Origin of the sequence: Candidatus Enterococcus huntleyi, from assembly GCF_009933175.1 — a bacterium.
GTDB classification, from domain to species: domain Bacteria; phylum Bacillota; class Bacilli; order Lactobacillales; family Enterococcaceae; genus Enterococcus_K; species Enterococcus_K huntleyi.
In genome coordinates, this window is the sequence record NZ_MAEJ01000032.1 from 170,210 (window position 1) to 227,880 (window position 57,671).

Annotated in this window: 33 protein-coding genes (2 of these 33 running past the window's edge); 29 read left to right on the forward strand and 4 right to left on the reverse strand. The window is 40.7% G+C overall.

What is annotated here, in order from left to right; genetic code table 11:
* Nucleotides 1-438 carry the 5' portion of a hypothetical protein gene (locus BAU15_RS15315; protein WP_161843594.1) on the reverse strand. The gene continues 342 nt to the left of window position 1, outside the view, so only the first 438 of its 780 coding nucleotides appear in the window; the start codon lies at nt 436-438; its stop codon lies off the left edge, out of view.
* A gap of 353 nt (nt 439-791) precedes the next feature.
* Between BAU15_RS15315 and BAU15_RS15320 the strand changes: the two genes are divergently transcribed.
* The 27 genes from BAU15_RS15320 to BAU15_RS15450 all read left to right on the forward strand — a co-directional run bounded on the left by BAU15_RS15320 (nt 792) and on the right by BAU15_RS15450 (nt 52,494).
* Nucleotides 792-1,532 carry a class A sortase gene (locus BAU15_RS15320; RefSeq protein WP_161843595.1) on the forward strand — a complete coding sequence of 247 codons (741 nt, stop codon included), beginning with the start codon at nt 792-794 and terminating at the stop codon, nt 1,530-1,532.
* 1,734 nt (nt 1,533-3,266) lie between these two features.
* A complete protein-coding gene (locus BAU15_RS15325; protein WP_161843596.1) occupies nt 3,267-4,364 on the forward strand; it encodes a tyrosine-type recombinase/integrase in 1,098 nt (365 codons plus the stop codon).
* A gap of 900 nt (nt 4,365-5,264) precedes the next feature.
* Nucleotides 5,265-21,800, forward strand: a complete 16,536-nt coding sequence (locus BAU15_RS15880) for a Cna B-type domain-containing protein (protein WP_161843597.1) — start codon at nt 5,265-5,267, stop codon at nt 21,798-21,800.
* Nucleotides 21,801-21,910: 110 nt separating this feature from the next.
* Nucleotides 21,911-26,584 (forward strand): LPXTG cell wall anchor domain-containing protein, encoded by a 4,674-nt coding sequence (locus BAU15_RS15335; protein WP_161843598.1) that lies wholly within the window; start codon nt 21,911-21,913, stop codon nt 26,582-26,584.
* A 103-nt stretch (nt 26,585-26,687) separates the two neighbouring features.
* A complete protein-coding gene (locus BAU15_RS15340) occupies nt 26,688-27,059 on the forward strand; it encodes a DUF7006 family protein (RefSeq protein ID WP_161843599.1) in 372 nt (123 codons plus the stop codon).
* 23 nt (nt 27,060-27,082) lie between these two features.
* On the forward strand, nt 27,083-27,613 hold the full coding sequence (locus BAU15_RS15345) for a TetR/AcrR family transcriptional regulator (RefSeq protein WP_161843600.1): 531 nt from the start codon (nt 27,083-27,085) through the stop codon (nt 27,611-27,613).
* A 164-nt stretch (nt 27,614-27,777) separates the two neighbouring features.
* Nucleotides 27,778-29,589 (forward strand): patatin-like phospholipase family protein, encoded by a 1,812-nt coding sequence (locus tag BAU15_RS15350; protein WP_161843601.1) that lies wholly within the window; start codon nt 27,778-27,780, stop codon nt 29,587-29,589.
* Complete coding sequence (locus BAU15_RS15355) at nt 29,583-29,801, forward strand: YdbC family protein (protein WP_161843602.1); 219 nt, start codon at nt 29,583-29,585, stop codon at nt 29,799-29,801. The genes BAU15_RS15350 and BAU15_RS15355 overlap by 7 nt, the downstream gene beginning before the upstream one ends.
* A gap of 18 nt (nt 29,802-29,819) precedes the next feature.
* Nucleotides 29,820-30,704, forward strand: a complete 885-nt coding sequence (locus BAU15_RS15360) for a YicC/YloC family endoribonuclease (protein WP_161843603.1) — start codon at nt 29,820-29,822, stop codon at nt 30,702-30,704.
* A gap of 66 nt (nt 30,705-30,770) precedes the next feature.
* Nucleotides 30,771-31,055, forward strand: coding sequence for a hypothetical protein (locus BAU15_RS15365; protein ID WP_161843604.1), 285 nt, complete (start codon nt 30,771-30,773; stop codon nt 31,053-31,055).
* A gap of 737 nt (nt 31,056-31,792) precedes the next feature.
* Nucleotides 31,793-32,407: a guanylate kinase gene (gene gmk, locus BAU15_RS15370; protein WP_161843605.1), complete on the forward strand. Its 615-nt coding sequence runs from the start codon at nt 31,793-31,795 to the stop codon at nt 32,405-32,407.
* A gap of 4 nt (nt 32,408-32,411) precedes the next feature.
* Nucleotides 32,412-32,717: a DNA-directed RNA polymerase subunit omega gene (gene rpoZ, locus BAU15_RS15375; protein WP_161843606.1), complete on the forward strand. Its 306-nt coding sequence runs from the start codon at nt 32,412-32,414 to the stop codon at nt 32,715-32,717.
* 198 nt (nt 32,718-32,915) lie between these two features.
* Entirely contained in the window at nt 32,916-35,333 is a 2,418-nt protein-coding gene (priA, locus tag BAU15_RS15380; protein WP_161843607.1) for a primosomal protein N', read from the forward strand.
* A gap of 14 nt (nt 35,334-35,347) precedes the next feature.
* Nucleotides 35,348-35,839 (forward strand): peptide deformylase, encoded by a 492-nt coding sequence (gene def, locus BAU15_RS15385; protein ID WP_161843608.1) that lies wholly within the window; start codon nt 35,348-35,350, stop codon nt 35,837-35,839.
* Entirely contained in the window at nt 35,832-36,776 is a 945-nt protein-coding gene (gene fmt, locus BAU15_RS15390; RefSeq protein ID WP_161843609.1) for a methionyl-tRNA formyltransferase, read from the forward strand. Before def ends, fmt begins: the two co-directional genes overlap by 8 nt.
* The gene (gene rsmB / locus BAU15_RS15395) at nt 36,776-38,140 is read left to right on the forward strand and encodes a 16S rRNA (cytosine(967)-C(5))-methyltransferase RsmB (RefSeq protein ID WP_161843610.1); all 1,365 of its coding nucleotides are present in this window, start codon (nt 36,776-36,778) and stop codon (nt 38,138-38,140) included. Before fmt ends, rsmB begins: the two co-directional genes overlap by 1 nt.
* Nucleotides 38,141-38,153: 13 nt before the next feature.
* Nucleotides 38,154-38,915 (forward strand): Stp1/IreP family PP2C-type Ser/Thr phosphatase, encoded by a 762-nt coding sequence (locus tag BAU15_RS15400; RefSeq protein ID WP_161843611.1) that lies wholly within the window; start codon nt 38,154-38,156, stop codon nt 38,913-38,915.
* Nucleotides 38,891-40,930: a Stk1 family PASTA domain-containing Ser/Thr kinase gene (gene pknB, locus BAU15_RS15405; protein ID WP_161843612.1), complete on the forward strand. Its 2,040-nt coding sequence runs from the start codon at nt 38,891-38,893 to the stop codon at nt 40,928-40,930. The genes BAU15_RS15400 and pknB overlap by 25 nt, the downstream gene beginning before the upstream one ends.
* A gap of 196 nt (nt 40,931-41,126) precedes the next feature.
* Nucleotides 41,127-42,023 (forward strand): ribosome small subunit-dependent GTPase A, encoded by an 897-nt coding sequence (rsgA, locus tag BAU15_RS15410; protein ID WP_420022135.1) that lies wholly within the window; start codon nt 41,127-41,129, stop codon nt 42,021-42,023.
* A 12-nt stretch (nt 42,024-42,035) separates the two neighbouring features.
* Nucleotides 42,036-42,686 (forward strand): ribulose-phosphate 3-epimerase, encoded by a 651-nt coding sequence (gene rpe / locus BAU15_RS15415; RefSeq protein WP_161843613.1) that lies wholly within the window; start codon nt 42,036-42,038, stop codon nt 42,684-42,686.
* 1 nt (nt 42,687) lies between these two features.
* A complete protein-coding gene (locus BAU15_RS15420) occupies nt 42,688-43,326 on the forward strand; it encodes a thiamine diphosphokinase (RefSeq protein WP_161843614.1) in 639 nt (212 codons plus the stop codon).
* 270 nt (nt 43,327-43,596) lie between these two features.
* Nucleotides 43,597-46,305 carry an aconitate hydratase AcnA gene (gene acnA / locus BAU15_RS15425; RefSeq protein ID WP_161843615.1) on the forward strand — a complete coding sequence of 903 codons (2,709 nt, stop codon included), beginning with the start codon at nt 43,597-43,599 and terminating at the stop codon, nt 46,303-46,305.
* 78 nt (nt 46,306-46,383) lie between these two features.
* Entirely contained in the window at nt 46,384-47,658 is a 1,275-nt protein-coding gene (icd, locus tag BAU15_RS15430; RefSeq protein WP_161843616.1) for an NADP-dependent isocitrate dehydrogenase, read from the forward strand.
* A 237-nt stretch (nt 47,659-47,895) separates the two neighbouring features.
* Nucleotides 47,896-48,753 carry a rod shape-determining protein MreC gene (mreC, locus tag BAU15_RS15435; RefSeq protein ID WP_161843617.1) on the forward strand — a complete coding sequence of 286 codons (858 nt, stop codon included), beginning with the start codon at nt 47,896-47,898 and terminating at the stop codon, nt 48,751-48,753.
* Between the two features lie 4 nt (nt 48,754-48,757).
* A complete protein-coding gene (gene mreD / locus BAU15_RS15440) occupies nt 48,758-49,267 on the forward strand; it encodes a rod shape-determining protein MreD (protein ID WP_161843618.1) in 510 nt (169 codons plus the stop codon).
* Between the two features lie 236 nt (nt 49,268-49,503).
* Complete coding sequence (locus BAU15_RS15445; RefSeq protein ID WP_202622756.1) at nt 49,504-50,823, forward strand: C40 family peptidase; 1,320 nt, start codon at nt 49,504-49,506, stop codon at nt 50,821-50,823.
* Between the two features lie 369 nt (nt 50,824-51,192).
* Nucleotides 51,193-52,494, forward strand: coding sequence for a peptidoglycan DD-metalloendopeptidase family protein (locus tag BAU15_RS15450; protein ID WP_161843619.1), 1,302 nt, complete (start codon nt 51,193-51,195; stop codon nt 52,492-52,494).
* Between the two features lie 298 nt (nt 52,495-52,792).
* On the opposite strand, the gene BAU15_RS15455 is transcribed toward BAU15_RS15450, so the two are convergent.
* Entirely contained in the window at nt 52,793-54,601 is a 1,809-nt protein-coding gene (locus BAU15_RS15455; protein ID WP_161843620.1) for a M3 family oligoendopeptidase, read from the reverse strand.
* A gap of 148 nt (nt 54,602-54,749) precedes the next feature.
* Between BAU15_RS15455 and BAU15_RS15460 the strand changes: the two genes are divergently transcribed.
* Entirely contained in the window at nt 54,750-55,259 is a 510-nt protein-coding gene (locus BAU15_RS15460; protein ID WP_161843621.1) for a VanZ family protein, read from the forward strand.
* A 213-nt stretch (nt 55,260-55,472) separates the two neighbouring features.
* On the forward strand, nt 55,473-56,195 hold the full coding sequence (locus tag BAU15_RS15465; RefSeq protein WP_161843622.1) for a YebC/PmpR family DNA-binding transcriptional regulator: 723 nt from the start codon (nt 55,473-55,475) through the stop codon (nt 56,193-56,195).
* Nucleotides 56,196-56,256: 61 nt separating this feature from the next.
* Here BAU15_RS15465 and BAU15_RS15470 read toward each other — a convergent pair whose 3' ends face one another.
* A complete protein-coding gene (locus BAU15_RS15470) occupies nt 56,257-57,126 on the reverse strand; it encodes a helix-turn-helix domain-containing protein (protein ID WP_161843623.1) in 870 nt (289 codons plus the stop codon).
* Between the two features lie 272 nt (nt 57,127-57,398).
* On the reverse strand, nt 57,399-57,671 hold the 3' end of the coding sequence (locus tag BAU15_RS15475; RefSeq protein ID WP_161843624.1) for a L,D-transpeptidase family protein. Its footprint extends 1,140 nt past the window's final position; only the last 273 of its 1,413 coding nucleotides appear in the window; its start codon lies beyond the right edge, outside the window; its stop codon occupies nt 57,399-57,401.

A 57,671-nucleotide genomic window follows, 5' to 3' on the forward strand; every position in this document is an offset into this window, starting at 1 on the left:
CCGGTAAAATTCATCCATATAACGATAATAAACACGAGTTAAGTCCTCATTAAAGTCAAAATAAACGAAATTATTTTGTAATTTATAAAAGAAAGGAGAGTGTAAATGCGTTTTGGTGTGACCAAAATACAAGAGTTCTGAAATCTCCAAAGGCGTGAGCTCTTTTAACATGGTGAGATCTGTAAAATCAATCCATTTTAATGAGCTGTTTTGACGTTTCTTATAGATCTCGTCAAAATAAGTGCCAACCTCTTCAGATCCACGAATGACTTTCAATCCGGTATGAGTATCGTACTCACCATATTCTGCTACAGGGTCTAATAATAATAAGTTTTTAGGTTGATGAACAATCCCTCGTACGAAATCTGAGGCATGAATACCATGCGAGACGACAGCATTACTGATTGGATCGATATGTACATATACTTTTTTTGTCATCTCAGTTTCCCCTTCCCCCACGTAACTAGTCCTATTTTACAACACAATTAATCAAAATGCTTGTTTCTTTTACTTTAAGATTCTATTACAAAACGGTGATTTTATAGTAAATTTCCCACTTATTTTTTGTCATTTTTGACAATCATTTTGCGTGTTAGAATTAAGTAAATAAATAACTAGGGTAAAGTCTAGGTAATTATCTAGGTAATCGACTGGGTAAATTATTGTGTCTAATAGTAAGCGAATAGGTGGAAGAGAAGGCAAGATGACTTGCTAAAATCATAGCCTGAAAAATAAAAATGGTTTTTTTCACTGATTGTGATAATATAAAAACGATATGGAGAGGTGATTATATGGCAAATCGACGTAAAATTAGAAAAAAGAAACAACGCTCTAGAGTCGCTAACTGGCTCATTAATATTGGCTTGATTTTACTATTAGTCGTAGGACTGGCATTAGTTTTTAATAATCAAATAAAGAACTTTTTGATCAAACAGAATGGTGAAAGCTACGCGATTGCTTCTTATACAAGTAAGCAACTGGAAGAGAATAAGAATAAGGACACGACATTTGATTTCGAAGGAGTGGAATCGATTAGTACGGAGGCCGTTTTACGAGCACAATTTGCTAATAAACGCTTGCCTATTATTGGTGGGATTGCTATTCCAAGTGTCAAAATTAATCTACCGATTTTTAATGGTCTATCTAACGAAGCCTTACTTTGGGGAGCGGGTACAATGAGTCCAGATCAAATAATGGGCCAAGGTAATTATGGTTTGGCAAGTCATCGAGCCTATGAGCCGGACTTACTATTTACCCCTTTAGAAAATGTAAAAACAGGTGAAAAAATTTATATTACTGATTTGAAGAATATCTACACCTACACAACGACGGTTAAACGGCAGGTTGAACCAACTGAAGTAGAAGTATTGGACGTTGTGGAAGGGAAAAAATTAATCACCTTGGTTACCTGTGCGGAAATTGAAGGAATTAATCGAATCGTCGTCCAAGGCGAGCTAGAATCTATAACCTCTGTCGATAAAGCAAGTGAAACGATGGTCAAAGCATTTGAGATTGAACAAAAAACTTATTGATGTCGAGTGAACTAATGGCGAAGACAGATTGGCTAAGGCTCTAGATAGCGATACTAACTAAATTTATCAGACTTAATTTAGTTATTTTCATACTAAATAAACCCAAGCACTTTGACGTTTTTTCTCAACCTAGGTAAATATGAGGAAGACTGGGTAAAGTGGGTAAATTTAATTTGTCAGTTAGCTTTGAGTAGAAACATATACGGCTAATGGTTGGTAACAAAAATAGTGATTCACTAAAAAACGTTCGGAAATTTTGATGAGTAGTCAAAATTTTCGAGCTTTTTTGCTGTTTAGAGAGTATAGCTATCCTACTAGGAAGCTCTATAAAATAAGCTTTTTGGCATTTTCTATTTGTCCAAGACTTGGTGTTCCTTCCATCAGAAAGATGGCAAAGGGTTCAATAAAAAACATTGATTTTATTACTAAATCAGTTCAGTTAGCTTATAGAAAGGCAGGGGATTCTCAATATTCTTGATCAAGCTACGCGTACCACTCTACTACTTGAAATTTAGAGAATAGAACCGGAAAATCCATTGAATAGTAGATTTTGCTTCTAAAATAGGTCTTTTCATCTCGATATTTCTCATGAAGGGTGCGCAACTAGCCACAAGTATTTGAAATGTATCTAGTTTGCTATCTGTTAAATGATAGGTTCAAAGATTATCAGAGCTATAAACCCTGCAAAATCAAGGTTCTGCGTGGGGATTTTATAAAAGCTATCTGAGTTTAATTCACATTTTGCTAAAATTTACAGTTTTTTGTGTTTTTTCAAAGTTGTGGCTAGTTGCGGTGTTTTTCCATAGTTCAGCAGAAGCTAAAATAGCAAGAACTCATTGTTTAGTAGGTTTTGCCTTTAAAAGTAGCGTTTTCACCTCAAATTTTACCTGTAATGATGCGCAACTGGCCACAAGTATTAAAAAATTCGGACATATTGCCAATTTTTTTCGACCTTAAACGGCTTTAAATAACTAATTGAGTTTTATGAGGTCAGGCAACGATTGAATTTACGTAGATACAGATTGGTAAACTGAAGTTGTGCGTAAGTTTAGTCGTTTAAATTTTTGTTAATTGGAGAGTAAAAATCTACATTTTTTATCTAGGATCTAAGCAGCTCTATTATTCTTCTATTGAAAATGCTAGTTTCTTTGACAACTAGCTAGTCTTGTTTCCTATTAAATTACCTAGGTAGGTGAGTAATTTTTGATCGTTCTGTGTAAAGATCTTCGTCGTGAGATAGGAATAGCTGCTGCCTTACTTAAAAAGTGTAAGGTTATTTTTTTGCTAAAATTTTGACAATTTCTCCTTAAAAACGACTGGATTTCATTTAATAACTCTACCTATTAAATAAGAGTAGGGCATAATTATAGGTAGATAAGGATTAATTGTGTAACAGATTAGACGATAGCGAGAAAAATATAAAGAAAGGTTGACGTGAAAAAAGGCTAAAATGACGCAAAAAAAATCTTGGAAGTACCAATTCCAAGAAATATCGAAAAAATAGCTATAAAACAGCTTAAAAATAACTGTATTTTTTTTATGGATGAAGAAAAAAAGTGATGTATCCAATAATATGGTACGTTATTTAAACTTTCCTGTCAAGATTATTCAAAAAAATTGTAAAACAGGTAAAATAACGTCGGTTTTATTTAGAAATCCATCATTTCTTCTTAGTTTTTTTAGCCGTCAAATAAGCCGTCAAGTGAACTGATTAGAAAGGGAGAGAAATTACCTATGGCACGTAAAGGAGAAAACATTTATAAACGAAAGGATGGCCGTTGGGAAGGTCGTTACATTAAGAGTCGTCGAATAGATCGTTCCCCACGTTTTGGTTATGTATACGCCCAGACTTTCCGGGAAGTTCGAGAGAAATTGTTACTTAAGAAACAGCAATATAGTTATCTAACTCAAATGACAAAAACAATCTATCAGGGTTCTGTGACAGATTGGGTGTATGAATGGTTAGAGGGTTCAGTGACTAAAACAGTCAAACCCTCAACGTATGCAAGCTATCGCCACAAATTAACGTCTTATGTTTGTCCTTATTTTGAAGAGATTCCCTTACACGAATTGACGCAGGCGACTATTCAAGAATTCGCTGATTCTCTGCATGAAAAGGGGCTTTCTGTCAATACCATCAAGACTGTACTCCAAATATTGAAACGTAGTTTGCGAGAGGCTATTCATCGAGAATACCTATCGATCGACCCGATTCATGACATTATCTATTCTGAGGAAGCCAAGAAGAAAATCACGGCTCTATCAGAGGTTGCTCAACAACGGATCGAAGAAGAAGCGACTCATTATGCTAAAGGATTGCCAATCCTAATTGCTCTACACACAGGTCTTCGGATTGGTGAAATTAGTGCCTTGAAATGGCGCGATGTCAATCTTGAAACGGGGGAATTAACAGTAACTCGGACGCTTCAAAGGATTCCTTGCGCTAAGACAAAAAATAGCACAATCGTAACCGAAGGAGTAGCCAAGAGTGGCTCTGCACAGCGAATTATTCCGCTAAATCAAAAAATCTGGACTTTACTGAAAGAAAAGAAAAAACAGGCAACAAGCCCATATGTTGTAGGGTATAACAATCGGTTTTGTGAACCGCGAACTATCAATTACCAGTTCAAACGGATCTTAGAAAAACTCGACTTGGCTAGCTATCGATTCCACCAATTACGCCATACGTTTGCTACCCGTTTGTTAGAAAAAGGAGCAGATATTGCGTCAGTTAGTGCTTTGTTAGGCCATCATTCGGCCAAAATGACTTTAGATGTATATGTTGATTCACTCATGACCCAACGAAAAAAATGGGTCAATCAATTAGTCTAATGCTTGATTTAAAAGTGGGTCTAAATGTTGTCTGAAAATAAGTCAGTGGACTGTAAATTTCAGACGTAAAAATTTGTCTGTTGGTTTTATAAGCCGTCAGATAAGCCGTCAAGGGTTTCCCGAGGCTTATACGACAAGCTTTTCCAAGGTTTCTTGGAATTGGTACTTCCAAGAAGAAAATGAATGAATTTCTGTATTGTTTTTAAAATTTAACCCGTTATTTAGTATAGCGATTTTTATGGGTAAAGTCTAGAGGGCAAATGGGGATTCTCTAGAAAATGGTGGATTCTTTAAACGGTTAAGGAGGTGGCCCAAAATTAATAAGTGTATTGGGATGATTAGAATAGTAGAGTGCACGGATACAGGTTCTGTCATCATTGATGAATAACTAGGGGATTAAAATGATGAGCACCGACTAGAGCAACTCTAACTAACCACAGAGTTTACGAAGAGTGAATCTGTGACACATAGCAAATAGGTCAGTAATAGAAGACTGAAGAATGAATTTGAGATGCTTTAGACTACATAAAAGAAGAATGTTACATAAAAAGTGATCAGAAGATCTATAGGAGAAAAATTTTAAATTTTTGCTCAAAAAATAATCGATGTTATGGTTCGTTCACTAGTGAGACTTTAAGTTTCGTCAGGGTTTGTTGATTACGACTGATAAACGAGTGGGTCCATGGGGAAATCACTGGCAAGAAGAACTGTGGAAATTGACGTAAAGAGACGACTATAAAGAGAAAACTGACAGTCCCTTATTTAGAGAAAAGATTGGTAAGGGATAGATGATTTTAAGCATTTTAACAAGCTTAGGAAATAGCTTCCTACTATATAATAACGAATTTATATGGCGGCTTTTTAAAATATATTCTATTTATAGCAATAGGAGGAGAATGAATGGAGAGACTGAGAAAAGTTTTGACGATTATCGGTTTGCTGGGTATTTTAGCAAATATAATGCCAGTCAACGCTTTTGCCGTATCTAACAATGAAGGGATCCGATTTAGTGATGCCAAGATTGTCGATACGACAGGCAATGAAATTACAGAAAATAATCTTACGAAGAAGGCCGAGAATGTCAAGGTCGTGCTAGATTGGGAACTAGCTACTTCGAGTAAGGTAAATGGACAACTATTAATTACGAAGCAGTTACCGACAAATCTGAATATTCCTGACCAATCAGGGGTGTTGGGTAATGATTTGGGGAGCTATCAGGTACAAAATAAACAATTGTCATTTATTCTGACCGGTTACTCACAAGAAAGTGCGGATGAACTGATCAGTGAAAGCTCGGTTGTTATAAAAGATTTCAGAGGCAAAATTGAAATCAATGCGAGCACAATCAATGAAGCAAATGCTAGCACTGAAACAGTGGCGTTTGAGAATCAACTGACGCGAACATTGTTTTATGAGCAAGAAACAGTCGCTTCTTCTAGTGAGACGGAGGTTTCTACAGAAGAGCCAGCAAATGAAGCAACAGAGGAAACAGCTGCTGAATCTACAGAAGCTTCTACTGAAGAATCGAAAGCTGACAAAGAAGATAAAAAAGAAACGAAGAATGGCAAAGCGACTTTCGCTGCAGATTTGTCAGCTAGTGTTTCTATCGATGGGTTGAAAGTTTACAAGAAACCTATCGGACAACATGATTGGACACCAGTTCCAGCAGGTGGCTCAATCATGTTAGGAGATTCAGTCAAATTTGAAGTAGACTGGTCAATTCCTAACTTGACTGCCGTTACGGGGGATACTTTAAAAATTCCGTTGTCCGTTGGAAACTTTTCATTTAAAAATACCAATCCGCAAGATTTAATTACGGATGGTGTGGTCATTGGTCAGTGGCGCATTGAAGGCAGTCATTTCACGGTGGTCTTTAATGATAAGATTGAATCCAAAGATTTGTTGAAAAACGGAACAGTTGAAGCGATTGGTGCGGCAAACAAAGTTGGTGACAATTCACATATCATTATCAACGGTACCGATATGATGGAAGTCGATATTGTGCCAGCGCCAGTTATCGAAATACCGGATGATCCATGGCCAGTTGGTTCTGATATTATGAAAGCGGGTCTGGTTTCAGGTGGTAGCTTGAATCAAATCGGTTGGATTGCAGATGTCAACTTTAAATCGATGAGAGAGTATTATGAGACTGGGAATTTCCCAGTTAAAGATAATTTCTTATTTATCGATGAGCTAGCAGAAGGAACGTCTTTTGCAGATGGTTCTTTATCAATTACCTCAAGTATCAAGTCGATGTATGATAACAAAGACGGTACCTTCACGATGGGGCAAATTCAAGTAGGTACGGGTGTTCCAATTACTCATCCTAGCTTCTCGAAGATTACCCCAAATGTGGGTGAATCCAAAGAGAGCTTCAAAGGGCGTGTGGTAGCAGGTCCACAGCTTACTTATGGGGTCTATAAAGATAGTAATGGAATCGAAACATTGTATGTGAACTATGGTTCACTACCCTCTGCTTCGAATCAAATTAAATACAAAAAAGATGTGGCCTTAACAGGAATCGATAAGTTATATAATGAAGGGAAATTAACGGTAGCTGGAAGAGAGCGACTACTTGAATTTCTGGAAGACATTGATTTTCAAGCACCAGCCTTCCGTATGAACTTCCGTGTGGATGTTAAAGCAGGTACTAATCACTATAAGAATAAGATCGAACTTGAGTGGGATGGAGGCAGCGTTAACTCGAACGAATCTACTGTCCGTTATGAAGATGTAACTGCCGGCGTTCAAACAGGTGAAAAAGGCAGTATCCGGATTCTTAAAAAAGATGCACTAGGCACAGTCTTACCTGGCATCGAATTCAAGCTGCAAGTCAAAAATGGCGCAGGTGTTTTCATTGATTACACACCAATTGATGGGGGCACAGCTATTCGAGCAACTGACAGTACAGGATTAGTTGAATACAAGAAACTAAATCCAGGCGTCTATCGTTTAGTCGAGCTAGTTGATTTCACTGATCCAGATAGCGAATTCTATCAAGCAACTTCCAAAATCACGACACCTATCGGGGTGACAACGACAACAGATGAATTTGAAATCAAAGAGTCCGATTCAAAAGGATTTGTTGCCAATGTCGTGAATCATCGTCAACTACAAAAAACAGTTACCAAGGTTTGGAACGATGGCGATAACCAAGACGGTTTACATCCAAATAGTGTCCAAGTTCAATTACTCGCGGATGGTGTGGCAAAAGGCTCACCAGTGACCTTGAATGCTGGCAACAATTGGTCGCATACGTGGAAAGAATTACCTGAAGCGAATCAAAACACTGTGATTAACTATACAGTTCAAGAAGTTGGCACAGTGCCAGGTTATACGGCGACAATCACGACCGATGATGAGACGGGCGATGTGACGGTAACCAATACACATGAGCCGGCGTTAGTCGATGTCGATGGCTCGAAAACATGGGCCGATAGTAATGACCAGGATGGTCTACGTCCAGATAGCATTACAGTTGAGTTATATGCAGACAATGCATTAGAAGATAGTAAAAACGTAACGGCTGCAACGAGCTGGGAATATCAATTTGCTAATCTGCCAAAATACAAAAATGGCGTAGAAATTAACTATACGATTAAAGAAGTTGCTGTACCGAATTACACGACGACAATCAATGGTTTTGATATTACCAATAGTTACATACCGAAACAAACGAGCGTCGCTGTTGAGAAAGTCTGGGATGATGCCGATAACCAAGATGGCTTGCGTCCAAATAGCATTGCGGTTCAGTTGTATGCGAACGGCACGGCTACAGGTACACCGCTGACCTTAAATGCAGGCAATCAGTGGAAAGCTTCTTGGCCTGGATTACCAGAAAAAGCGGCTGGACAAACGATTACTTATACAGTTGCCGAAGTTGGTAACATCACAGGTTATACGACAGAGGTTACTGAAGGTGATCCAGGTAAATTTACCATCACCAATAGTCATACCCCTGAAAAAACTAGCGTAGCTGGTGAGAAAACGTGGGATGATGCCGATAACCAAGATGGCATTCGACCAACTAGTATTACCGTTAATTTATTAGCTGATGGTGAGGTTGTGAAGACTAAAAACGTGACCGCTAATGGAGACGGCGAATGGTTGTATTCATTTGAAGACTTAGATAAATATAATGCGGGTCATCAGATTGTCTACACAGTGACGGAAGAAACTGTCGCAGATTATACAACTAGTTATTCAGGATTTGATATCACCAATAGCTACACACCAGGCGAAACCGGTCTTTCTGTACTGAAGGTTTGGGCTGACGCGAACAATCAAGATGGCCTTCGTCCAACGAGTGTGCAAGTGCAATTGTATGCGGATGATGTAGCGAAAGGCGCACCGGTTACCTTAAATGAGGGCAACAACTGGGCTGCTGACTGGGAGAATTTACCAGAAAAAGCCGCGGGTCAAACGATTGTTTACACAGTTCGAGAAGTCGGCAATGTTGCTGGCTATACGACAGTTGTGAATGCCGACGATCCAAGCAACGTGGTGATTACCAATACTCATACACCAGAGGAAATTGAGATTAAAGGGAAGAAAACCTGGGATGATGCCGATGACCAAGATGGTATTCGACCAGATGAGATTACCGTAAATCTATTTGCTAATGGTTCGAAAGTTGCCGACCAAACAGTATCAGCAACTGAAGAGTGGAAATACATATTTACTGGGTTACCAAAATTTGAAAATGGTGTAGCGATTAATTACACCATTAGTGAAGAGTTGGTTCCTGGTTACACATTTGAATATACAGGATTTGACATTAAGAATAGTTACACACCAGGTGAAACAGCGGTTAACGTGACGAAATCTTGGAATGATGCGAATAACCAAGATGGCTTGCGTCCGGATAGTATCCAAGTACAATTGTATGCGAACGGCGAGGCACTAGGCGCACCTGTGACCTTGACTAGCCAAGATGGCTGGGACCATACCTGGGATGAATTACCAGAAAAAGCTGCGGGTCAAACGATTCTTTATACGGTGGAAGAAGTAGGTAGTATTCCTGGCTATACGACTTCAATTAATTCAGCAGATCCAGCGAATGTGATTATTACGAATACCCATACGTCAGCTTTAGTGGATGTCGATGGGTCGAAAACGTGGGACGATGCCGATAACCAAGATGGCATTCGACCAGATAGTATCACGGTAAATCTATTAGCTAATGGCGTTAAAATTGATAGTAAAGAAGTCAAAGCTGAGCATGGCTGGGAATATGCATTTGAGAACTTACCAAAATTCGCGAATGGGCAAGAAATTACTTATTCGATTACCGAAGAGGCAGTTCCTGGCTACACCTTTGATTACACAGGCTTTGATATCACGAATAGTTACACACCAGGCGAGACCGGTCTTTCTGTTAAAAAAGTTTGGGCTGACGCCAACAATCAAGATGGCATTCGTCCGACGAGTGTCCAAGTTCAATTAAAAGCCGATGGTGCTGCTGAAGGCGCACCGGTTACTTTAGATGAGGACAACGAGTGGAAAGCGAACTGGACTGGTTTACCAGAAAAAGCAAATGGTCAAACGATTCTTTATACGGTGGAGGAAGTCGGCAGTGTGGCGGGTTATACGACCGTTGTCAATGCAGACGATCCAGCGAATGTGGTGATTACCAATACCCACAAACCAGAAGAAATTGAGATTGAAGGCGAGAAACACTGGGAAGATGCCAACAACCAAGATGGTATTCAACCAGATAGTATCACTGTCGAGCTTAATGCAAATGGTCTGAAAGTTAAGGATCAAGTTGTCTCTGAAAATGAAAACTGGGAATACAAATTTACCGGATTACCTAAATATGAAAATGGTGTAGCGATTAATTACACGATTAGTGAAGAAGTCGTGCCGGGCTATACGGTTGATTACACAGACTTTGATATCACGAATAGCTACACACCAGGTAAAACGGGTGCAACAGTCAACAAAGTCTGGGCTGACGCGAATGATCAAGATGGTCTGCGTCCAGATACGATTCAAGTTCAATTAAAAGCCGATGGCGTTGCACATGGCGCACCAATCACACTTTCAAGTGCTGATGGCTGGAGCTATAGTTGGACCGATTTAGATGAGAAAGCGAATGGAACTACGATTGTTTATACTGTTGAAGAAATTGGCAGTCTGCCAGGCTACACAACAGTGGTCAACAATAATAATCCAGCGAATCTCATGATTACCAATAGCCATACGCCAGAAACAATCAGTATTAATGGCGAGAAGCATTGGGATGATGCGGATAACCAAGATGGCATTCGTCCAGATAGTATTATTGTGAACCTGAATGGCAATGGTCAGGTAGTTGCGACTCAAACAGTGACGCCAAATCCATTAGGGGAATGGGTCTATGAGTTTACGGACCTACCGAAATTTGAGAATGGTCAAGAGATTAACTATACAATCTCAGAAAATGCTGTACCAAATTATTCAGCAGATTATACGGGCTTTGATATTACGAATAGCTACACACCAGGCAAAACGAGTGTAACTGTGACGAAAGCTTGGAATGATGCGAATAACCAAGATGGCATTCGACCAACAAGTATCGATGTTCAATTGCTCGCGGACGGCGTAGCAAAAGGGGCACCGATTACGTTAACAGCGGGCATGGATTGGTCATATACATGGCCGGATCTAGATGAGAAGGCTGCAGGACAAACGATTGTTTATACAGTTGTCGAAGTGGGGACGATTAACGACTACACAACGCAAATTACGAACAATGGTCCGACAAACTTCACTATCACCAATACCCATGCACCAGAAAAAACGTCAGTGAGTGGCGAGAAACACTGGGATGATGCGGATAACCAAGATGGCATTCGACCAACAACGATCGAAGTTAACTTATGGGCAGATGGCGTGAAAGTCGACAGTAAAACAATCGCTGATAACGCGGGACATTGGACCTATGAATTTACCAACCTAGATAAATATCAAGCCGGTAATGTCATCAACTATACAGTGACCGAAGAAGCCGTACCGAATTACACAGTGAGCTACGATGATCAGAGCTTTGATATGACAAATAGCTACACACCAGGAAAAACGGCTGTCTCAGTACAGAAAGTTTGGAATGATGCGAATAACCAAGATGGTCTACGTCCAGATAGTATCGACGTTCAATTGTATGCCGATGGCCAAGCCAAAGGCGCGCCAGTGACATTAAATGAAGCTGGTTTATGGAAACATACATGGGACACCTTGGATGAAAAAGCAGCGGGTCAAACGATTGACTATACGGTCGAAGAAGTTGGCTCGGTGACGGGCTATACAACGACTAAGAATGACAATGATCCGAAAAATGTTTCGATTATCAATCAACATACACCAGAATTGATTGATGTGATTGGGTCGAAAACATGGGCTGATGCTAACGATCAAGATGGCGTGAGACCAGCAAATATTACGGTTCGTTTATGGGCTAATGGTGAGGAAATTGATAGTAAAGTAGTTTCAGCTGATGATAGCTGGGATTATATATTTGAGAATTTACCAAAATTTGCCAATGGTAGCGAAATCGTCTATGCGATTACGGAAGATACCGTGCCAAACTACACAACGGACTATACGAACTTTGACATTACAAATAGTTATACACCAGGGAAAACGACTGTAAAAGTAACGAAAATTTGGAATGATGCAGAGGATCAAGATGGTCTTCGTCCAGCGACGATTGATGTTCAATTATTTGCCAATGGTGTTGAAAAAGACGCACCGGTTACTTTAACAAGTGGCGATGGTTGGAGTTTTGAATGGGCTGGCTTGGATGAGAAAGCAGCCGGTCAACCGATTGTTTATACGGTGAAAGAAATTGGCAGTGTGACAGGCTACACAACGGTTGTCGATGATGATGATCATTCAGCTATCACGATTGCCAATAGTCATACGCCAGAACTGACTGAAGTCACAGGTGAGAAAACTTGGGATGATGCTGATAACCAAGATGGTATTCGACCAGATAAAATCATCGTGAACTTACTTGCGGACGGCGAAAAAGTCGCCAGTCAAGATGTTGAAGCGAATGACGAGGGCAAATGGCTCTACCAATTTACTGACTTAGATAAGTACAAGAATGGTCAAGAAATTGACTACACAATTACCGAAGAAGCAGTGCCAAGTTATACGGTGAGCTACAACGGGCACAACATTACAAACAGCTACACACCAGGTAAAACAGGTGTCACAGTGAAAAAAGTTTGGGCTGATGCCAACAATCAAGATGGCTTACGTCCAACAAGTATTGATGTTCAATTGTATGCGAATGGTTCGCCAAAAGGCGCGCCGGTTACTTTAACAGGTGACGAGTGGTCGCATAACTGGACTGGTTTGGATGAAAAAGCAGGCGGTCAACCGATTGTCTATACCGTTCAAGAAGTCGGTAGTGTGACTGGCTATACGACGGTTGTCGATAATGACGATCCTGCCAATATCACAATCACGAACACCCACATACCAGAATTGACTGAAGTGTCAGGTCTGAAAACCTGGGATGATGCCGACGACCAAGATGGCATTCGACCAAACAGTATTGTGGTGAATTTACTTGCCAATGGCGTGAAGATTGACAGCAAAACCGTGACTGCCGCAGATGGTTGGGCTTATAAATTTGAAGAACTCGATAAATTTGAAGCCGGAACTGAAATTAACTATACAGTGACGGAAGAAGCGGTCCCAAGTTATACACCGTCTTATCAAAACTTTGATATCACGAATAGCTATACGCCAGGTCAAACGAGCGTATCTGTTCAAAAAGTTTGGGAAGATGCCGATGATCAAGATGGTCTTCGTCCAACAAGTATTGATGTTCAATTGTATGCCGATGGCGTTGCCAAAGGTGCACCAGTGACCTTAACCGGTGACGGGTGGTCGCATCAATGGATTGGCTTGGATGAGAAAGCAGCCGGTCAACCGATTGTTTATACAGTGAAAGAAGTTGACAGCGTAACAGGGTATACAACGGTTATCGATAATGATGATCATACTAATATCACAATTACCAATACTCATATACCGGAGCTAACTGAAGTGACGGGTGAGAAACATTGGGATGACGCGGATGACCAAGATGGCGTGAGACCGTCAAGTGTGACCGTTAATCTATTGGCAAATGGCGTAAAAGTTGACAGCAAAGTGATCAACGAAGACAATTTCTGGGAATATGCCTTCATAGAGCTCGATAAATATGAAGCAGGCCAAGAAATTACGTACACAATTACCGAAGATACCGTCCCTAATTACTCAGTAAGCTATAACGGATTTGATATTACAAATAGCTACACACCAGGTCAAACAAGTGTTTCTGTACTGAAAGCTTGGAATGATGCCGATAACCAAGATGGCATCCAACCAACCAGTATCGAAGTGCAATTGTATGCGGATGACGTAGCTTACGGTGCACCAGAAACCTTAACAGCTGGTGGGAACTGGTCTCATACGTGGCAGAACTTGGATGAAAAAGCAGCGGGTCAACCGATTGTTTATACCGTCCAAGAAGTAGGCAGCGTAACAGGTTATACAACAGTTGTGACTGAAGAAAATCCTGGGAACTTTACGATTACTAACAGTCATACACCAGAATTAACTGAAGTAACCGGTGAGAAACACTGGGATGATGCCGATAACCAAGATGGCATTCGTCCAGATAGTATCATCGTGAACTTACTTGCTAACGGCGTAGAAGTCGACAGTCAAGAAGTTGAAGCAGACGGTGAAGGCAACTGGAAGTACACATTTACTGACTTAGATAAGTATGAAGCAGGTCAAGAAATTACCTATACAGTGACTGAAGATACTGTGCCAAATTATTCGGTGGATTATAGCGACTTTGATATTTTCAATAGCTATACACCAGGTCAAACCAGCATGTCTGTACAGAAGGTTTGGGATGACGCGAATAATCAAGATGGTCTTAGACCAACCAGTATCGAAGTTCAATTGTATGCGGATGGCGTTGAAAAAGATGCGCCAGTGACCTTGAATGAAGATAATCAATGGAAACATACATGGGGCAACTTGGACGAGAAATCAGCCGGGCAACCGATTGATTATACCGTGCAAGAAGTTACGAGTCTTCCTGGCTACACAACGTCTCAAACGACAACTCCTGGCAATGTGACAATCACCAATAGTCATACACCAGCACTAGTTGATGTTAATGGCGCAAAAACATGGGACGATGCCGATGATCAAGATGGCGTTCGACCAGACAGCATTACGGTTAATTTATTAGCCAACGGCGTCAAAATTGATAGTCAAGTCGTGTCAGGCGGATCTTGGGATTACGGATTTACTAATCTACCAAAATTTGAAAATGGGGTCGAGATTAACTACACAATTAGTGAAGATACCGTCCCAAGCTACACAACAACTTACGAAGGATTTAATATTACTAACAGCTACACACCAGGTAAAACGAGTGTTACTGTGACCAAAGCGTGGAATGATGCAGGCAACCAAGATGGCATTCGACCAACGAGCATTCAAGTCCAATTGTTTGCCGATGGAACAGCCTACGGTACACCAATGACCTTAACAAGTATCGACAATTGGAGCTATACATGGGTCGGCTTAGATGAAAAAGCTGCTGGCCAACCGATTGTCTACACGGTTGAAGAAATTGGCACTGTACCTGGCTACACGAAAACGAAGGATGATACTGATCCAGCCAATGTCACAATCACTAACAGTCATACACCAGCTGAAGTTTCCGTTGAAGGGTCGAAAACTTGGAATGACGCGGATGATCAAGATGGTGTCAGACCAACAAGTATTATTGTGAATTTACTGGCTGATGGTTTGAAAATTGATAGCCGATTAGTTGAAGATGATGGCGATGGCAACTGGACGTACTCATTTGCTGGCTTGCCAAAATTTGCCAACGGGCAAGAGATTGCTTACACGATTACGGAAGATACTGTTCCTAATTACACCACGACTTACCAAGGCTTTGATATTACAAACAGCTACACACCAGGTCAAACGGGTGTTACTGTAACGAAAGTCTGGAACGATGCCGACAATCAAGATGGCTTACGTCCAGATAGTATCGAGGTTCAATTGTATGCCGATGGCGTAGAAAAAGGCGCACCAGTCACCTTAACAAGTCTTGACAACTGGTCGTACACATGGACCGACTTAGATGAAAAATCTGGCGGTCAAACGATTGTTTACACGGTCCAAGAAGTTGATAGCGTACCTGGCTATACAACGGTTGTGAACAATGACAATCACACGATTACTAACAGTCATACACCAGAATTAACGGAAGTAACCGGTGAGAAACATTGGAATGATGCCAATAACCAAGATGGCATTCGACCAGATAGTATCACGGTTAATCTACTAGCTAACGGCGTAAAAGTCGACAGTCTAGAAGTTGAAGCAGATGGTGAAGGCAATTGGGCTTACGAATTCACTGGCTTAGATAAATTTGAAGCGGGTCAAGAAATTGACTATACAGTGACCGAAGAAGCCGTGCCAAATTACACAGTCAGCTACAACGAGAATGATTTTGATATCACCAATAGCTACACACCAGGTCAAACCAGCGTTTCTGTATTTAAAGTCTGGGATGACGCTAATAATCAAGACGGTCTTCAACCAACCAGCATCGACGTTCAATTGTATGCCGATGACACAGCTTACGGGGCACCAATTACCTTAACGGCTGGAACAGGTTGGAGTCATACATGGGGTAACTTAGATGAGAAAGCTGCCGGTCAGCCAATTGTCTATAGAGTGGAAGAAGTTGGTAGTGTACCTGGCTATACAACAACCAAAAATGATACAGATTCAACGAATGTGATTATCACCAATAGTCATACACCAGCCGAAGTGACGGTTGAAGGTGAGAAAAATTGGGATGATGCCAACAACCAAGATGGCGTCCGTCCAACAAGTATCATGGTGAATTTACATGCCGATGGACTGAAAATTAAGAATCAAGAAGTCGAAGCAGATGAAGAAGGCAATTGGACCTATAAATTTGCTGATTTACCAAAATTTGCAAATGGTTCAGAAATTAATTACACAATTACCGAAGATGCCGTACCAAATTACTCGACGACTATCGTGGGTACGAGCATTACCAACAGTTACACACCAGGCCAAACGAGTCTAACCGTTAACAAAGCTTGGGCTGATGCGAATAACCAAGATGGCATTCGTCCAGCAAGTGTGCAAGTTCAATTGTTTGCCGATGGCGTAGCAAAAGGGGCACCAGAAACCTTAACCGCACCGACTTGGACCCATACATGGGGCAACTTGGATGAGAAAGCAGCTGGCCAAGCGATTGAGTACACAGTGCAAGAAGTTGGCACAGTCTCTGGGTATACAGCGCTAGTGGATGCAACTGATCCAATGAACGTACTGATTACGAACAGCCACACACCAGAATTGACGCAAGTCTCAGGTGAGAAAACATGGGATGACGCCAACAATCAAGATGGCGTACGACCAAATAGTATCATCGTTAATTTACTGGCTAATGGTCTGAAAGTCGACAGTCAAGAAGTCGAAGCAGACGATGAAGGAAAATGGACGTACGAATTTACTGGCCTAGATAAATATGAAGCAGGTCAAGAAATCAACTACACAATTACCGAAGATACAGTACCAAATTATTCAGTGAACTATAGCGGATTTGATATCACAAACAGCTATACACCAGGTCTAAGAAATGTTTCTGTACTGAAAACTTGGGATGATATGAATAACCAAGATGGCATTCAACCAACCAGCATTCAAGTTCAATTGTTTGCGGATGGTACAGCTAAAGGCGCACCAGTGACCTTAACAGCAGGTACAGGTTGGACCCATACATGGGAAGATTTAGATGAAAAAGCAGCCGGTCAAGCGATCGTCTATACTGTTGCGGAAGTTGGCACTGTAACCGGCTATACAACAGTTGTGACGGAAGAAACGCCGGGGAACTTTACGATTCTTAATACCCATGCGCCAGAACAAACGCAAGTGAGCGGTGAGAAAACATGGAATGACGCCAACAATCAAGATGGTGTCCGTCCAACAAGTATCATGGTGAACTTATTGGCAAATGGCACACCAGTCGCTAGCCAAGAAGTAACCGAGGATGACGATTGGCGTTATGAATTTACTGGCTTAGATAAATATGAAAATGGGCTAGAAATTGATTACACAATTACCGAAGATGTTGTACCAAATTACTCAACTGATTACCAAGGCTTTGATATTACAAACAGCTATACACCGGGTCAAACTGCGGTAACTGTGATCAAAGCGTGGGACGATGCAGCCAACCAAGATGGCCTACGTCCAGAGAGTATCGAGGTTCAATTGTATGCGGATAACGTTGCAAAAGGCGCACCCGTGACATTGACTGAAGATAATTCATGGACCCATACATGGGACAACTTGGATGAAAAAGCAGCCGGTCAAACGATCGTCTATACTGTCGCGGAAGTTGGCACTGTAGCAGGCTACACAGCGGCGACAACAACTACGCCTGGAACGGTCGTGATTACCAATAGTCACACACCAGCAGAAGTTGATGTGAACGGTGCGAAAACCTGGGATGATGCCAACGATCAAGATGGTTTCAGACCTGCAAGCATTACCGTTAATTTATTAGCGGATGGCGTGAAGATTGATAGTCTAGACGTAACAGAGGCCGATAGCTGGGAGTATGCATTTACTAACTTGCCGAAATTTGCCAATGGTACGGAGATTGACTACACAATTACCGAAGATGCGGTACCAAATTATTCAGTTACTTACGAAGGACATAACATGACGAATAGTCATACACCAGGTCAAACTGGCGTAAACGTGACGAAGGTTTGGGCGGATGCGAATGACCAAGATGGTCTACGTCCAACAAGTATCGAGGTTCAATTGTATGCCGATGACGTAGCTTACGGCGCACCAATTACCTTAACAAGTGAGAATAACTGGACGCACAGCTGGACAGATTTGGATGAGAAAGCAAACGGTCAAACGATTGCTTACACGGTTCAAGAAGTCGGTTCTGTAACCGGCTATACAACTGCAGTTGATGCAAATGATCCAACGAATGTTGTGATTACAAACAGCCACACACCAGCAGAAATCACTGTTAATGGGGCGAAAACTTGGAACGACGCGGACAATCAAGATGGCGTTCGACCAGAAAACATCACAGTTAATTTATTGGCAGATGGCGAGAAAGTAGCTAGCCAAGTGGTAACCGCTGATGACAATGGCGAATGGCGCTATGCATTTACTGATTTACCGAAATTTGCGAATGGTAGTGAAATTGACTATGTGATTACCGAAGAAGCTGTACCGAACTACTCAGTGACGTACAACGGTTTTGACATCGAAAATAGCTACACACCAGGTCAAACAGCTGTTTCTGTCAACAAAGTTTGGGCAGATGCGGATAACCAAGATGGCCTGCGTCCAGACAGTATCGAGGTTCAATTGTATGCCGATGGCGCTGAAAAAGGCGCACCGGTGACCTTAAATGAAGAGAATTCATGGAGACACACATGGGGCAACCTAGATGAGAAATCTTCTGGTCAAACAATTGACTATACAGTCGAAGAAGTTGGGACTGTCGCAGGATATACCACAGTCAAGGACGATGAAGATCGTGCCAATGTGGTAATCACCAACAGTCATACAACGGAAGAAACACAAGTAACAGGTTCGAAAACATGGGCTGATGCCAACAATCAAGATGGCTTACGTCCAACAACAATCACCGTGAATCTATTGGCGAATGACGTAAAAGTTGCGAGCCAAGTGGTAACAGATGATGGCTTTGGTAATTGGAACTATTCATTTACTAACCTAGATAAATACGAAAATGGCCAAGTAATCAACTATACAATTACCGAAGATGCGGTAGCGAACTATACAACTGAGTATGCAGGCTATGACATCACCAATAGTCATACACCAGCACAAACAGAAGTGAGCGGTGCGAAAACTTGGAACGACGCCAACAATCAAGACGGCGTTCGACCAGATAGTATCACCGTGAACTTATTGGCAAATGACGAAAAAGTCGACAGTCAAGAAGTAACCGCTGATGAAGAAGGCAACTGGACTTATGCCTTCACAAATCTAGATAAATTTGTCGACGGTCAAGAAATTACGTACACAGTGAGTGAAGAAGCTGTGCCGAATTACACGACAACTTACGAAGGATTTGACATCACTAACAGCTACACACCAGGTCAAACAACTATTTCTGTAAATAAAGTTTGGGCTGACGAAAACAATCAAGATGGCTTACGTCCAGACAGTATTGATGTTCAATTGTTCGCGGACGGTGTTGAAAAAGGCGAAGCAATTACCTTGAATGAAGCCAACAGCTGGACACATACATGGACTGACTTAGCTGAAAAAGCAGACGGAAAAGCGATTGTTTATACAGTTGAAGAAGTCGGCAATGTTACAGGATACACAACAGCAGTTGATGATGCTGATCCAGCAAACGTAGTGATTACGAACAGTCATACTCCGGCAACAACTGAAGTAACGGGTTCGAAAACTTGGAACGATGCCAACAATCAAGATGGCGTTCGACCAGACAGTATCACCGTGAACTTGTTGGCAGACGGCGTCAAAGTCGCAAGCCAAGAAGTCAAAGCAGACAAAGAAGATAACTGGAATTACAGCTTCACTGACCTTCCAGAATTTGCCAATGGCCAAGCAATTGTCTATAGCATTTCTGAAGAAGTAGTGGCAAACTATACGACTACTTACGAAGGCTTTGACATCACAAACAGCTACACACCAGGTAAAACTGGCGTGACTGTGACGAAAATCTGGGCTGACGCAAACGATCAAGATGGTTTACGTCCTGAGACTATCGCCGTTCAATTGTTCGCAGATGGCGAAAAACAAGGCGAAGAAATTACCTTGAATGCAGCTAACAGCTGGACACATACTTGGACTGATTTAGCTGAAAAAGCTGATGGAACAGTGATTGATTACACAGTTGAAGAGGCTGGCACGGTCGCTGGTTACACAACAGCGGTTGATGCAAGTAATCCAGCGAATGTAGTGATTACGAACAGTCACACACCAGAAACAACTGAAGTAACAGGTTCTAAAACTTGGAACGACGCTGACAATCAAGACGGCGTTCGCCCAGAAGCAATCACTGTGAACTTATTGGCGGATGGCGAGAAAGTCGCAAGCCAAGAAGTCAAAGCTGATAAAGAAGGTAACTGGAACTATAGCTTCACAGACCTTCCAGAATTTGCGAAAGGACAAGCAATTATCTACACAGTTTCTGAAGAAGCGGTCACAAATTACACGACTACTTACGAAGGATTCGACATCACAAACAGCTACACACCTGGTCAAACAGGCGTGACAGTAACGAAAGTCTGGGCGGATGGCGAGGACAAAGATGGTTTACGTCCAACAACGATTCAGGTTCAATTGTTCGCAGATGGCAAAGCAACTGGCGAGCCAGTAACGCTTGATGCCGAAATGAATTGGAAGCACACATGGACTGAATTAGCTGAAAAAGCAGACGGCAAAGCGATTGCTTACACAGTAGAAGAAGTCAGCGAAGTAGAAGGTTACACGGCAACTGTTGATGCCAGTGATCCAGCGAATGTTGTAATTACTAACCACCACACACCAAAAGTGGATGATCGTTTGATTCAAATCATCGGTCAAAAAACGTGGGTTGATGAAGACAACAAAGCGGGCGCTCGTCCAACAAGCATCACCATCAATCTATTAGCAGATGGCGTGAAGGTTGACAGCCGTGAAGTAACAGCAGAAACTGACTGGGCTTACAGCTTTGACAATCTACAAGAATTAGCTGATGAACGACCAATCGTCTACACAATCAGTGAAGAAGCAGTCGAAAACTATACACCAATCTATGATGGCTTTGATGTAGTTAACCACTACACACCAGAAACAACTAGCTTAACTGTCAACAAAGTTTGGGATGATAGCAACGACAAAGACAAGCTACGTGCGAAGAGTATTGAGGTTCAATTACTCGCAAATGGGCAACCAGTTGAACCAATCGTGACCTTGTCTGAAGAAAATAATTGGACAGCAAGCTGGACTGAATTGGCTAAAGAAGCAGACGGTAAAGTAATCGAGTACACCGTTGAAGAAATTAGCGAAGTCAAAGGCTATGTGGCAACTGTGACAAAACTGGATGAAACTAACCAGACAATCACGAATAAACATACACCTGAAGTGAAGCAACCGGATCCAAAAGATCCAACAGAACCAAAAGCACCAGCGAAACCAGTAACACCGGTAACACCAAAAGCACCGAAGAAAGATCAGCCTAAGAAACAATTACCGAAGACTGGGGAAGTAACAAACCCATTCGTCAGCTATCTAGGTGTTAGCTTGATCGCGTTCGTGGCACTCATTGAACAACGCAGAAGAGCACAAAAAAGCGCTAAAAGATAAAGGGTAGCGCAAGCTAATTGAATAGGTGATGAGACTTACTGCTTGGCAGTAAGTCTCAAAGCTTATTTTTATAGGAACAAAAAAATGAATACATAGGAAAGGAGAAAAGAATGTTTAAAAAATTGGGTATATTTTTAGGTGTTTTTATCTCTATGTTCTGTTTTTCCGTAGCCGGATCTGCAGAAGAAAATAGCTCGGTCTATACGATCGACAATGCGCACTGGGGAATTGGCGAAGGGGCAGAATATGCTGATACCAATGCTGAAAATATTACTAATGCACTAAATTGGGCAGCTGACGAAGGTTATTCAACGATTCAGTTTCCAACTGGGGACTATATGGTTAGTGAAACAACTTTTGTATCTATTAAAGATATGGCCAATGTAACAATCGATTTGAATGGTGCAACGATTCGCATTCGACCACATGCTTTACTGAAAAGTAAAGTCATCCATATGGAACGTATAAAAAATGTTAAGTTGACCAACGGGACTGTTGCCGGGGATATCGATACACATGATTACACGAACCCTAATTCAACAGAACAAAATTCTTTAATTTTGATTGAAAGTGGCGTGGTTGATTGTACGTTTGATGGTGTCACTGTCAAGGATTCAACCGGCTGGGGTGTAACCATTGGTAAAGGGAAAGAGTTCCATAATGGCCGTTATAATTCCGGATTATCAATGTACAATCTTGAATCTGGAGGCTATGATTTAGAAACTGGAGAATTAATCGATAGTACAGAAACAATTCGTACAAAGACGTCTTTTGATGTAAGAGATTTTGTGGAGACATTTGGTGGAAAATACTTTATTCTAGGCTACGATCTGGCTTATATGAACAATATTTATTTGTCCACAAGAGAGTTTGATGCAGTCTTTTATGATGAGAACGGAAACTTTATTTCAACTGCAAAAAACCAAATGGTTTATAACAAAACAGTTGTACCAGATAATGCCTATACAGTACATTTTGTGATCCATCAGCCAAATGTTCCAATAGATGGCGATGATGATTTTAACAAAGCGGTTGCATTCTTAACTTATTACGAACAACCAACAGGTCTAGTCTTCGAAAACTGTCTCTTTGATAACAATAAGAGTTTAGCGATGGCTGTCTGTGGTGGTGAGTACATGACTATTCGCAACAACATTTTTCAAAATACGGGTATGTTAGCCCCTGCTTTTGCCATCGACTTAGAAGATGGCTGGGAGTATATGAACAATATTACAATTAGTGGAAATAAGTTCATAAATAATAAAGGCGACCTTATTTTATGTGCTGGGGATAAAGTGGATATTCGTGACAATGAATTCTCAGGAAATGTAAAAATTGCGTCACGTGCCACAAGATATAAAGTGGAAAATAATATTTTTTACAAGAACACTAAGGATGTTGAAAAAGTAGCTTATGAATTCCGAACAGATACGGTGATCCAAGGAAATACCTACTATAATCGAAGCATTATGGGTGTTAGATCAAAAGCAGTTATTCCGCAAATGGGAACAGAGCTTACTTGGAAGAATGAAACATTCATCAATAGCGGTATTATGGGAATGGTTAACGAGATGGAGTTACATGATTCAACTTTTGAAGTAGAGGATGACTTTAAAGAAGCTATCTGGATGGCAGGAACAATTCGCAACTCACATTTTTCGATTGGAGCAGCGAATTTCCGTGGGACTCAAATATATGATTCGACGATTGTCTCATTGCGCAACCAAATTAACTGTCAAGTGTACGATAACACAGAGTATAAAGTACGTTATCCACATGTTGGTTTTTATAACACGGACATAAAAAATGCAACAATAGGAACAACAGAAGTTAGTGAGTCTTTTAGTTTTAAAGACTGTACATTGAAAGATGTTAGTTTTAGCACAAATGTTTGGAGTGCTAAAACAGAGTTATTAATGGAAAACAATCAAATCGAAATGACAGCAGCTGCAAAAGCACCTTTCCTCGATCTTAGCCAAGGGCGAGTGAAAAATTTTGAATTACTTAATAATGAAATAAAGAATGCATCCAACAAACAGATCATTTCATTCTTTGATACAACATTTAAACCTGGAACTGACGGAGAACTCATCATTAAGGGGTTAAATGTTACTCAAAATAACACACCGTACATCATTGATGGTAAGAATACGAATGATGGCACACTATACTTTACTGGATATCATCCAGATAAGAACAATCAATTGCCTGAAGGCGTGAAAATGTTGAATCCACGTTATGAGGACAATGAGCATTTTATTATACGAGATCCATATGTTGAAGACAGCTCAAGTGAAACAACAGATTCGACTGATACAACGGAAACAAGTGAATCGACCGGCTCAAGCAGTACTACAGAACCAACTGATTCAACAAGCACAAGTGAGTCGACAGGCTCAACAAGTTCAACAGAATCAACTGATACGACAAGTACAAGTGAATCGACAGATACAACAAGCTCAAGTGAAACAACAGATTCGACAAGTTCAACAGAATCAACCGACACAACAAGCACAAGTGAAACAACAGATTCGACAAGCTCTACTGAATCGACCGACACAACAAGCTCAAGTGAGTCCACAGACTCAACAAGTTCTACTGAATCGACGGATACAACAAACTCAAGTGAGTCAACGGATACGACAAGTTCTACTGAATCGACCGACACAACAAGCTCAAGTGAGTCCACAGACTCAACAAGTTCTACTGAATCGACGGATACAACAAGCTCAAGTGAGTCAACGGATACGACAAGTTCTACTGAATCAATAGATACGACAAACTCAAGTGAGTCAACAGATACGACGAGTTCAAGTGAATCGACGGATACGACAAGTTCAACAGAATCGACTGATACAACAAGCTCAAGCGAGTCGACAGATACGACAAGTTCAACAGAATCGACTGACACAACAAGCTCAAGCGAGTCAACAGATTCGACAAGCTCAAGTGAATCAACAGATTCAACAAGTTCTACTGAATCGACTGACACAACAAGCTCAAGTGAAGCGACAGATTCAACAAGTACAACTGAGCCGACAGAAACGACCAGCTCAAGCGAATCAACTGATTCAACGAGCTCAACTGAATCGACTGATTCAACCAGCTCAAGCGAATCGACTGACTCAACAAGTACAACTGAGCCAACAGAAACAACAAGTTCAAGCGAATCAACAGATACGACAAGCTCAAGCGAATCAACAGATACGACAAGCTCAAGTGACTCAACAGATTCGACGAGCTCAACTGAGTCTACAGAAACAACCAGCTCAAGCGAATCAACAGATTCAACAAGCTCAAGTGAAACGACAGATTCAACAAGTACAACTGAGCCGACAGACACAACAAGCTCAAGTGAGTCAACAGATTTGACAAGCACAACCGAATCGACTGATACGACAAGTTCAAGCGAATCGACTGATTCAACAAGTACAACGGAGCCGACAGAAACAACAAGCTCAAGTGAATCAACAGATACAACAAGTACAACAGAACCAACAGAAACCACAAGTTCGAGCGAATCAACAGACTCAACAAGTACAACCGAACCAACAGAAACCACAAGTTCGAGCGAATCAACAGACTCAACAAGTACAACCGAACCAACAGAAACAACAAGCTCAAGCGAATCAACAGATTCAACAAGCACAACCGAGCCGACTGAAACAACCAGCTCAAGTGAGTCAACTGATTCAACAAGTACAACTGAGCCAACAGAAACCACAAGCTCAAGTGAGTCAACAAATGCGACAAGTTCTAGTGAATCAACAGACACAACAAGCTCAAGTGAATCAACCAATTCAACAAGTTCTACTGAATCGACTGACACAACAAGCTCAAGCGAATCAACAGATACGACGAGCTCAACTGAGTCTACAGATACAACAAGCTCAAGCGAATCGACTGATTCAACAAGTACAACGGAGCCAACAGAAACAACAAGCTCAAGTGAGTCAACTGATTCAACAAGTACAACGGAGCCAACAGAAACAACAAGCTCGAGTGAATCAACAGATTCAACAAGTACGACAGAATCGACTGATACGACAGGATCAACTGAACCAGTAGAATCAACAGATACAACAGTTCCAAGCGAATCAACAGACTCAACGGACACAACAGTTCCAAGTGAATCAACAGACTCAACGGACACAACAGTTCCGAGTGAATCGACAGACTCAACGGATACAACAGTTCCAAGCGAATCGACAGACTCAACGGATACAACAGTTCCAAGTGGATCAACAGACTCAACGGACACAACAGTTCCAAGCGAATCGACAGACTCAACGGACACAACAGTTCCAAGTGAAACAACAGATCCAACGGATACAACAAAACCGAGCGACACAACAGATCCAACGGATACAACAAAACCAAGTGAAACAACAGATCCAACAGACACGACAAAACCAAGTGAAACAACAGATCCAACGGATACAACAAAACCAAGTGAAACAACGGATCCAACAGATACGACAAAACCAAGTGAAACAACGGATCCAACAGATACAACAAAACCAAGTGAAACAACAGATTCAACAGATTCAACAGATTCAACAGATACAAAGAATCCAGGTACACCAACACCGCCAAGTGATGATGATACAAAACCTGGTCTAGGGTATGGACAGAATAATAAGCCAAATACATTAGGTAAAGGCGGAAGTAACTTGCCGAAGACAGGCGAGGAACGCAATTACTTACTCGTGATTATTGGTCTTTCTATATTATTTATAGCTGTCTATTATTCCTACCATAGAGTTAAAAAGAATAAAGGATAGTAGGATTACTTCGCAAAAAAAATAGCATCAAGGCAAAAGAACTGAATAATTTTGTTCGAACAATGGAAACAAAAATAACTAGCTGAAGGGAGAATAAGAGAATATGCAGATAAAAAATCACGAAAGTCAGTCAGTTGATAATTATTTTTCAGCTTATGATCAAGCGCTCAATCAAGTGATGCAGGCCACGGAAATGACTCAATTAGTGGAGTATTATGAGTCGTTGCAGAAAGAATTTAATCAGATTCTAGCTGACTTTAGCACCGAAGATTATTTAATTGGTATCCGCAAAATTTTATTAATAGATGCCAAGCTGCAAATTCTCTTCTTCTTTTGGTTAGAAACTGATTTACACAATTGTACAGAAGCTGAAATTATTCAGATAACTGAATCAGATGCTAAACAATTCTACGAAGAAAGCATGATGTTTCAATCAAAATCCTCTGTTCCGAAACCTTTTATAATGAATCAATAAAAAAGTAAAGGAGCAATTTAGCGATGAGAGAAACTCAATATACCGCCTCAGTTTTACTGGAAGGGGCTTATGAATTAGCGATACGGCATGGTGTCAGTAATCTTTCGGCTCGAGCAGTAGCCAGAGAGATTGGCATTTCGACCCAGCCTATCTATCTAGTATTTAAAAATATGAATGGTCTTAGAGTAGCGATGACCAACCAAATCTTTCTCAGAGTAAAAAGAATGTGGTTTTCTCAAAATAGTTCTTTGTCTGAGTACATAGGAAATGTTGCGAATTTTATTAAAAATGATAGTACCGTTTATTTTTCATTAGTAACGGATAGAGAAACGTTTAACAAAATGCAGAAGTTTCTGTATGAATTATTTGTAGATGCCATTGCGGATGACCGGTCATTAAATAAAGACGAGGCGCCCCTCATTTATAGTCATATTGTTGGGACATTGACAGCTTGCATGGGAATGGACGATGAGCCGACTGAAGAAAAATTGGTCGACAGTATCTCTGACTATGTGCAAACCAATTACTCATGCCAATCAAAAGAGCTTGTGTAGCTAAGTACGACAACAGACTGTGTTATTTTTGAGTAAAAAAGTACATATCAATAAAATGAACGGCTAGTCTAAAGGACAATAATCAGAAAAATACTGATTATTGTCCTTTTTTTGACGGTAGAAGCTAAGGGTTTGGTATACTAAGAAAAAAGGGGTGAGCCAGTATGCTCTGTCAAAAAGTATATCCTTCAGAGGTGAAAGGCCTCATACAAGCTTTGCAAAGAAGTCAGCTATCGTGGCCATTCTATGATCAGCATTCGATTGCCCGAAAAGAATTTTTGAAGAGTGTCAAAAAGGGCTATGCTTGGCAAGTCAGTGAGCAAGGGAAAATTCTAGGATTTTTGAGTTTTGCTGAACGTCAACCAGGAAAGCCAGTCATATTGACCAATGCATTGTTTTTGAATCGTCAGTTAGGCTGGAAAAAGAGCTTGTCCTTACTTGAAAAAGTCGCGAAGGAACGGTTTTGTTCAGCTGTTCAGCTGCAATTTACTGGCGGAACGGGCCAACTAGAATTCTTGCTCGAGCAAGGCTATCACTACAACCAAGAAGAGAATCAGTTCACTAAACAGCTAATCTACAACACAGCGTTGGTTCTTGGTGGTGGCGGGGCACATGGAAGCTATCAGATTGGTGTCTGGCAAGCGTTAAAAGAGTTAGGTATCTCCTTCAATATAGTGACAGGAACGTCTGTCGGGGCGCTTAATGGGGCCTTCGTCTTGCAAGGGGACAGTGAGGTTGCTAAAGAAATGTGGGAATCGCTCTCGACGGATGCGGTGATGAGTTTTCCGGCAGCTGCCAACACGAATCAAACGCTGCGGGAGTTGTTGCTGCAAATTGCTTCTTTGACCACGACAGCCATTCGAAATAGAGGGGTTTCGACCCAACCGTTACGGCAATTATTAGAGAGTCATATTCAGCTTGATAAGATAGAAGAAAGTCCGTTACGTTTATTTATTGTTACAACGGAAATGTCAGGTTTAAAGGAAACGGTCGTCGAAATTAACACAGCGAAGTCGGATCAATTAGTGGATTGGCTCTTAGCGTCTGCTTCCTTTTTCCCAGCCATGCAAGCAATCGAAATCGAGGGATTGTCCTATATGGATGGTGGTTACCGCAATAATTTATCGATTGATGTAGCTCTTCGTGAAGGTGCGACAGAGTGTATTGCGGTGGATGTCAAAGGACCAGGTATTACAAAACGCATGAGATTGTCGGAAGAGACGGTATCCATCTTGCTACATAGTCCTTGGGAATTAGGGACGTTTTTGGTGTTTGATGCGGTGCGTTCTAGACAAAATCTACAGTTGGGTTATTTAGAAACACAGAAAAAATTTGGTCAGTTAAAAGGCTATTGGTATACATTTGATTTAGCTGAGGATACAGAAACTATTTGGCACGATTTTTGGCAGGAAATTCGAGAGAGACCTTATTTAAAGGAGTATATTTCACAGGATGCTTGGTTAGAAAAAATAATCTTGCCTAGGCTGCGTAAGTTATATAAAGACAGGGTGACACTTGAAACCATCGGATTGGCGTTTATCGAGCTTGTTGCGAAGACCTTTCAACTTTTGCCAACAAAGGTGTATACTATCAATCAGTTAAGAAAAGAAATTAAAGTCAAAAAACAGCAACCCGCTAATGCTGAGTTGGGCGTGTTATCTGTACAGGAATGGTTGGATCGGTTTCGCGAAGAAAGTTTCGTTTTTTCAGAGAAGAACCAATTGTTGTATTTAAAAAAGCGCCTCATAGATGAGCTAGATAAATCAGAGATAGATAAAATCCCAGAAGTGGTCGTAAAGAGTGAGACAGAATTACAGGAAACGCATGAATTAGCTAGTGGTGAACAAGGAGCAGTAGATAGGCCGCAGCCGGATCGTGAGCAGTGGCAAAGTTTGCAAAGAGCAGTGCAGAAAAATCCGGTTCAGGTATTACTGGTTTTATTTATTGATTATTTAATGGAGGGAAGCACATGGTAAAAGAATTTTCGTATGAGATTGTTGAAGAGATTGCTATATTAAGTGAAAATCCGAAAGGCTGGCGTAAAGAGTTGAATTTAGTCAGCTGGAATGGCCGTCCACCTAAGTTTGATCTTCGTGATTGGGCACCTGAGCATGAGAAGATGGGTAAAGGGGTTACTTTGAGTAACGAAGAGTTTGAAATCTTACAAAAAACGATAAAATCTATGTAAAAAAGGAGCACCCTGTCGATGAAGAGTATGACCGGTTTTGGAAAAAGTATCAAAGAAAATGAAGCGTATCAATTGGATATCGAGATAAAAAGTGTCAATCATCGCTATTTAGATCTTCAATTACGGATGCCTAGAGAATTGAATGTATTTGAGTCGGCTATGCGTCAAACCTTAAAAGAGAGTTTACAAAGAGGTCGAGTGGAATTATTTTTCAAGTTAACACCGAAAAATAGTGGGACGAAGGAAGTGGTTATTCGCTGGGATCTGATTGACCAATTAATTCAAAAACTTCAACTAGGCTTGAATGAACGCTATGGACAGACCCAAATTTCTGTAGATGGCCTTATTCAACAACTGATTACTAATGAAGAATACATTGAAGTGTTAGAAGCCACCACAGAGGATACATTGTTGGAAGAATTGGTTCATGAAACCTTGGCAAATGCCATACAGTCAATTGAGAAGAGTCGTATCCAAGAAGGAGCGATGATTCAGAAGGTGTTAGAGAAGTATCGCCATGATTTTCTTGCATTAGTGGAGGAATTAAATCAATTTGTGACGGTTTATGAAGCAGATTATCGTGAGCGTTTTGAAAATAAATTGAATGATTATTTAGGCGAAACAGTGGACGAGTCACGTTTGTTGACGGAGATGGCGCTATTACTGGAACGCGGGGATATTCATGAGGAGCTGGATCGTTTAACGATTCACTTAGAGAAATTAGGCGAGTTATTAACGCAGTCTGAGCCAGTGGGTCGTGAGCTAGACTTTTTAATTCAGGAGATGAATCGAGAAGTGAATACAATCGGTTCTAAGTCGAGCCCAATCGCCATTAAGAATTTAGTGGTTCAAATGAAGACAGTATTAGAAAAAATTCGCGAACAAGTCCAAAATATTGAATAGCTTTCATTTCTGAAAATGGTTGAGACACGGTATACTAGAAGAAACGAATAAAGAGGAGCGAGAAGAATGAAATATTATGATATTACTTTTCATGAACTGAGTGGGAAAAGTGTCGTGAAACGCTCAATCCCTTCTTCTGAAAATGGCTTTGAGGTTTGGAAAGATGCTTGCGTTTCGTATACAGATGATGAAATTCAATTATTAGTCAACGAAGGGACTTATGTCACATTAAAACGTCCATACATTGTGCGAATTGATGCCAAAGAAGTGGAAGGACCAGTTGAAAAGCTAGTTTCTCGTCAAGATGAAATTATGGGTGTCGTTAATACGCTCTCCAATATGGGCTTCTAGATTGTTCGTTTGTCGAGAGGTCTGGTTCAAAGGGAGACATGGAAAAAATACTTGCCAGTGAGCTTTCAAATTTATTGATTTTTCGAATCAATAGAGGCGGAGGTGGCTGTGGAAGTATTTTTTTTCGTTATCAGGGAAGGATGGATTATTTTTAAAATGTTATCCTAAAACTCTCACTAATGTACTTATAGTCGTGAGGCCAGCAAATAACAAGCAGCTTTTTCCATGATTTTCACATAAATCTGTTATCTAGACATTTTTTGGATTTTTATTAAAAGGTTGTTTGTTTCGAAGTTTTTGCCTATTTTGACTGGCGTCAAATTGCAAGAATCCATTGTTTAGTAGCTTTTTTCTTTAAAAGCACCGTTTTCCACCTATAATAATACACAACAAACAACCTTTTTTGAAAAAGTTGGTCTTTTAGAGCTTTTATTTTTTTTTAAAATAACATATTTAAGGGAGGAGTAAGTCAGATTACTAACGAATTTAAGCAGGTTGTGGACTTTTGAGTTTATATAGGTGTACTTTCTAGCGAAAAAATCAGTAAGTAGAGTAAGCTAACTGAATAATTTAATGAGTGAGTCTAAGGCTAGAAAAGGCTGGGAAAATTGGTGATAGCTTCTGGCTTGGCTAGCTTTTTAGAGAAAATCTCGGTATAATAAAGAAAGCCTTGAAAATTACAGAAAAAAAGTGCAAAATAGACGTTAAGCGAAAAAGACAAGTGAAAGGACGTCATTATGACAGAACGTGGATTATTAATTGTGTTGTCCGGTCCTTCCGGTGTAGGTAAGGGAACCGTACGCAAAGCTATTTTTGAGAGTGAAGATAACGACTTTCAATACTCGATTTCAATGACTACTCGTAAGATGCGAGCAGGGGAAGTCGAAGGTGTCGATTATTATTTTCGGACGAGAGCAGAATTCGAAGCGATGATTGAAGCTGGTGAGATGTTGGAATATGCTGAGTATGTTGGAAATTATTATGGGACACCCCTGTCATACGTCAATAAAACCTTGGATGAAGGCAAAGACGTCTTTTTAGAAATTGAAGTTCAAGGTGCACAACAAGTCAAAGAAAAAGTTCCAGATGGTATTTTTATCTTCTTAACTCCTCCTGACCTAGCGGAATTAAAATCGCGAATTGTCGGGCGTGGAACGGATGCTGAAGAGGTCATTGAGCAGCGTATGCAGATTGCTCGTGAAGAGATTGAACTGATGGCCTTGTACGACTATGCTGTAGTAAACGATCAGGTTCCATTAGCGGTTGAACGAATTAAAGAAATTATTGCTAGCGAACATTTCCGCGTGGATCGCGTAATTGGAAAATACATTAAAATGCTAAAGGAGATGTAGGCTCATGATGTTAAAACCATCTATTGACTCATTATTAAATCAAGTAAACTCAAAATATTCTCTTGTGATTTTGGCAAGTAAACGTGCCCACGAATTAGATGCTGGGGCTCAAGCGACGATGGAAAAGTTTGACTCTGTCAAAAGCGTTGGTCAAGCACTAGAAGAAATTGATGGCGGATCAGTTATTAACGATCCAAATCCAGAATTAAAACGGGAACGTTTGAAAATGGAATCAGAAGAGAAAAAAGCACAACGTGAACGTGAGCAGCGTGAATTAGAAGCGCGTATTCGCGACGAACAAAACCTATAAAATGAAAAGTGAAAAGCGGGGACAGGGTAAAGTGAATTGTCTCGGCTTTTTTCTTTGCCTATGAAGGGGCACCGAGCTCTCTAATATTTTCGTTAAGAATAGCGAAGCAACAAGACAAATTAGCGCTTCTTTAGTACAATAGTCGAGAAGTGAACAGTGAAAAAAGACTTAAAAGGTGAAAATGAAGGAGGAACTGTGATGAATAAATATGCTGAAGTAATTGTTGATGTACCTGCGATGCAAACCGATCAACCATTTACTTATTTTATTCCGCAAGCCTTGCAGCCTTCTTTACGAAAAGGTATGCGTGTGGAAGTTCCTTTCGGCAATGGTAATCGACATGTGCAAGGGTTTGTGACCGCCGTCATCGAGAACTTACTGCCTAATCCAACGATTCCATTAAAAAGTATTGTCCGCGTGCTAGATTTATCCCCAGTCTTAAATAATGAATTATTGGCGATGGCTGATTATATGAAGGAAAAGACTTTTGCCTTTAAGATTATGTGTTTACAAACCATGTTACCGAGTGTCATGAAAGCAGAATATAGTAAATATATTTTCTTAAAAGAGCTAAATCATGCGGCAAAAGCTCTTTATTTTAAGGAAGCGACCGAAATTTCTTGGGAAGAGGCGGAAGAGACGGGCATTTTGCCGCAGTTAATGCAGCTACGCCAAGAACAGGTTGTCGATATTCGTTATGAAGTGAAAACGAAGAATAAAGTGAAAACGATCCGAATGGTTCAAGCTAAATTGGCAAAAGAACGTTATCTAGAAGAGCAAGCACAGCTGTCTAAACAAGCCAAGAAGCAGGGAGAGTTACTGTCACAGTTGATGGAACAGGGCGAGGAGTTACTCTCAGTTAGCTACTATAAAGAGCAGGGCTTGAGTACGACGATTTTAAACCAAGGGAAAGATAAAGGTTGGCTGTCGTTTGTCGAAGTGGAACAGTATCGTGATCCATTTAGTGAACAGACCTTTGAACAGACGCAGGCTCACGAATTGAATTCGGAACAGCAGGTGGCGGTTGAGACGTTGGTGAAAAGTGTTAAAGAGGCACAAAGTACGACTTATTTATTGGAAGGCATTACCGGCAGCGGTAAGACAGAAGTCTATTTGCAGACGATTTCGGAAGTCTTGCAGATGAATAAAACAGCGATTATGTTGGTGCCAGAGATTGCTTTGACCCCACAAATGGTGGAACGTTTCAAAGGACGTTTTGGCGAAGCGGTAGCGGTCTTACACAGTGGCTTGTCGCAAGGCGAAAAATACGATGAATGGCGGAAGATTGAACGTGAAGAGGCCCAAGTAGTAGTTGGCGCTCGCTCGGCTATTTTTGCGCCGCTGCAAAATTTAGGTGTCATCATCATTGATGAGGAACATGAAGCGACCTATAAACAAGATGAAGCCCCACGCTATCATGCCAGAGATTTAGCCTTGTGGCGAGCAAATTACCATCATTGTCCGGTAATTTTAGGGAGTGCGACGCCTTCATTAGAATCACGATCACGGGCTCAAAAAGGTGTCTATCAATTGTTGACGCTGTCGAAAAGAGCGAATCCAAAAGCTTCGTTACCGGTCGTTGATGTGATTGATATGCGTGATGAATTTAAGAAGCAAAACACTACGTCATTCTCGCTTTCGCTGCAAGAAAAAATTAGCGAGCGATTGGCGGCTGATGAGCAGACGGTCTTAATGTTAAATCGTCGTGGCTATTCATCATTTGTGATGTGTCGGGATTGCGGTTACGTATTGCCTTGTCCAAATTGTGATATTTCGTTGACTTTACATATGGATACAAAGACGATGCGTTGTCATTATTGTGGTCATGAAGAGGGAATTCCTTATCGTTGTCCAGATTGTGGCAAGGAAAAAATTCGCTATTATGGCACAGGTACTCAAAAGGTTGAAGAGGAACTACAGGAGCTATTTCCTTCTGCACGTATCTTGAGAATGGATGTTGATACCACCCGAAGAAAGGGTGCGCACGAAAAGATTTTAACTGCCTTTGGTGAAAAAAAAGCCGATATTTTATTAGGCACACAGATGATTGCTAAGGGCTTGGATTTTCCAGATGTCACGTTAGTTGGGGTATTGAATGCCGATACTTCACTGAATTTACCTGATTTTCGTTCAAGTGAACGCACGTTTCAGTTGTTGACACAGGTAAGTGGGCGCGCTGGCCGAGCGCATAAAGCTGGGGAAGTGATTATTCAAACCTTTAATCCAGAGCATTATGCGATTCGTTTGGCTCAGACGCAAAATTATGAGGATTTTTATCGACAAGAGATGAGTGTCCGGCATAGAAGTGACTATCCACCTTACTATTTTACAGTGAAGATTACCGCGAGTCATCCCGAAGAACAGGTGGCTGCGAAAAAAATATTTGAAGTGACCAAAGAATTAAAAGAGGCTTTAAGTGAGCAAAGCTTGTTGTTAGGACCGACGCCGAGCGCTATTATGCGCGTGAAGAATCGCTACTATTATCAAGTAATTATTAAATATAAAAAAGAACCCAATCTGCAGAGCGCGCTAACGAAGCTGTTAAATGATAGCCAAATAGCTCAAAGACAAGGCTTGTTGCTGTCGATTGATAGTGAACCGATGCATTTTATTTAAGAAAGGAAGTTGGCATGCGTTACCCAATTATTATTTATCCAAATGAATTGTTAACGAAAAAAATGGCTCCAGTGACGGCGATTACCGACGAGATTATTACCTTGCTGGATGATTTATATGAAACGATGGTCGCTCATGATGGGATTGGAATTGCTGCTCCACAAGTTGGCAAAAATCTGCGAATTGCACTGGTCGAAGTCGATGAGGGCGATTTATTTGAGTTGATTAATCCGGAAATTATCGAGAGAAAAGGTAGTAGTATTGATGTCGAGGGGTGTTTGAGTATCCCTGAAACATATGGCACAGTTGAACGAGCGGATGAGATTACGGTGCGCTATTTTGATCGTGAGGGTGAAGAGATTGAGGTTATTGCTTACGACTACCTCGCTAGAGCTTTTCAGCATGAAATTGATCATTTGGATGGTCAACTATTTATTGATAAAATAATTGAGCGGATTGCGGCAGATCAATTAGAAAAATACATGGAGGAACATCAAGATGACTAAACTGGTTTTTATGGGAACACCGGCCTTTTCAGTGCCAATTCTAGAAGGCTTGATTGAAGCAGGCTACGAGATTCAAGCAGTGGTGACACAGCCTGATCGTCCAGTTGGGCGTAAAAAAGTGATTACCGCGACACCGGTGAAGGAAGCGGCAGTAGCCCATGATTTATTGGTATTGCAACCAGAAAAAATCTCAGGCTCCCCTGAGATGGCAAAAATTCAAGAATTAGCTCCTGATATGATTGTTACAGCGGCTTTTGGGCAATTTTTACCAGAAAAATTATTACAGGTACCGACCCATGGCGCAATCAATGTGCATGCCTCACTCTTACCAAAATATCGTGGTGGTGCGCCGGTGCATTACGCAATTATTGAAGGCGAAACAGAAGCTGGCGTGACGATTATGGAAATGATTAAAAAAATGGATGCCGGCGGAATTTTCTCTCAAGCGAAGCTGCCAATCACTAAACAAGATGATGTGGGCACGATGTTTGATAAATTGAGCCAGTTAGGCAAAGACTTGTTATTAGAAACCTTGCCTAAAATTCTTTCAGGAGAACTATCTGCTGTACCACAAAATGAAGCAGAAGTCACATTTTCGCCAAATATTTCGCGGGAAGAAGAAGCGATTGATTGGCAAAAAACAGCGGTCGAAATCGATAACAAAGTCCGGGGCATGCGTCCTTGGCCGATTGCTTTTACAACCTATGAAGGGGCTCGTTGGAAAATTTGGGAGACTGAGCCTTTAGTAGAAGAAACCACAGACGAACAACCAGGCACCATCATTCACAAAAGTAAGAAAGAACTCTGGATTGCGTGTGGCAATCACAGTGTATTAGCAATCAAAGCATTGCAGCCAGCCGGCAAAGGTAAGCAAGATATTCAAGCCTTTCTTAATGGTGTAGGACAAGCAGTGACTCGCGGACAGCAGGTGAACTAATGGGAAATAGACTTCCAGCAAAAATCAGAAAATCCGTGCGCTTTGTCGCACTTGAAACGCTCGAACGCGTCAATAAGGGCGGAGCGTATTCAAATTTATTATTAAATGACATGATGTCAAAAGCAAAACTAAGCGAAAAAGACGGTCGCTTATATACTGAATTAGTCTATGGGACTATCAGTCGTCGTTTGCTATTAGAATTTTACTTGCAACCCTTTATCAAAAAAGCTAAAAAAGTCGATGACTGGGTAGTCACACTCCTATGTCTTTCGTTATACCAATTAGAGTTCTTAGATAAAGTCCCAGCGCATGCGGTTTTAAATGAAGCCGTTGAGATTGGGAAAGCCCGTGGAAATGTCGGGATTGGTAAGTTTGTCAATGGCGTCTTACGTACGATTCAACGCGAAGGCTTACCGAATGTAGCTGACATCAAGGATCCAATCGAACAATTGTCAGTGGAGATTAGTATGCCCTTATGGCTAACGAAAACCCTCGTTGAACAGCTAGGGATTGAAGAAACACGTGAACTTGGCTTGTCTCTTTTTGAAGTCAGTCATGTGAGTGCCCGTGTCGATACACGGATGGTGGAACGACAAGAAGTGATTGCAACGCTAGAAGAGGAAGAAAATATCGTGGCGCGAGAAAGTCAGATTTCACCTTATGGGATTGTCGCTGAGAAAGGTTATTTAGCGAATAGTCGCTTATTCCAATATGGCTTAATGACCGTGCAGGATGAAAGTTCGATGCTCGTAGCACCAGCGATGCAAATTCAGAAGCATCACAAAGTTTTAGATGCTTGTGCCGCTCCTGGTGGCAAGACGACGCATATTGCAACCTTCCTTGATCCAACATTTGGGGGCGAGGTAACAGCCCTGGATATTCACGATCATAAAGTCAAATTAATTCAAGAAAATGCGCAACGATTACGAGTGGAAGAAGCAGTTCAGGCTAGAAAACTTGATGCGAGAACGATTCATGAAAACTTCGAACCAGAAAGCTTTGACCGTATTTTAGTCGATGCTCCATGTTCAGGATTAGGACTGATGCGCAGAAAACCTGATATTAAATACCATAAAAAATTAGAGGATTTCCTGAATTTACAAAAGATTCAGCTAGAAATTTTAGAAAGTGCCGCCCCAGCACTAAAACATTCGGGTATAATGGTTTATAGTACGTGTACAATCACGAGAGAAGAAAACCAAGCAGTCGTTGAGCAGTTTTTAGCGGCGCATCCAGAATTTGAAAAAATTGACGTGCCTGTGGCTCCACAAATTGAGGCGGCAGTAGTAGAGCAGCAATTGCTATTATATCCACATCAATTTATGACGGATGGGTTCTTCATTTGTTGTTTACGCAAAAAGTAGTGAGGTGAATGGAATGAACATTTATTTTCAATCAGATGTTGGCAGGCGTAGAAACTCCAACCAAGATTATGCGAATCTCTTCAAAAATAAAGAAGGTATTCAATTAGCCATTTTAGCCGATGGTATGGGTGGCCACTTAGCGGGTGACGTTGCTAGCAAGATGGCAGTCAATGATTTGGGTAGTGCTTGGGAAGAGACGGAGATTCTTAACGAGGAAAAAGCAGCCCAATGGTTTATTCAACAACTCCAAATAGAAAATGAACGAATCTATGAAAAAGGGCAATCGATGCCTGAATACAATGGTATGGGAACAACAATTGTAGCTGTGGCTATTTTTGAACGAGATTTTGTGATTGCCAACGTCGGCGATAGTCGCGCTTATTTGCTACGTAGTCAAAAAATTCTTCAATTAACGGAGGATCATTCTCTCGTGAACGAATTGGTCAAATCGGGAGAAATTAGTCGTGAAATGGCGGCCAATCATCCACGGAAAAATGTTTTGACGCGTTCTGTTGGCATGCCGGGGTTACTGGAAGTTGACGTGACCAATCAAGAATGGCTTGCTGGAGACTACGTTTTAGTCTGTTCAGATGGCTTAACAAACATGGTCAGTGAAGAAGAAATTCAGGCGATAATTAAAGGGCCAGAGAGTCTTGAGCAGAAGGTTAATCAATTGATCGAACAAGCAAATGCTGCAGGTGGAGCTGACAATATTACTGTCTTAATCATTCAATGTGAGGAGGAAGATGTATGCTTGAAATCGGTCGAAAGCTAAACGGTCGCTATAAGATTATCGGTAATATCGGTAGTGGCGGTATGGCGAATGTTTTCCTAGCACATGATCTGATTTTAGACCGCGATGTAGCAGTTAAAGTCTTACGTTTTGACTTTCAAAATGATACGGCAGCCATTCGTCGTTTCCAACGAGAGGCGCTTGCTGCAACGGAGCTTGTGCATACGAATATCGTCAGTGTCTATGATGTTGGTGAAGAAGAAGGTATGCAGTATTTGGTGATGGAATATGTTAAAGGAATGGATTTGAAACGCTACATTCAAACACATTACCCAATCCCTTATAGAACGATTGTTGATATTATGCAACAAATTTTATCGGCGATTGCGTTGGCCCATGAGCACCGGATTATTCACCGGGACTTGAAGCCGCAAAATATTTTGATGAATGAAGAAGGAACAGTCAAGATTACTGATTTTGGGATTGCAATTGCACTCTCAGAAACGTCCATCACACAAACTAATACGATGCTGGGCTCGGTGCATTATCTATCGCCTGAACAAGCTCGTGGTAGTATGGCAACGAAGCAGTCTGATATCTATGCGCTGGGGATTATTCTCTATGAGTTAATGACAGGGAATGTGCCGTTTGATGGTGAATCGGCTGTGACAATTGCTTTGAAGCATTTTCAAAATGACTTACCTTCTATTAAGAATTATGATAGAAATGCTCCGCAATCCATCGAGAATGTCATTTTAAAAGCGACCGCTAAAGAAACTGCGGATCGTTATAAAACAGCAGAGGAAATGAGCCATGATCTAGCGACAGTTTTAGATCCTGAACGTCTTAATGAACCTGTCTGGAAACCGGCAGCGATGTTGGGAGAAACGATGGTTTTACCGAATGTTTCAGAGACGGCAGAAGTGGCTAAAGAGCCAACTCCAGTCCCTGTGCAGCCACAAACAAAACCAGTGGAAGAGACACCTGAGCCAGTGAAGAAAAAGAAGAAAAGACATTGGCTGATTCCTATAATCATCCTACTTTTCTTAACTTTAGGTGGGGCGGCTTATTTTTGGGCAACCAGTGGTAGCGACAAAGATATTGCTATTCCTGACGTTTCTGGCTTAACGGCAACTGAAGCTGTCGCTAAATTAGAAGAAAAAAACTTAAAGGTTGCTAGTGAGACTGAAGAAATTCCTGATGATACGATTGAAGCAGGTCAGGTGGTTAAAACTAATCCTGCCGCAGGAACTAAGTTAAAAGAGGGCGGTAGTACAGAGATCGTGCTGTATATCAGCTCAGGAACAAAAAAAATCGAACTAAGTAATTATGTAGGCAGTCAAATCGATGAAGTCATTACTAAATTGAAAGAGTTAGGCTTCACGGAGGACCGCATAAAAACAACAGAAACGTTTGATGAAGAGGCGGCGGAAGGGGAAATTATTGAGCAGGCCCCAACTGAGGACCAAGAAGTTGATCCTAAAGCTGACACGATTTCCTTCACCATTAGTAAAGGTCCAGAAACCGTCACATTAGAAGACTATACAGGCTGGACATACCAAGATGCTCTGAATGATTTGACAAGTAAAGGCATTCCTACCGGACAGATCCCGACCGAATATCAAGAGGCGGAAGGCGAACCTGACCGAGTGCTGAGTCAGAGTATTAATGGTGGAACAGATGTGGTTCCTGGCGATACGACAGTGACGCTTTATGTGAGTAAAGAAAAAGAAATTGAGAAAATTACGCTTGATGATATTAGTAATTACTCGAAAAAAGATGCCCGCGATTATCTGAGAGAAATCGGCATGACGCTTGTCGAACAAGAAGAGTTTAGTGAGACAATCACGGCTGGTAATGTGATTCGGACCGAGCCTGGTGGCGGTCAAACCTTAGAAAAGGGTAGCTCCGTTAAGGTGATCTACTCGAAAGGGAAAGATCCATCAAAAGCTGAGTCGACTCCAAAAGATAATGGCACAGGGAGTGGTACTGGTACAGGAAGTCAGCCTAATAAACCGGAGGATAACTCTGGTAAAGAGGAAACAGATGAATCTTAAAGGCAGCTAGAGCTTGTGCTTGTAGAGGAAATCAGTTGACAGTATGGCTAAATAAGTAAGAAAAAAGAGCGTCAGCATTGACCAAAATTTTTGGTGTGCTGAGGCTCTTTTTCTAGATAAGTCAGAATAAAGTAAGTGGATTTCGTAAATTTTCCCATCTTGAAAAAGAGTGTGTTAGAATAAATAGGACAAAGAGATTGTAGGAGGTGTCATTATTAAAGGACAAATAAGAAAAGCATTGAGTGGATTTTACTATATATATTCAGAGGGCATCACTTATCAAACACGGGCGCGCGGAAATTTCCGAAACCGGAATATTACACCTTTAGTTGGGGATGACGTGATTTTTGAAAGCAGCAATTTAACTGATGGCTATTTACTAGAGGTTTTGCCCCGAGAGAATGAGTTAGTTCGGCCACCCGTCGCAAATGTTGATCAAGGAGTCGTGGTCACGAGCTTGATTGAGCCTAATTTTTCGTATAATTTACTTGATCGATTTTTAGTTACGCTAGAAAACAAAGGAATTGAGCCGATTATTTATTTAAGTAAGACGGACTTGGACCCAACGAATCCTTTAATAGAAGAAATTAAACAGGTCTATGAGGCGATTGGTTATACAGTTATTGTACCCAAAAAAGATCAGGGGATTCGCGCTTTAGAGCAGTTATTTCCTGAAAAATTAACGGTCTTCATGGGCCAATCGGGTGCGGGGAAATCAACTTTATTGAATCAATTAGCCCCTGATTTAGATTTGGCAACGGCAGAAATATCAGAGTCATTAGGTCGTGGGAAGCATACGACCCGCCACGTAGAATTATTGCCAATGTATGAGGGGCTTGTTGCTGATACGCCAGGCTTTAGTGCGATTGAATTTTTAGAAATTCCAGCAGTCGAACTACCGAGAGAATTTCCGGAATTCGTGGCAGCTGCTGCTAAGTGTAAATTCCGCGAGTGCATGCACGTTAAAGAGCCATCTTGTGAGGTCAAAAGACAGGTTGAAGCAAACGAAATTGCTCAATCTAGATACGATAACTATAAGCAATTTCTCCAAGAGATTGAAAATAAAAGACCCATTTATAAAAAGAAAAAATAGGAGGAAACAGGAATGAAGATTGCCCCATCAATTTTAAGCGCGGATTTTGCGAATCTGCAGAGAGATGTTCAATTAGTCGAGAGAGAGGGCGCTGATTATATCCATATTGATGTGATGGATGGACAGTTTGTCCCGAATATTACGATTGGTGCAGGTGTTGTTGCAGCTTTACGTCCTGTGACTAAATTGCCACTAGATGTTCATTTGATGATTGCTAATCCGGAAAATTATATTGATGATTTTGCTAAGGCTGGTTCGGATATTATCATGGTGCATGTGGAAGCAACGCCGCATGTGCATCGAGCGGTCCAAATGATCCAAGCGCATGGCGTAAAATCAGGTGTCGTGATTAATCCAGGCACACCTGTATCAGCAATCAAACATGTTCTTTCGATGGTGGATCAAGTGTTGGTGATGACGGTTAATCCGGGCTTTGGTGGCCAAAGCTTTATTGAGGAATGTGTAGAGAAAATTGCTGAACTAGCTGCTCTTCGCACAGAAAACGGCTACTCATATGAGATTGAAGTGGATGGTGGAATTGTGCCAGAAACAGCTAAGCTATGTAAAGAAGCTGGAGCGGATGTCTTTGTTGCTGGTTCTTATATTTATTCTGCAGAGAATCCAAGTGAACGAATGGATTTATTAAAAGAGGCGCTGAAATAATATGAACATTCTTGTTGTCGCAGGTGCTAACCCAGATACTTGGCCAACGATGGATTTGACTGCATTTGATTACTTTGTTGGCGTGGATCGTGGGGGCTTGTTTTTAACAGAAAGAGGCTATCCTTTAACGCTAGCAGTGGGGGATTTTGACTCTCTATCGGCATCAGAAAAAGAGTCTGTCCTCAGTAAAGCGGGTAAGGTCTTAGAATCGCAGCCTGAGAAAGATGATACCGATACACAACTTGCTTTGCAATCTGTTTTTGAACAGTTTCCTGAAGCAGAAGTGACCTTAATCGGTGCAACAGGTGGTCGACTCGACCATTTACTCTCTAATTTATGGCTCGGTTTGGAACCACGTTTCCAACCATTTCTATCACGTTTTGTACTGCGAGATAAACAAAATAGTCTGCGCTATTTTACACCAGGCGAATACCGCGTATATAAAGAGCCAGAAATGAAATATTTGGCGTATTGTTGTTTGACTCCAGTCAATGAGTTGTCTTTATTTGAAAGTAAATATCTGCTAGACAAACAGGATATTCCATACCCTTATTCCTATGCAAGTAACGAATTTGTGTCAGATACAGCGAGCTTCTCTTTTAGCGAGGGACTAATCGCTGTGATTCAAAGTAAGGATTAAAGAAACCCAAAACCCACCTTATTCAGTTTTGTAGAAAAAAACTGAATAAGGTGGGTTTCTTTGTTTTTGGAAACAAAAAAAGTTTTCCACTGTGGATAACTTTGAAAACAGGCTAAAATGAAAAATTTGAAATAAAAATAAGAATTTATCCACAGGACTGTGGGTAACATCAGAATGTTAGATTAAAATAAAATGATAAAGATTAATTTACAATGAGAAAGAAAATAGGTATACTGAAATTTATGAGCAGACTAAGGAAGGAGTGGAAAAATGAAAAGTAAAAAATTGGCGAAACAAACATTAGATTTTCGAGGAACGCCGTATACGTACTATGCGTTGGAAAAAATTGCGACAGCATTTGGCACAGATGTCGCTAAATTGCCTTATACCATTCGAATTTTATTGGAATCTTTGATTAGGCAAGAAGATGGTGTGGATATTACTGAGGAGACTATTCGAATGCTGACCTTGTGGGCTGAGGAATCTGTGGAAGGGGAAATTCCTTTTAAACCGACCCGCGTTGTCTTACAAGATTTTACCGGTGTGCCGGCGATTGTTGATTTGGCTTCGATGCGTGAAGCGATTGTGCGTTTAGGTGGAAGTCCGGATCAGATCAATCCAGAAATTCCTGTGGATTTAGTCGTGGATCATTCGGTTCAAGTCGATTATTCAGGTAATCCCCAAGCGCTAGCTGCCAATGCCAAACTAGAATTCGAACGAAATTATGAACGCTATGAATTTTTAAAATGGGCGCAAAATTCCTTTGACAACTATCAGGTAGTGCCACCTGCGACAGGGATTATTCATCAAGTAAATATCGAATTTTTATCAGAGGTTGTTGTGACAAAAGCCAAGGGTGCTGAACTGGAAATTTTTCCGGATAGTCTGGTAGGAACGGATTCGCATACGACGATGATTAATGGAATTGGCGTTTTAGGCTGGGGTGTTGGTGGGATTGAAGCAGAAGCTGGCATGCTAGGCGAACCTTCATATTTCCCAATCCCAGAAGTGATTGGCGTAGAACTAGTTGGGGCGATGCAGTTAGGTGCGACCGCAACAGATGTTGCCTTACGGGTGACGCAGCTATTACGTGAAGAAAAAGTGGTGGGTAAGTTTGTTGAATTTTTTGGTGCGGGCTTAAAGGAATTGAGTTTGGCTGACCGTGCGACGATTGCAAATATGGCTCCTGAATATGGTGCAACGTGTGGCTTTTTCCCAATTGATCAAGAAACGCTAGCTTATATGCGCTTAACTGGCAGAGATGAGGCCCAAGTACAATTGACGGAAGCTTATGCCAAGGCCAACCATTTATTTTATGATGAGCATCAATCTCCAAGCTATACAAAAGTGTTAACCCTTGATTTAAGCACCATCTCAACCAATTTGTCTGGACCGAAACGGCCACAGGATTTAATTCCATTGGAGGAAATGGCGACGCGGTTTTCTGAGTCGGTTACAGCACCAGAAGGCAATCAAGGATTTGGTTTGACCCCAGAAGAGTTGGATAAACAAACAACGGTTGTGCTAGATGATGATCAGTGGACAGTCGGCACGGGTGATTTGGCGATTGCTGCTATTACTAGTTGCACCAATACTTCTAATCCGTATGTCATGCTAGCGGCTGGTTTACTTGCGAAGAAAGCTGTCCAGCAAGGGTTGCGTGTGGCTCCGACTGTCAAAACTTCCTTAGCTCCAGGTTCGAAAGTTGTGACGGGCTATTTGGAGGAATCTGGACTATTGCCATACCTCGAAAAATTAGGGTTTGCAGTAGTTGGTTACGGATGTACCACGTGTATCGGTAATTCTGGCCCGTTATCACCTGAGATGACTGAACAGATTCAAGAAGCTAATCTATTAGTCGCTTCAGTCTTGAGTGGGAATCGAAATTTTGAAGGTCGAATTCATCCTTTAGTTAAAGCGAATTATCTAGCGTCGCCACCATTAGTGGTTGCTTATGCATTGATGGGGACAGTGACCAAGGATATGAATCAGACGCCGTTAGGGACAAATGAGCAAGGAAAGCCGGTTTATTTAGCGGATATTTGGCCTAAAAAAGAAGAGATTGATCAGTATGTTGAGACGTATGTCACGCCGAGCTTATTCCAAAAATATTATTCTGAAGTTTTCCATGCTAATGAGGATTGGAACCAGATTCCAACTACCGCTGAGGCTTTGTATAACTGGAACGCAGAATCGACGTATATTGCTAACCCACCTTATTTTGAAGATATGTCGGTGGACCCAGTGGAGATTCAAACGCTCGAGGGTCTGACAGCTCTTGCTAAATTCGGTGATTCTGTGACGACCGATCATATTTCACCAGCGGGTGCGATTGCTATGCGTTCGGCGGCGGGGACTTATTTGATTGATCAAGGGGTTTCCCCTAAAGATTTCAATTCATTCGGATCAAGACGTGGCAATCATGAAGTGATGATGAGAGGAACGTTTGGCAATATCCGTATTCGAAATCAATTAGCGCCTGGGACAGAAGGCAGTTTTACGACCTATTTTCCAACCGGAGAAGTCCTTTCCATCTATGATGCGGCGATGAAATATAAGCAGTCAGGTAAAAGCTTGATTGTCTTAGCTGGCAAAGATTACGGCATGGGTTCTTCGCGTGATTGGGCAGCTAAAGGGACTAATTTATTAGGTGTTAAAGCCGTGATTGCCGAAAGTTATGAGCGGATTCACCGATCGAATTTGGTCATGATGGGTGTTTTACCTCTTCAATATCTAGAGGGTGAAACAGCTGAAACCCTAGGATTGACGGGTACAGAAAGCTTTACGATTCATTTGACACCGGAGACTGGTATCGGCGAGATTGTGACAGTCACGGCTGAGAAAACAACGGGCGAACAGCTCGAATTTAAAGTGAAAGTCCGGTTTGATGCGAAAGCTGATATTCGTTATTACCAACACCAAGGTATTTTACCAATGGTGATTCGAAAGAAAACCCAACATTCAACAGCAGCTGAATAATAGGGAAAGACTCATAAATGAGTGCGGATTTTGGCAGTCGCTAGATGCTTACTAAAATACAATTAGAGGAGTGAGTGAATGACTCAGACAAATAAAATTACAATGACCGACACAGGATTAAACACACCAAATACACCGACAATTCCGTATATTATCGGTGACGGGATTGGACCAGATATTTGGCAGGCAGCAGTACGAGTCTTTGATGCAGCGGTAAAAGCAGCTTACCAAGGGACAAAGAAAATTCAGTGGTTAGAAGTATTAGCTGGGGAGAAAGCCTTTGAAGAAACCGGAGAATGGCTTCCGCAAAAGACGCTAGATACAATTAATGAATATCTTATCGCGATCAAAGGGCCTTTGACGACCCCGATTGGCGGAGGAATGCGTTCATTAAATGTCGCGTTACGCCAAGAATTGGATCTCTATGTTTGTCTTCGACCAGTTAGACATTTCTCGGGAGTTCCATCACCGGTGAAACGTCCTGAATTAGTGGATATGGTTATTTTTAGAGAAAATACAGAAGATATTTATGCGGGAATTGAATTTCCAGAAGGTTCAGAAGAAGCTAAAAAACTCATTCATTTTCTACAGACAGAGTTAGCTATCACAAAAATTCGCTTTCCAGAAACTAGTGGAATGGGTATTAAACCTGTCTCAAAAGAGGGCTCTGAGCGATTGATTCGTTCAGCAATTGAGTATGCGATTGAAAACAAAAAATCCTCTGTGATCCTGGTACACAAAGGGAATATCATGAAATACACAGAAGGAGCTTTCAAAAATTGGGGCTATGAGTTAGCCGAGCGCGAGTATGGAGAATTCGTATTTACCTGGAATCAGTATGATAGAATCAAGGGAAATGAAGGCTCTGCAGCAGCTGATCAGGCGCAAAAAGAGGCAGAAGCGGCTGGTAAAATTATCATCAAAGATTCGATTGCTGATATCTTCTTGCAACAGATATTAACGCGACCAGCTGAATTCGATGTCGTGGCCACCATGAATTTAAATGGCGACTATATTTCAGATGCGTTGGCGGCTCAGGTTGGTGGAATCGGAATTGCTCCGGGAGCCAACATAAATTATCAAACAGGGCATGCTATTTTTGAAGCGACACATGGCACGGCACCTAAATATGCAGGATTAGATAAAGTAAATCCTTCCTCTGTTATTTTATCAGGCGCATTGATGTTGGAACATATTGGCTGGAAAGAAGCAACTGATCTGATTGTAGATGCTCTAGAACGAACAATTGAACAAAAAGAAGTCACTTATGATTTCGCGCGCTTAATGGATCAAGCGACAGAAGTAAAATGTTCAGAGTTCGCTGATCGAATCATAGAAAAAATGACGAAATAGCCTGAAAAAGAATGACTGAACAGATAACGAAATAGTCTTGTGAAATAGGCTAGATTGCTTAGGAAAAGAGTCAAAATAAAAGAAGACGACAACTGCGTAAGGTGAGGCAATTGTCGTCTTTTATTCGTTTCCCAATTATTTGCTAAAAAAAAGCTTAAGAACTCTTACTTTTCTTTTGTTTAAGTATAATTAGTGGTAGAATGATGGTTATCAGTTTAAATAATTCGAGGTGCTCTTGTGAAGAAATTCAACCCTAATAAAAATATAATTATTACCTTACTTATTGTCATTCTAGTAGTAACCGTCATCAGTATCACCGCTGCCAAACGGGCAAATGATGGGAAAACAAATTTTGTTCAAGCAATTATGAATGATACGGTAGCAGTTGTCGACAAAGTCGTTTCAGCACCCGGTCATCTGATAAAAAATGGGACAGCATCGATTAGTCATTTACTTAATACGTATAGTGAAAATGAGCGATTAAAAGAAAAGCTCGACGACTATGATGCGATGACTCAAAAAAATAACAACAACGAAAAAGAAATTGCTGCATTAAAAGAAGAACTTTCACTAAACCAAACGTTAACAAGCTATGAAAAGGTGACCGCAAATGTTGTTACCCGCTCGCCAGATAGTTGGCAAGACACTTTGGTTGTAGACCGTGGGACTACGGATGGCGTCGAAGTCAATATGGCGGTGATGTCCAACAATGGGTTGATTGGTCGAGTAATCGAAGTAAATCTGAGTTCTTCTAAAGTCGAATTACTGACTTCAGGTAATGAGAACTCCAACCATTTTCCGATAAAAGTCAGCTCTAAAGAAGGCGATGCTTTTGGCTTATTACGTAATTACGATGAAAAAACGAAAACCTTGATTGTGACTCAATTAACGGGGAACACAGAAATCAAGGAGGGCGATGTTGTTCAAACTTCAGGTCTAGGTGGCAACTCGCCGGCCGATTTACAGATTGGAACCGTGATTAAGATTGAACCAGATAGCTTTGGTTTGGATCGCCAAGTGTATGTTAAACCATACGCTGAGATGTACGATATTTCGGTGGTAACCATCATCAAACGTTTAGCAGGGGAAGGATAAAGGTATGTTACGAAAAGAATATGTTAGATACTATGCACCTGCTGTTTTTTTCTTGTTAATGTTGCTGGATGGGCAATTCACACGTGTTGTAGGTATTTGGTCAAATGGAGGCTACTTAGCGAATGTTCATCTGCTACTCTTAGCAGTGCTCTGTGGCTGTATCACATTGCCTAAGCGTTTTATGATTCTTACGACCATTATTTTAGGAATCATCTATGATAGTTATTATATTGGTGTGATCGGCATCTTTGCCGTCGCGTTACCCGTGACAGTTCTTTGCATGTATGGCCTAGCCAAGACTATCAATACCAATGTGTTTACGTTATTTTTTGGCTATATTATTTTTATTACAAGCTTTGAAGCTATCTCATTAGCGATTCAATTTATTTTTAAATTAGCAGTGATTGATGGCAGCGTCTTTATCACACAATACCTCGCGCCTACACTACTTTTAAATATGGGACTCTTCGTATTACTGATCGTGCCTTTTAAGAAGCTATTTGTCATAAAATAGCTTCTTTTTTTATGAAGAAAATTTATTTCTAGAAAATCTAAATAAAGCCTGTTATATCAGTCTTTATTCCGATATTTATTTTTCAAAAAACGTAGGAATCTGAAATGAAACAATTTTGTAATATTGCTATTATCTATCTGAAATACTGCTGTGGTATTATTCTAGTGTTGTTAAGAAAGTCTTAAGCAAAATTATAATTTTTATAAATATATGAAACCAGTCGGAGGAATAAAACATTGAGAAAGAGTTTATTGTCAACAGTCATGATTTGTTCTTTAGCACTTACCACAGTTGCAGGCCCCGTAGTGGCTGTAGCAGATAGCCTAGATGATCAAATTGCTGAGCAGAATCAAAAGATTTCAAACTTGCAAAGCCAGCAAGCCGATGTTCAATCACAGATTAGTTCTTTACAAGCAGAAGTAGATGGAATTAATAAAAAAGCAGAAGACTTATTAGCGAAACAAGAAGCTTTGTATAAAAAGTCGGATGAATTAAAAAAAGAAATTGAAAACTTGCAAGAACGAATTGCTAAACGTGAAGAAGCAATTACAGAACAAGCACGTGACGTCCAAGTCAATGGTGGCAGTTCTAACTTCATTGATGCCGTACTGAATGCAGATTCATTTACAGATGCAATCGGACGCGTGCAAGCAATGAGCACAATCGTTCAAGCGAATAATGATTTAGTTGAACAACAAAAACTAGATAAAAAAGCTGTTGAAGACAAACAAGCTGAAAACAAAAAACAATTAGAAGAAATTGCTGTGAACCAAAGCGAATTAGAAAACCAAAAAGGTGAACTAATTTCTAAACAAGCAGATTTAAATGTTTTAACAACGACTTTAGCTGCAGAACAAGCGACTGCTGAAGACAAAAAAGCAGACTTAAACAAGAAAAAAGAAGCAGCAATTGCTGAACAAAAACGCGCGCAAGAAGAAGCAAGAAGAGCGGAAGAAGCAAGAGCAGCTGCGGCAGCTCAAGCTGAAAAAGAAGCGGCTGAACAAGCAGCAGCAACACCAGCTGTTCAAGAAACACCGTCAACACCGACTGAAACACCAGCTACACCTGAAAATAACAATACAGTAACACCAACGACACCGAGCGATACTGGATCCGAAACAGATACAAACACGCCAGTACAAAATACACCTGTTGTTGAAAAACCAAATGCACCAGTTGCTTCAACACCGCCAGCATCTTCTGGCAATGGCGCAGCGGTTGTTGCTGAAGCCTACAAATATATCGGTGTTCCTTATGTCTGGGGTGGAAAAACACCATCTGGCTTTGACTGTTCAGGATTTACTAGCTATGTTTACAGACAAGCAACTGGCCGTGAAATTGGTGGTTGGACCGTTCCTCAAGAATCTGCAGGAGCTAGAATTTCAATCAATCAAGCACAAGCAGGAGACTTATTATTCTGGGGTTCACCAGGAGGTAGTCATCACGTAGCGATTGCTTTAGGTGGCGGACAATATATCCACGCACCACAACCTGGTCAAAACGTGACTGTTGGTTCATATTCATGGTATGCACCAGACTTCGCAGTTCGTATGTAATTTAAATTAATAATTACTCAACTACCGATACGCTTGTATCGGTAGTTTTTTCTTGAAATAAGCAATTTTGTGACGATAAAGAAGGCTCTTCTTCTTAAGGTATTTCGCAAAAAAAGAAGAGCCTTTATAACAATGTTCTGATCGAAAAAAATGCCGCCAAAAAGCGGGTGAACCAACTTTTACATGGAGATGATTATCTAGATAGAATTAATCTAGTTTGTCATTTCTCTGTAACAAAGCATAGTGTTTGTTTCAATTAGATTAAATATAGCGCTTTTTTCAAGAAAATACATAATCTTCACAAAAAGCACACAACTTTTGAATAAACTTAACCATGATAATTTTATAATTACAAAAGTGAGGGTATCCATGATTAAATTGAAGAGAGTCGTGACAGTCAGCATTCTTTTAGCTATTCTTGGCGGACCGCTTGTTGCAAATGCAGATGAGCTAGACGATAAGATCAAAGAACAAAATGCGAAGATTGAGACAATCCAGAATAATCAAAATGCAGCGCAAGCGCAATTAACAGCAATCGAAGAGAACGTTGCTCAGATTGAACGCGATGTGCTAGCTATTCTTAAACAAAAAAATGCTGAAGAAAAAAAATTAACAGATTTAAATAAAGAGATTGAAGAATTAAAAGTAGTCATTGCTAAGCGTGACGAACAGATTCAAAGCCAAGCACGTGATGTTCAGACCAATCAAGGGGCTGGCTCGATTATTGACATCGTTGTAGAATCAAAATCTGTTAACGAAGCAATCGAAAAAGCGATTGCTGTGAATACCTTAATCAAAGCCAATAACGATATTATGCAAGAGCAGACAAAGGATAAAGAAAAATTGGAAGTCTTGCAAAAAGAATCAGAAGAACGTTTGGCTGTTATTATTGAGAAAACAGAAGAATTAAAACAAAAACAAGAAGATTTAGTCGCGGCTAAACTTGATAAAGAAGTCCAGATTAATGCACTGTCAGCTTCATTAGCTACTGAGAAAGGCGCTAAGAAAAAGTTTGAAGAGCAAAAAGCAGAGGCTGAGAGAAAACGTCAAGCTGAGCTTAAAGCATTAGCTGAACAGAAAGCTAAAGAAGAAGCTGCTCGTAAAGCAGCAGAAGCAGAGGCAGCACGAGTCCAAGCTGCCAACGAAGCAGCAGCGAGAGAGCAAGCACAAACGCAAAATCCAGCAACGAATACTGCAACTGGTGGTCAAACATCAGATAGCAATACAAATAATTCAGTGGATTCAGGAACTGTAACACCACCCGCTTCAACAGGCGGCGGTTGGCAAGCGCCCTTATCATCACTTGTAATTACTAGTCCTTATGGTAATCGTGTTGATCCAACGGGTAGCTCTGGTTCATTTCATGATGGAGTAGACTTTGCCGGGGCAGCAGGTACACCTGTCTTTGCTTCTAAAGGTGGAACTGTTGTAGAAGCTGGTTTCCATTGGTCAGCGGGTAATCATGTAATTATTAAACATGCGGATGGTTATTATTCGTACTACATGCATTTAAGCAGCTTTAATGTTTCTAATGGTCAAGCTGTAAGTGCAGGAACTGTTGTTGGTGGTATGGGAACAACAGGGAATTCGACAGGCGTCCATTTACACTTTGGTGTATCAACTGGGCTATGGTCAGGATTCGTTAATCCAGCGCCATTATTAGGCTTATAAACAATAAAAATGAATACTTAGTAAGTGGAGAATGACAAGCATTTTGTCATTCTCCACTTTTTTTGAAAGCTTCGTCAAAAATAGTTTGGCTGCGAGAATGCTGAATTAAGAGGTTATGGGAAATCGGATGTTTACTTAAGTTAGCTATCAGTTAGCGAGTGTGGGGTGTTTGGGAAGAAGAAGAGAGCAATTGCTTGGAAAATTAGTATATTCAATAAAAAGGAACGAAAATCAGCTAAATTAGCTTTTTTCCGTTCCTTTTTCCCAAAAATAAAATAATCGATTGTTTAAAAGAAGACTATTTTACGTATTCTTCTGTTAAAGCCAAGAACTCGGTGATATCGCCTAATACGCGATCAATACCCGCTTGCCAGAAGTCTGGTTTTGTTAAATCGATATTTAGGTGTTTTTTCGCAAGCTCTTCGGTAGTCATTGAAGCAGTATCTCTTAATAAAGCAATGTACTGATCTTCAAATCCTGAACCTTGTTGATCAGCGTAGGCGTAAATTCCCATACTGAATAAGTAACCGAAGGTATAAGGGAAGTTGTAGAAAGGTACATCGTCGATAAAGAAATGTAATTTTGCTGCCCAGAAATGAGGGTGGTAGCTAGCTAAACTATCTTGATAGCTTTCTTTTTGTGCGGCTACCATCAATTCAGTGATTTCTTCTTCAGAGACAAGGCCTTTTTGACGCGCTTGATAGAAATTATTTTCAAAGATAAAGCGTGCGTGAATGTTCATGAACATGGCAATCGCATTCTGCATTTTTGTATCCAATAAGTTAATTTTTTCTTCTTTCGTTTGTGCTTCTTTCAACGTCGCATCAGCAACGATTAATTCGGCAAAAGTACTCGCTGTTTCTGCTACATTCATAGCGTAATCGCGGTTTAATTCTGGTAAGTCCCACATTACTTCACTATGAAAAGCATGGCCTAGTTCATGAGCTAAGGTTGCAACTTCATTCACGGAGTTACTATAAGTCATGAAAATGCGTGATTCTTGTGATTCAGGTAAGCTAGTACAGTAGCCACCAGGACGTTTACCTGGACGATCCTCTGCTTCAATCCAGCTATTATCAAAGGCTTTTTGCGCGAAAGTCGCCATTTTTGGACTAAATTTCTCGAAGTTTTCAACAATAAATTCTGCAGCTTGATCAAAGGTGTAGGTTTTTTCTTGTAAATCACCTAAAATAATTGGCGCGTCTTGATCTTGCCATTCCATTTTTTCTTTACCAAATAATTGTGCTTTTCTGGTCAAGAAGTCGATGATTGGTTGTTTATTTTTTTGAATCGTCTCCCACATCACATCTAACGTTTCTTTTTGCAAGCGATTATACTCTAAAGGTTGTTTGAGATAATCAGTCACGCCATGTAATTTGTAAGTAGAAAGTCTAAAGCCGTCCAAATGATTCAGTGTATCAGAGAATAAAGGCGCTTTTTCGGCCCAAGCGGCTTCCCATTTTTCAAATAATTCTTTACGAACTGCAGCATCTGGATCGCCCATCATTTTATTGAAGGCTTGGCCGGCTGAAAGTTCAACGGTCTTGCCGTCTTTATCTGTGAATGGAATAATAATCGACGCAACGATGGTGTCGTAATGTTCGCTCCAAGCATTTAAGCCGTCTAGGGAAAGTGTGTTAATGATATTTTCTTCCGCTTCTGAAAGTAGTTCGCTGCCGTCGCGGCGAATCTCACTTAAACGAAAAGCTAAAGGTGCCAACGCGTCTGTTGAAATAAGTGTTGCCCATTCATCATCAGAGATGGCAGTGAGTTTTTTAGAAAAGATCGTTTGAGACAATTGGAACTTAGGTGATAGGCTAGCTAATTCACCGTATAAGATTTTGGCTTTCGTGTCATTTACATTGGCTGAGCTTAAGGCCGTAATATAGCTTGCGCATTGACCATAACCTTCTGAAACGGCTTCAGCTAATTGAATGATTTCTAATAATCCTTGATTATCAGAATCCTCAGATGGTGACCAAGCGTTAACTTTATCGTGGTGATTTTCAATTTGTTCAGCGAGTTTTTCTAAACGTTGTTTAAGCTCAGGAGAATCGCTACCTCCTGGAAAAATTGAATCTAAATCCCAAATTAAAGAATAAGACATAAACATACTCCCTTCAAAAAGTTAATTTATTACTTGTAACAAGTGGTGCTATCGTTACAGTTATAGATACAGTATATAGTATATCAACAAAAATGTGGAAAAGATTGTTCTTTTTTGAAAAATTGGTAAGATAGAATGGAGGTGGATTATGAAAGCAATCAAAAAACAAATGAAAAATGGAAATTTATATTTAGGTATCGCTTTTTTTGTTATGGCTGTTCTTTTTTACAGCTCTTCGCAGACCTATGAGCAACAATCACAAATTGCTTTTTTAGGGAAGCTCTTAAAAAATGAGCCGTTTAAAGACTTTTTTGAGACAATCTCATTTGTCTATGCGGGTGATGAAGTCAGTATCAAGGCTAGCGGTTACTTGAAGTTTATCGAATTTTTTATTCGAAAAGGGGCTCACTTCGGGACGTATTTTCTAATGGGTGGCAGTCTTTTCCTTGGACTTTATCCTCGTTTGAAAGTTATTTGGTTACCTTCGATTCTCGGATGGTTAGCAGCAACAGGTTATGCTGGTTTGGATGAATTTCATCAAATGATGACAGACGGTCGTTCGCCGTTATTTCAAGATGTGGCGCTCGATTCTTGTGGCGCATTAACAGCTGTCGTATTGGCTAGCGTGCTCTTTATTTGGCATAAAAAAAGTCGTTAATCAGTCAGCAAGAGTCAGCAGGAGCAGGGAATAGCTAATGGCATCGTTTAGAGTTGGGTGAACGTTCTAAAGCGTGTATAATTAAGAGTGAAAGCTGTTGAAAAAGAAGTAGGACTATTTGTGAAAGAGCACTAGATGAGTATTTTATGGACCAAGGACGGATTGTGTGCGGTTGTAACTGTAACTGTGATTGAGTGAAGGGGAGGAAATAGAATGTCAGGACATAGTAAATGGAGCAATATTCAAGGAAGAAAAAATGCGCAAGATGCTAAACGTGGAAAGATTTTTCAGAAGCTTTCTCGGGAAGTTTATATGGCGGCCAAAGCAGGCGGGCTTGATCCAGCTTTAAATCCAGCCCTTCGCCTAGCAGTCGACAAAGCCAAAGCAGCTAATATGCCCAATGATAATATTGATCGAGCGATCAAGAAAGCCGATAGTTCAGCTGAAAATGCGAACTATGATGAGATCACTTATGAAGGCTATGGACCAGGTGGAGTCGCAATTTTAGTCCATACCTTAACAGATAATCGTAATCGGACAGCGACCAATGTCCGAGTGGCTTTTTCTAGAAACGGGGGTTCACTTGGTGAGACAGGGTCAGTTAATTATTTATTTGATCGAAAAGGCTACATTGCGATTGAAAGAACTGATTTAGCCGTAGATGAGGATCAGATGTTTGAAGATGTACTGGAAGCAGGTGCGGAAGATTTGTTGGTGTCACCAGAAGTTTTTGAGATTTATACAGCACCTGATGAATTTGTGAAGGTCAGAGAATGGTTAGAAAAAGCGGGCTTCACTTTGGCTCAGGCCGAGCTGACGATGGTGCCTCAGACGACAGTCCCACTAACAGAAGAGCAGCAAGCACAACTGGAAAGATTAGTCGACAAATTGGAAGACGATGATGATGTATCAGAGGTCTTTACTTCAGCAGAATAAATGAATAGTCCACCCATTTAGTTAAGATAACTGATTGGGTGGACTTTTTTGAAGCGTATCACTAACCAATCTTCCGATATTGACTGGGAGTGAGACCGGTTCTTTTTTTGAAGAGTCGACTAAAGTAGGCGAAATTTTCCAAGCCAACTTCTAATGAAATTTCTTTGATAGATTTATCTGAGTATCGTAGTAAATCTTTTGAGTGGGATATTTTTTTATTGATTTGGTATTTAATCGGTGGAAGCCCGATGTATTTGGAAAACTCCTTGTTTAATTGATATTTATTAATATGGAACCGGGTTTCTAATGATTCTAATGAGAGTGATTCTTTAAAATGCTCTTCAAGATAGGCGCGCATATCCAGTATATGTTTAGGAATTGCTTCATAAGAAAAGTCCTGTTGATATTTCTGTAAAAGCACTTCATTCAGTAATTGATGCAAAAGGATGGAAGATTGATAGTCTGTTTGGGCATGAGGTTGCGATTGTAGATGCAACAATTGCTCCAAAATTAGATAAATAGAATTCGCTTGTGGCGGACCATCCGTTTGAAATACAGGGCAATCATTTTTCATGAATTCTTCGTAAAACATCGCTGACTGGGCGCCAGAAAAATGAACCCAATCCATTTCCCAGTAGTCCTCACTGACTGTCTTGTAGTATTGATATTCTTGGCAATCAATAAAAAAAAGATCGCCACTTTTGATCGGATATGTTTGATTTTTATACTGTAATAATCCTTCCCCTTGCAAGGTGAATTTGATTAGGTACGATGGCAGATGCTCGCGCTCAGTAAAATAAGGTTGCTGCGCTTTGAAATGGCCAATTTCTTGAACGTAGTAAAATAAACGTTGGCTTTTGGGGGTCGGAGTCAAGATGTGTCGTTCAGAATCTGTCGACCAAGAATAATCTGCTTTTTGCCAATAAGTCATAGGAATCTCCTTGTCTACCAATATAATGCAAGTATATATCAAAAATTGTTGAGAGTGAATAGCTTCTAGGCGAATATACGCGTTTTTTCTCGAATGCTCAATAAATAAAAGCGAGTGAGCAGACTACAATAATGTGTCAGGAAAAGAGTACGGGAGCAATCAAGAGGCTACATAGAGAGTAGGATGACTATTTATTAAGATGGAAATCAAAAAAAGACAGAGCGGACAGCTATCAACGGGGATAGTCATTCGCTCTGTTAGTATGATTATTATTAAAAGACTAATACAGGAGTACCATTTTCAACTGCACCGTATAATTGTTTCATGACGCCTGGTGGGGTGTTGACACAGCCGTGAGAACCAACTGTTTTCCATAATTCTCCACCATATTGTGGTTGCCAGTCAGAATCGTGAATACCGACACCGGTCCAATCGATGGGCATCCAGTATTTTACGGGACTAGCATATTTTGTGCCATCATCATTTAAACCACGGAGTGTTGCATTTTGTTCGTGGTTCCAAACGTAAAAGACGCCTGCTGGAGT

Excerpts from the sequence above, each read along its gene's own strand:
- BAU15_RS15320 (WP_161843595.1), top strand. The coding sequence starts at position 792 with ATGGCAAATCGACGTAAAATTAGAAAAAAGAAACAACGCTCTAGAGTC.
- BAU15_RS15325 (WP_161843596.1), top strand. The coding sequence starts at position 3,267 with ATGGCACGTAAAGGAGAAAACATTTATAAACGAAAGGATGGCCGTTGG.
- BAU15_RS15880 (WP_161843597.1), top strand. The coding sequence starts at position 5,265 with ATGGAGAGACTGAGAAAAGTTTTGACGATTATCGGTTTGCTGGGTATT.
- BAU15_RS15335 (WP_161843598.1), top strand. The coding sequence starts at position 21,911 with ATGTTTAAAAAATTGGGTATATTTTTAGGTGTTTTTATCTCTATGTTC.
- BAU15_RS15340 (WP_161843599.1), top strand. The coding sequence starts at position 26,688 with ATGCAGATAAAAAATCACGAAAGTCAGTCAGTTGATAATTATTTTTCA.
- BAU15_RS15345 (WP_161843600.1), top strand. The coding sequence starts at position 27,083 with ATGAGAGAAACTCAATATACCGCCTCAGTTTTACTGGAAGGGGCTTAT.
- BAU15_RS15350 (WP_161843601.1), top strand. The coding sequence starts at position 27,778 with ATGCTCTGTCAAAAAGTATATCCTTCAGAGGTGAAAGGCCTCATACAA.
- BAU15_RS15355 (WP_161843602.1), top strand. The coding sequence starts at position 29,583 with ATGGTAAAAGAATTTTCGTATGAGATTGTTGAAGAGATTGCTATATTA.
- BAU15_RS15360 (WP_161843603.1), top strand. The coding sequence starts at position 29,820 with ATGAAGAGTATGACCGGTTTTGGAAAAAGTATCAAAGAAAATGAAGCG.
- BAU15_RS15365 (WP_161843604.1), top strand. The coding sequence starts at position 30,771 with ATGAAATATTATGATATTACTTTTCATGAACTGAGTGGGAAAAGTGTC.
- gmk (WP_161843605.1), top strand. The coding sequence starts at position 31,793 with ATGACAGAACGTGGATTATTAATTGTGTTGTCCGGTCCTTCCGGTGTA.
- rpoZ (WP_161843606.1), top strand. The coding sequence starts at position 32,412 with ATGATGTTAAAACCATCTATTGACTCATTATTAAATCAAGTAAACTCA.
- priA (WP_161843607.1), top strand. The coding sequence starts at position 32,916 with ATGAATAAATATGCTGAAGTAATTGTTGATGTACCTGCGATGCAAACC.
- def (WP_161843608.1), top strand. The coding sequence starts at position 35,348 with ATGCGTTACCCAATTATTATTTATCCAAATGAATTGTTAACGAAAAAA.
- fmt (WP_161843609.1), top strand. The coding sequence starts at position 35,832 with ATGACTAAACTGGTTTTTATGGGAACACCGGCCTTTTCAGTGCCAATT.
- rsmB (WP_161843610.1), top strand. The coding sequence starts at position 36,776 with ATGGGAAATAGACTTCCAGCAAAAATCAGAAAATCCGTGCGCTTTGTC.
- BAU15_RS15400 (WP_161843611.1), top strand. The coding sequence starts at position 38,154 with ATGAACATTTATTTTCAATCAGATGTTGGCAGGCGTAGAAACTCCAAC.
- pknB (WP_161843612.1), top strand. The coding sequence starts at position 38,891 with ATGCTTGAAATCGGTCGAAAGCTAAACGGTCGCTATAAGATTATCGGT.
- rpe (WP_161843613.1), top strand. The coding sequence starts at position 42,036 with ATGAAGATTGCCCCATCAATTTTAAGCGCGGATTTTGCGAATCTGCAG.
- BAU15_RS15420 (WP_161843614.1), top strand. The coding sequence starts at position 42,688 with ATGAACATTCTTGTTGTCGCAGGTGCTAACCCAGATACTTGGCCAACG.
- acnA (WP_161843615.1), top strand. The coding sequence starts at position 43,597 with ATGAAAAGTAAAAAATTGGCGAAACAAACATTAGATTTTCGAGGAACG.
- icd (WP_161843616.1), top strand. The coding sequence starts at position 46,384 with ATGACTCAGACAAATAAAATTACAATGACCGACACAGGATTAAACACA.
- mreD (WP_161843618.1), top strand. The coding sequence starts at position 48,758 with ATGTTACGAAAAGAATATGTTAGATACTATGCACCTGCTGTTTTTTTC.
- BAU15_RS15450 (WP_161843619.1), top strand. The coding sequence starts at position 51,193 with ATGATTAAATTGAAGAGAGTCGTGACAGTCAGCATTCTTTTAGCTATT.
- BAU15_RS15455 (WP_161843620.1), bottom strand. The coding sequence starts at position 54,601 with ATGTCTTATTCTTTAATTTGGGATTTAGATTCAATTTTTCCAGGAGGT.
- BAU15_RS15460 (WP_161843621.1), top strand. The coding sequence starts at position 54,750 with ATGAAAGCAATCAAAAAACAAATGAAAAATGGAAATTTATATTTAGGT.
- BAU15_RS15465 (WP_161843622.1), top strand. The coding sequence starts at position 55,473 with ATGTCAGGACATAGTAAATGGAGCAATATTCAAGGAAGAAAAAATGCG.
- BAU15_RS15470 (WP_161843623.1), bottom strand. The coding sequence starts at position 57,126 with ATGACTTATTGGCAAAAAGCAGATTATTCTTGGTCGACAGATTCTGAA.